The organism is Streptomyces sp. NPDC092296 (assembly GCF_044755465.1).
In the GTDB taxonomy this organism is placed as follows: domain Bacteria; phylum Actinomycetota; class Actinomycetes; order Streptomycetales; family Streptomycetaceae; genus Peterkaempfera.
In genome coordinates this window covers 115,344-172,501 of sequence record NZ_JBIVRB010000012.1, presented here as the reverse complement: position 1 = coordinate 172,501, position 57,158 = coordinate 115,344, and the positions used below count along the sequence as shown (strand labels likewise).

The 57,158-nt window shown below is 72.3% G+C and carries 45 protein-coding genes (1 of these 45 only partly in view); 18 read left to right on the top strand and 27 right to left on the bottom strand.

The features are described from left to right. Positions 1 to 930: the 3' portion of a cytochrome P450 gene (locus tag ACIQGZ_RS23195; RefSeq protein ID WP_402604735.1), read on the top strand. The gene continues 420 nt to the left of window position 1, outside the view; 930 of the gene's 1,350 nt are visible here — the last part of the coding sequence; the start codon falls outside the window, past its left edge; it ends in the stop codon at positions 928 to 930. A 39-nt stretch (positions 931 to 969) separates the two neighbouring features. After that, a complete protein-coding gene (locus tag ACIQGZ_RS23190; RefSeq protein WP_402604732.1) occupies positions 970 to 2,232 on the top strand; it encodes an FAD-dependent oxidoreductase in 1,263 nt (420 codons plus the stop codon). Positions 2,233 to 2,274: 42 nt separating this feature from the next. Here the strand turns inward: ACIQGZ_RS23190 and ACIQGZ_RS23185 are convergent, their stop codons facing one another. The 6 genes from ACIQGZ_RS23185 to ACIQGZ_RS23160 all read right to left on the bottom strand — a co-directional run bounded on the left by ACIQGZ_RS23185 (position 2,275) and on the right by ACIQGZ_RS23160 (position 9,202). Beyond that, the gene (locus tag ACIQGZ_RS23185; protein ID WP_402604729.1) at positions 2,275 to 3,522 is read right to left on the bottom strand and encodes a YcaO-like family protein; all 1,248 of its coding nucleotides are present in this window, start codon (positions 3,520 to 3,522) and stop codon (positions 2,275 to 2,277) included. 436 nt (positions 3,523 to 3,958) lie between these two features. Beyond that, entirely contained in the window at positions 3,959 to 5,344 is a 1,386-nt protein-coding gene (locus ACIQGZ_RS23180; protein ID WP_402604726.1) for an NAD(P)/FAD-dependent oxidoreductase, read from the bottom strand. Continuing rightward, positions 5,341 to 6,726, bottom strand: a complete 1,386-nt coding sequence (locus ACIQGZ_RS23175; RefSeq protein WP_402604723.1) for a cytochrome P450 — start codon at positions 6,724 to 6,726, stop codon at positions 5,341 to 5,343. The genes ACIQGZ_RS23180 and ACIQGZ_RS23175 overlap by 4 nt, the downstream gene beginning before the upstream one ends. Next, on the bottom strand, positions 6,723 to 7,754 hold the full coding sequence (locus ACIQGZ_RS23170) for a terpene synthase family protein (protein WP_402604720.1): 1,032 nt from the start codon (positions 7,752 to 7,754) through the stop codon (positions 6,723 to 6,725). Before ACIQGZ_RS23170 ends, ACIQGZ_RS23175 begins: the two co-directional genes overlap by 4 nt. Before the next feature lie 142 nt (positions 7,755 to 7,896). Further along, positions 7,897 to 8,304 (bottom strand): GNAT family N-acetyltransferase, encoded by a 408-nt coding sequence (locus ACIQGZ_RS23165; protein ID WP_402604718.1) that lies wholly within the window; start codon positions 8,302 to 8,304, stop codon positions 7,897 to 7,899. A gap of 190 nt (positions 8,305 to 8,494) precedes the next feature. After that, positions 8,495 to 9,202: a M24 family metallopeptidase gene (locus ACIQGZ_RS23160; protein ID WP_402604715.1), complete on the bottom strand. Its 708-nt coding sequence runs from the start codon at positions 9,200 to 9,202 to the stop codon at positions 8,495 to 8,497. Positions 9,203 to 9,662: 460 nt separating this feature from the next. Here ACIQGZ_RS23160 and ACIQGZ_RS23155 point away from each other — a divergent pair, with 460 nt between their 5' ends. Further along, positions 9,663 to 10,280 carry a TetR/AcrR family transcriptional regulator gene (locus ACIQGZ_RS23155; protein ID WP_402604713.1) on the top strand — a complete coding sequence of 206 codons (618 nt, stop codon included), beginning with the start codon at positions 9,663 to 9,665 and terminating at the stop codon, positions 10,278 to 10,280. Here ACIQGZ_RS23155 and ACIQGZ_RS23150 read toward each other — a convergent pair. After that, positions 10,195 to 11,625 carry a carotenoid oxygenase family protein gene (locus ACIQGZ_RS23150; RefSeq protein ID WP_402604711.1) on the bottom strand — a complete coding sequence of 477 codons (1,431 nt, stop codon included), beginning with the start codon at positions 11,623 to 11,625 and terminating at the stop codon, positions 10,195 to 10,197. The genes ACIQGZ_RS23155 and ACIQGZ_RS23150 overlap by 86 nt on opposite strands. An 80-nt stretch (positions 11,626 to 11,705) precedes the next feature. Between ACIQGZ_RS23150 and ACIQGZ_RS23145 the strand changes: the two genes are divergently transcribed. Further along, positions 11,706 to 12,347: a TetR/AcrR family transcriptional regulator gene (locus tag ACIQGZ_RS23145; protein WP_402604709.1), complete on the top strand. Its 642-nt coding sequence runs from the start codon at positions 11,706 to 11,708 to the stop codon at positions 12,345 to 12,347. 52 nt (positions 12,348 to 12,399) lie between these two features. Here the strand turns inward: ACIQGZ_RS23145 and ACIQGZ_RS23140 are convergent, their stop codons facing one another. Then, the gene (locus ACIQGZ_RS23140) at positions 12,400 to 13,365 is read right to left on the bottom strand and encodes a hypothetical protein (RefSeq protein ID WP_402604706.1); all 966 of its coding nucleotides are present in this window, start codon (positions 13,363 to 13,365) and stop codon (positions 12,400 to 12,402) included. A gap of 194 nt (positions 13,366 to 13,559) precedes the next feature. Between ACIQGZ_RS23140 and ACIQGZ_RS23135 the strand changes: the two genes are divergently transcribed. Next, complete coding sequence (locus ACIQGZ_RS23135; RefSeq protein WP_402604704.1) at positions 13,560 to 14,543, top strand: DUF1702 family protein; 984 nt, start codon at positions 13,560 to 13,562, stop codon at positions 14,541 to 14,543. Beyond that, entirely contained in the window at positions 14,540 to 15,937 is a 1,398-nt protein-coding gene (locus ACIQGZ_RS23130; RefSeq protein ID WP_402604702.1) for a cytochrome P450, read from the top strand. Before ACIQGZ_RS23135 ends, ACIQGZ_RS23130 begins: the two co-directional genes overlap by 4 nt. 633 nt (positions 15,938 to 16,570) lie before the next feature. On the opposite strand, the gene ACIQGZ_RS23125 is transcribed toward ACIQGZ_RS23130, so the two are convergent. Genes ACIQGZ_RS23125 through ACIQGZ_RS23105 form a run of 5 tightly spaced genes read right to left on the bottom strand, consistent with a single transcriptional unit; the run spans position 16,571 to position 26,444 of the window. Then, entirely contained in the window at positions 16,571 to 17,140 is a 570-nt protein-coding gene (locus ACIQGZ_RS23125) for a flavin reductase family protein (RefSeq protein ID WP_402604700.1), read from the bottom strand. Between the two features lie 4 nt (positions 17,141 to 17,144). Beyond that, positions 17,145 to 17,621, bottom strand: coding sequence for an acyl-CoA thioesterase (locus ACIQGZ_RS23120; RefSeq protein WP_402604698.1), 477 nt, complete (start codon positions 17,619 to 17,621; stop codon positions 17,145 to 17,147). Continuing rightward, positions 17,618 to 23,509, bottom strand: coding sequence for a type I polyketide synthase (locus ACIQGZ_RS23115; RefSeq protein ID WP_402604696.1), 5,892 nt, complete (start codon positions 23,507 to 23,509; stop codon positions 17,618 to 17,620). Before ACIQGZ_RS23115 ends, ACIQGZ_RS23120 begins: the two co-directional genes overlap by 4 nt. After that, positions 23,506 to 24,522: an enediyne biosynthesis protein gene (locus tag ACIQGZ_RS23110; RefSeq protein ID WP_402604694.1), complete on the bottom strand. Its 1,017-nt coding sequence runs from the start codon at positions 24,520 to 24,522 to the stop codon at positions 23,506 to 23,508. Before ACIQGZ_RS23110 ends, ACIQGZ_RS23115 begins: the two co-directional genes overlap by 4 nt. Further along, positions 24,522 to 26,444, bottom strand: a complete 1,923-nt coding sequence (locus tag ACIQGZ_RS23105; protein WP_402604692.1) for a CRTAC1 family protein — start codon at positions 26,442 to 26,444, stop codon at positions 24,522 to 24,524. The genes ACIQGZ_RS23110 and ACIQGZ_RS23105 overlap by 1 nt, the downstream gene beginning before the upstream one ends. A gap of 333 nt (positions 26,445 to 26,777) precedes the next feature. Here ACIQGZ_RS23105 and ACIQGZ_RS23100 point away from each other — a divergent pair, with 333 nt between their 5' ends. The 5 genes from ACIQGZ_RS23100 (at position 26,778) to ACIQGZ_RS23080 (ending at position 32,480) form a co-directional block, all read left to right on the top strand. Further along, complete coding sequence (locus ACIQGZ_RS23100) at positions 26,778 to 28,325, top strand: GMC family oxidoreductase (protein ID WP_402604690.1); 1,548 nt, start codon at positions 26,778 to 26,780, stop codon at positions 28,323 to 28,325. A gap of 253 nt (positions 28,326 to 28,578) precedes the next feature. Beyond that, complete coding sequence (locus ACIQGZ_RS23095) at positions 28,579 to 29,214, top strand: carboxymuconolactone decarboxylase family protein (RefSeq protein ID WP_402604688.1); 636 nt, start codon at positions 28,579 to 28,581, stop codon at positions 29,212 to 29,214. Then, positions 29,211 to 30,146 carry an SDR family NAD(P)-dependent oxidoreductase gene (locus tag ACIQGZ_RS23090; RefSeq protein ID WP_402604686.1) on the top strand — a complete coding sequence of 312 codons (936 nt, stop codon included), beginning with the start codon at positions 29,211 to 29,213 and terminating at the stop codon, positions 30,144 to 30,146. The genes ACIQGZ_RS23095 and ACIQGZ_RS23090 overlap by 4 nt, the downstream gene beginning before the upstream one ends. Positions 30,147 to 30,297: 151 nt before the next feature. Continuing rightward, positions 30,298 to 31,344: a hypothetical protein gene (locus ACIQGZ_RS23085; protein ID WP_402604684.1), complete on the top strand. Its 1,047-nt coding sequence runs from the start codon at positions 30,298 to 30,300 to the stop codon at positions 31,342 to 31,344. A 335-nt stretch (positions 31,345 to 31,679) separates the two neighbouring features. Further along, positions 31,680 to 32,480, top strand: a complete 801-nt coding sequence (locus tag ACIQGZ_RS23080; protein ID WP_402604680.1) for a helix-turn-helix transcriptional regulator — start codon at positions 31,680 to 31,682, stop codon at positions 32,478 to 32,480. 83 nt (positions 32,481 to 32,563) lie between these two features. Here the strand turns inward: ACIQGZ_RS23080 and ACIQGZ_RS23075 are convergent, their stop codons facing one another. Further along, positions 32,564 to 33,265: a hypothetical protein gene (locus ACIQGZ_RS23075; RefSeq protein WP_402604678.1), complete on the bottom strand. Its 702-nt coding sequence runs from the start codon at positions 33,263 to 33,265 to the stop codon at positions 32,564 to 32,566. A 327-nt stretch (positions 33,266 to 33,592) separates the two neighbouring features. Between ACIQGZ_RS23075 and ACIQGZ_RS23070 the strand changes: the two genes are divergently transcribed. Further along, positions 33,593 to 34,828, top strand: a complete 1,236-nt coding sequence (locus ACIQGZ_RS23070) for an acyl-CoA dehydrogenase family protein (protein ID WP_402604676.1) — start codon at positions 33,593 to 33,595, stop codon at positions 34,826 to 34,828. 316 nt (positions 34,829 to 35,144) lie between these two features. Here the strand turns inward: ACIQGZ_RS23070 and ACIQGZ_RS23065 are convergent, their stop codons facing one another. The 3 genes from ACIQGZ_RS23065 to ACIQGZ_RS23055 form a co-directional block, all read right to left on the bottom strand. Next, positions 35,145 to 35,489: a VOC family protein gene (locus tag ACIQGZ_RS23065; protein ID WP_402604674.1), complete on the bottom strand. Its 345-nt coding sequence runs from the start codon at positions 35,487 to 35,489 to the stop codon at positions 35,145 to 35,147. 130 nt (positions 35,490 to 35,619) lie between these two features. Next, a complete protein-coding gene (locus ACIQGZ_RS23060; RefSeq protein WP_402604672.1) occupies positions 35,620 to 37,044 on the bottom strand; it encodes an MFS transporter in 1,425 nt (474 codons plus the stop codon). A gap of 138 nt (positions 37,045 to 37,182) precedes the next feature. Next, positions 37,183 to 38,181, bottom strand: coding sequence for an alpha/beta fold hydrolase (locus ACIQGZ_RS23055; protein WP_402604670.1), 999 nt, complete (start codon positions 38,179 to 38,181; stop codon positions 37,183 to 37,185). Between the two features lie 277 nt (positions 38,182 to 38,458). Here ACIQGZ_RS23055 and ACIQGZ_RS23050 point away from each other — a divergent pair, with 277 nt between their 5' ends. The 3 genes from ACIQGZ_RS23050 to ACIQGZ_RS23040 all read left to right on the top strand — a co-directional run bounded on the left by ACIQGZ_RS23050 (position 38,459) and on the right by ACIQGZ_RS23040 (position 41,618). Then, a complete protein-coding gene (locus ACIQGZ_RS23050; protein ID WP_402604668.1) occupies positions 38,459 to 38,917 on the top strand; it encodes a winged helix-turn-helix transcriptional regulator in 459 nt (152 codons plus the stop codon). Positions 38,918 to 39,224: 307 nt separating this feature from the next. Beyond that, on the top strand, positions 39,225 to 40,046 hold the full coding sequence (locus ACIQGZ_RS23045; protein ID WP_402604665.1) for an SAM-dependent methyltransferase: 822 nt from the start codon (positions 39,225 to 39,227) through the stop codon (positions 40,044 to 40,046). Between the two features lie 273 nt (positions 40,047 to 40,319). Continuing rightward, the gene (locus ACIQGZ_RS23040; protein WP_402604663.1) at positions 40,320 to 41,618 is read left to right on the top strand and encodes an ABC1 kinase family protein; all 1,299 of its coding nucleotides are present in this window, start codon (positions 40,320 to 40,322) and stop codon (positions 41,616 to 41,618) included. A gap of 412 nt (positions 41,619 to 42,030) precedes the next feature. On the opposite strand, the gene ACIQGZ_RS23035 is transcribed toward ACIQGZ_RS23040, so the two are convergent. From ACIQGZ_RS23035 to ACIQGZ_RS23020, 4 genes are all read right to left on the bottom strand, one after another. Beyond that, the gene (locus ACIQGZ_RS23035; RefSeq protein ID WP_402604661.1) at positions 42,031 to 42,204 is read right to left on the bottom strand and encodes a hypothetical protein; all 174 of its coding nucleotides are present in this window, start codon (positions 42,202 to 42,204) and stop codon (positions 42,031 to 42,033) included. Then, positions 42,204 to 42,905: a DUF899 domain-containing protein gene (locus ACIQGZ_RS23030; RefSeq protein WP_402604659.1), complete on the bottom strand. Its 702-nt coding sequence runs from the start codon at positions 42,903 to 42,905 to the stop codon at positions 42,204 to 42,206. Before ACIQGZ_RS23030 ends, ACIQGZ_RS23035 begins: the two co-directional genes overlap by 1 nt. 81 nt (positions 42,906 to 42,986) lie before the next feature. Then, positions 42,987 to 43,334, bottom strand: coding sequence for a hypothetical protein (locus ACIQGZ_RS23025; RefSeq protein ID WP_402604790.1), 348 nt, complete (start codon positions 43,332 to 43,334; stop codon positions 42,987 to 42,989). A gap of 482 nt (positions 43,335 to 43,816) precedes the next feature. Further along, entirely contained in the window at positions 43,817 to 44,614 is a 798-nt protein-coding gene (locus ACIQGZ_RS23020; protein WP_402604656.1) for a TIGR03084 family metal-binding protein, read from the bottom strand. Between the two features lie 1,571 nt (positions 44,615 to 46,185). Here ACIQGZ_RS23020 and ACIQGZ_RS23015 point away from each other — a divergent pair. After that, entirely contained in the window at positions 46,186 to 46,950 is a 765-nt protein-coding gene (locus ACIQGZ_RS23015) for a helix-turn-helix transcriptional regulator (RefSeq protein WP_402604654.1), read from the top strand. Between the two features lie 311 nt (positions 46,951 to 47,261). Here ACIQGZ_RS23015 and ACIQGZ_RS23010 read toward each other — a convergent pair whose 3' ends face one another. From ACIQGZ_RS23010 to ACIQGZ_RS22990, 5 genes are all read right to left on the bottom strand, one after another. Further along, positions 47,262 to 48,065 (bottom strand): SDR family NAD(P)-dependent oxidoreductase, encoded by an 804-nt coding sequence (locus ACIQGZ_RS23010; RefSeq protein ID WP_402604651.1) that lies wholly within the window; start codon positions 48,063 to 48,065, stop codon positions 47,262 to 47,264. Between the two features lie 117 nt (positions 48,066 to 48,182). Then, positions 48,183 to 49,721, bottom strand: a complete 1,539-nt coding sequence (locus ACIQGZ_RS23005; protein ID WP_402604648.1) for an AMP-binding protein — start codon at positions 49,719 to 49,721, stop codon at positions 48,183 to 48,185. Continuing rightward, positions 49,718 to 50,524, bottom strand: a complete 807-nt coding sequence (locus ACIQGZ_RS23000; protein WP_402604645.1) for a p-hydroxycinnamoyl CoA hydratase/lyase — start codon at positions 50,522 to 50,524, stop codon at positions 49,718 to 49,720. Before ACIQGZ_RS23000 ends, ACIQGZ_RS23005 begins: the two co-directional genes overlap by 4 nt. A 411-nt stretch (positions 50,525 to 50,935) precedes the next feature. Continuing rightward, positions 50,936 to 52,588, bottom strand: coding sequence for an MFS transporter (locus tag ACIQGZ_RS22995; RefSeq protein WP_402604643.1), 1,653 nt, complete (start codon positions 52,586 to 52,588; stop codon positions 50,936 to 50,938). Positions 52,589 to 52,934: 346 nt separating this feature from the next. Then, positions 52,935 to 53,858 carry an alpha/beta fold hydrolase gene (locus ACIQGZ_RS22990; protein WP_402604640.1) on the bottom strand — a complete coding sequence of 308 codons (924 nt, stop codon included), beginning with the start codon at positions 53,856 to 53,858 and terminating at the stop codon, positions 52,935 to 52,937. Positions 53,859 to 54,123: 265 nt separating this feature from the next. Between ACIQGZ_RS22990 and ACIQGZ_RS22985 the strand changes: the two genes are divergently transcribed. Together ACIQGZ_RS22985 and ACIQGZ_RS22980 are read left to right on the top strand one after the other, a co-directional pair. Further along, a complete protein-coding gene (locus ACIQGZ_RS22985) occupies positions 54,124 to 55,446 on the top strand; it encodes a sensor histidine kinase (protein ID WP_402604637.1) in 1,323 nt (440 codons plus the stop codon). Beyond that, entirely contained in the window at positions 55,431 to 56,075 is a 645-nt protein-coding gene (locus ACIQGZ_RS22980) for a response regulator (RefSeq protein WP_402604635.1), read from the top strand. Before ACIQGZ_RS22985 ends, ACIQGZ_RS22980 begins: the two co-directional genes overlap by 16 nt. Positions 56,076 to 56,260: 185 nt before the next feature. On the opposite strand, the gene ACIQGZ_RS22975 is transcribed toward ACIQGZ_RS22980, so the two are convergent. Then, positions 56,261 to 56,947: a ribonuclease H gene (locus tag ACIQGZ_RS22975; protein WP_402604633.1), complete on the bottom strand. Its 687-nt coding sequence runs from the start codon at positions 56,945 to 56,947 to the stop codon at positions 56,261 to 56,263. Between the last annotated feature and the right edge of the window lie 211 nt (positions 56,948 to 57,158).

The following is a 57,158-nucleotide window of genomic DNA, read 5'->3' as shown; positions in this document are numbered from 1 at the left end:
GAGATGAGCCGACTCTCCGCCGCGATCACCGCCGGCTGCCTGTTCACGCTCGACAGCGCCGCCCTGCCCGCCGTGTACGACAGCGTCACCGCGATCAGCACCTCCGTCGCCCGGCGCGTGATGCTCGCCCTGCCGCTGGCCGACCGGCTCCCCACCCCCGCCAACCGGCGCTTCACCCGGGCCCGCGCGCATCTGCGCGCGCTCACCCAGACGCTGATCACCGACCGCCGCGCCACCGGCGTCCACCAGGACGACCTGCTGTCCACCCTGCTGACCGCCCGCGACCAGGACGGGCGGGGTCTGACCGACACCGAGGTCCACGACCAGATGGTCACCTTCGTCATCGCGGGGGTCGAGACCACCGCCTGCACGCTGGCGTGGGCCTGGCACCTGCTCGGGACCCGCCCGGACATCCGGGCCCGCGTCCAGGCCGAGGCCGACACCGTGCTGGGCGGCCGCACCGCCCGCCACGAGGACCTGCCCGCGCTCGACCTCACCCGCCGGGTCGTCACCGAGACCCTGCGCCTGTACCCGCCGGGCTGGCTCATCACCCGCAGGACCACCGCCGACACCGAACTCGGCGGCCACCACCTGCCCGCCGGGACCACCGTCGTCTACAGCTCCTACCAGCTGCACCACCGCGCCGACCTCCACCCGGACCCGGAGTCCTTCGAGCCCGACCGCCCGAGCATGGGCCCCAAGCCCGTGCACGGCAGCCTGATCCCGTTCGGCGGCGGCGCCCGCAAGTGCCTCGGGGAGACCTTCGCCCTCACCGAGACGGTCCTCGCCCTCGCCTCCATCGCCGCCCACTGGCAGCTGGAGCCCGTCCCGGGTCGGCGGGTCCGCGCCTCCCGCCGGGCCACCCTCGGACCCCACCGGCTCACCATGCGCCTGCACCAACGGCACGCGACCGGCGCCCCGGCCCGCTGAAGCCGGGCCCGACGACCAGCCACCGCCAAGGAGACAGCAGTGCCCAGGACCAGCGTCGCGGTGATCGGCTCCGGAGTGGGCGGGCTGACCGCCGCCCACCTCCTCCAGCGCTCGTACGACGTCACCCTGTACGAGGCGGCCCCCCGGCTCGGCGGCCACGCCGAGACCCACACCGTGCCCGACGGAGCGGGCGGCAGCGTCGCGGTCGACACGGCCGTGATGATGGTCCACGCGCGGGGCAATCCGCATGTGATGCGCCTGCTCGGCGAACTCGGCGTCACCACCAGACCGTTGGGCGACATCACACTGAGTGTGACCTGTGCGGAGTGCGGATTCGCGAACCCGGACGCCCACGACCTGCACCGGCCCCCGCCCCGGCCGCAGGCGATGCCCGCAGCCGCCTGGCAGCGCGTCACCGAGCAGACGAAGCGGTTCTCCGACGAGCTGGCGACCGCCCTCGGCGCCGGCGCGGCCGACCGTACGCTCCAGGAGCTGATCGACGCCGGGCAGTACACCGACTACGTCGTCGGGCACCTCATCATGCCGCTCATGGTCACCATGGGGCTCGTCCCCGCCGACAGCGTCCGGCGCTTCCCGCTCGGCCACCTCTTCGAGACGCTGGACCACAACGGCGTCCTGGCCGGCGACAGCGGCTGGCGCTCCATCGTCGGCGGCACCGCCCGCTACGTGGAACGCATCGCCGCGCGGCTGACCGCCGTCCTGCGCTCGACCCCGGTCCGCTCCGTGCGACGCACCGCCCGCGCCGTCGACGTCCGCGACGCCACCGGCACCGTCCGCTCCTTCGACAAGGCCGTCATCGCCACCCACCCCCGGCAGGCGCTGGAGCTGCTGGCCGACCCGTCCGACGGCGAGGCGCGCATCCTCGGCAGCTTCCACTACGCGGCCAACCCCGGTGTGCTGCACACCGACGCCTCCGTGCTCCCCAGCGCACCGGGCATGCGCCGCACCCACAACTACCGCCAGCAGTCCTGCCACCCGGCGAACGCGACCCCCGCACTGAGCATCGACCTCAACCGGCTCCAGGGCATCACGGCGGCCGCCGACCACATCGCGTCCTTCAACGACGAGGCCCGGCGAGCCGCCCCCGCCGCCGTCATCGCCACCCTCGGCTATGAGCACCCCGCCTGGACCCCCGAGAGCGCCGCCGCGCAGCGGCTCCTGCCGCTCCTCTCCGACCACCGGCTGGCCTTCGCCGGTGCGTACCACCACGCGGGCGGCTACCACGAGGACGGCTGCCTGTCCGGCGTACGGGCTGCGGCGGCGCTCGGCGCCCCCTGGTGACCGGCGCCGCCCCCGGCCGGAGCGGCCCCCGCCCCGGACCCGTCACCCGCCGTGCACGGCCCGCCCGCGTGGCCCCGGCACCACCGCGTTCCCGCCCGTCACGGTGAGGAAGCGCTCCAGCCGGGGAGTGTACGTACTCACCGTCGCCACGCCGTTGGAAGCCCGGTGCAGCACACAGGCGAACGGCCGGTACCCCTGCGCGCCGAGCAGCGCCACCAGGGCGTCCAGGTGGCCCCGCGCCGTGGCCGGGGCGGCGGTCTCCCGGAACGGCACCTCCAGCGCGCCCGCGAGACGCGGCCCGAAATCCGCCCGCCCGGCGGCCAGCAGCCGTGGCCTGCGCCGCAGCACCCCGAAGTCGCGCGGCACCCACAACGCCCGCTCCCGGGGCGCGGAGATCTGTAGCAGCTCCCGCAGCGCGCGCCGCACCGCATGGGCCGCCGACAGCGAGGCCCCGTACCCCTGGAGCCTGAACTCCCCGTCCGGCGCGGCATGGGCGCAGTAGGCGGGCACGCCCAGATCGGTCGTCATCTCGATCAGGTGGACCGGCCGCCCGACCCGCCGCTCGGCGTATCCGAGCAGCGCGGCGAGGGCGTCGGGCAGGGTGCCGGTGTCGACCAGCCGCAGCCGCGCCGGAGACGGCACGAGGAAGGTACCGATGAGCAGCAGCGAGAAGGCGTCGCGCTCGACCGTCTCGGCCAGCGCGTGCACCACCGCCTCGGTGGGCGAGGCACCGCTCGCGGTACCGCTGTTGTTGCTGTAGCGCGAGGCCGACGCGTACGCGCATGTGTCACCGGCCAGGGCCCGGAGCCGAGCGCCCTCCGCGCTGCTCACATAGGACGGGCAGGTGAGCAGGAGCGGTACGTCGAGTGCCCCCGGGCCGCGCAGCGCGGTGTGCCGGCGGCAGGCCACCCGTGCGGCGGGGGTGTGTGCCAGCAGCGAGACACCCGGTTCGGCGGCCAGTTCGCCGGTGGCGAGGTCGCCCGCGCGGTGCAGGACCAACTCCTCGGGGCGCACCCGGGCGGCGTGGCTGCGGTAGTGCTCAAGTGCCTCGAACAGCGCGCCGACCCGCGCTGCGGCCGGGTCGCCCTTGCCCGATCCGGTGGCGCCTGGCGGCCGGGAGCCGTCCGCGCGCAGCAGGTCGCAGCGCCATGCGTCGCCGCGGTCCGACAGGTGTGCGGCGAGGCCCGCTTCGCCTGCGGCGGCCTGCCCTCGGCGCCATGCCTCGGGCAGGTCCAGGTCCCGCTCTCCTGCCTGGTTCGGGGCGGTGGCGGTTCGCTGTGTCGTCGTCATGGTCCGGCCCGACCGGAGGACGGGCGCTCCTTCCTGCGGTGTGATCGGTGCTGCGCGCACCCGCCGGGTGGGCGTCGGCCCGATGCCGTACGCCCACCCGGAGGTGAGCCCCGAGGGGTCAGTTCGCCTCGACGATGCCGTTCTCGATCTCTTCGAGCTGGCGCTCCTCGGCCGGGGTCAGGTCCTCCCCCTCCGGCGAAGCGTCGTTCAGGCACCAGGCCGCATCCGCACCCATGACATCTCTCCCATCGGTGAACTCGCGTAGCCGGTCGGCTACGGCAGGGGACGTTCCCCGGGGTGGCGGAGGCAAGCACCTGCGGCGGGCAGAGCGCCGGGGCAGCGCAACGCTTTCACCCGCGCGGGGCAACCGGCCCCGGGTGAGCCGGTGGCCGGTGCGGCCCTGCCCCCGAACGGCGGCCGAACCCCTGCGGGGTGCTCAGTAGGGTCCGGCCAGTTCGGTGGCCCGGGGGAACCGGGCGATCGCCTCGGCGGCGGTCAGGGGTCTGGTACGCCGGGGGCGCAGCGCGGCGAGTGCCACGGCGGGCGCGGTGAGGCGGCCGGCCGGCGCGGCGAGCGAGAAGACGTCGAAGTAGGCGGCCGAGACGGCGGGGTCGGTGAGGGCCGCGTGCAGCAGGCGGCCGGTGTACCAGCGGGTGAGCGCGGTGGTGGGTCCGTGGGCGGTGGGGTGGCTCGAACGGGCGTCGGGGAAGCCCTGGTCCTGCTCCTTGGCCATGGTCCAGGGGGTGTCGACGACGCGGGCGATCCGCTGCTGGATCGAGGCGCTGACGTCGGGGTGCAGGCTCTCGGCGTCGAGGACGGCCCTGATGGCGGCGGCGCACTGGGCGGCGACCGTCATGCCGTGCCCGTACACCGGGTTGAGGGCGGCCACCGCGTCGCCGGTGGCGGTGAACCCGGCCGGGGCGCCGTCCTCGTAGCGGCGGCGGCGGTTCGGGTTTCCGTGGCAGGTGCGGATCGGACCGATCGGGTGGGCGGCGCGGGCGAGGTCGTGGATGACCGGGTGGTCGAGGGTGCGGAGGAAGGTGTGGAACTCGGCCTCGGTACGGGAGGGTTCGCCGCCGCGCGTGCCGGAGAGGGTGATGATCCAGCGGTCGTTCTCGATCGGGATGATGGTGGCGCCGCGCCCGGGGCGGCGGCGGCCGGGGACGGGGACGATGCTCACGACCGGGAAGCCGTGGTTGCCGCCCGGTGCGTCGAATAGCCGGGCGGCGTAGGCGAGTCCGGCGTCCACCGTCTCCTCGCGCGGCCCTTCGAAGCCCAGGGCGCCCAGCCAGCGCGGGGCCTGGGAGCGGCGGCCGGTCGCATCCACCACCAGGTCGGCCGGCAGGCTCTCGCGCGATCCGTCCGGGTGCGCCACGTACACCCCGGTGACTCGGCCCGGGTCTCCGGTCAGGCCCAGGACGCGGGTGTCCTCCCGGATCGTGACGGCGGCCTGGTGGCGCAGCCGCTGCCGGACGGTGTGGTCGAGCAGGTGGCGGCTGCAGGCGATCAGGTAGGCGGTCGAGTCGAAGCCTTGGAGCCAGCCCTCGCCCAGGCGCATCAGCAGGCCGGAGGGGATCGCCCGGCGGTGGGCTCCTGCGGCGCGCAGCGCGGCGACGGTGCCGGGGAGGAGGGAGTCGAGGGCGTCGGCCCCGCCGCCGAGGAGGAGGTGGCTGAAGTCGCCCTGCGGCAGGCCCTGGCGCGGACCGGGCCGGTCGGGCAGGGTGTCCCGTTCGATGACGGTGACGTGCCGGGCGTGCGGCGCGAGGGCTGCGGCGGCCAGCAGCCCGGCCAGGCCGCCCCCGAGGACGAGGGCGGTGCTCACCGGGCGGCCGCGGTGTGGTCGGGGTCGCTGTGGCCGGGGTCGGGGCGGCCGGGGTCGGGGCGGCCGGGGTCGGGGCGGCCGGGGTCACGGCGGCGGGTCGGGCGCATCCACACCGGGCCGGGGCGCAGGGTGGCGAGCGGCACCTCGCGCACGGTTGTGCCGGGGACGGGTGCCAGCCGCCAGGTGCGCATGATGGTGGCGAGCAGCAGGGTCGATTCGGTGAGCCCGAACTGCTCGCCGACGCAGCGGCGCGGCCCGGCGCCGAAGCCGATGAACGGGCCGCGCTGGGGGTGGGCGTCCAGCCAGCGGTCGGGGTCGAAGCGGTCGGGGTCGGGGAAGTGCTGGGGCTGGCGGTGCAGGAGGTAGGGGCTGTAGACGATCGCGGTGCCCTCGGGCAGGGTGTGGCCGCCGAGTCGGGTGTCGGTGGTGGTGAGGCGGGTGAGGAGCCAGCCCGGCGAGTAGAGGCGGATCGCTTCGCGGATGACCCGGCCGGTCAGCTCCAGCCCTTCGACGCTCCCGGCCGGTTGGGCCACCTCGGCGGCGTCGGCCTCGGCGCGTACCCGGTCGGCGATCCGGGGGTGCTGGGCGAGCAGGTGCAGCGCCCACACGGTGGAGTTGGCGATGGTGTCGAATCCGGCGGCGAAGATCGTCATCACCTGGTCGGTGATCTCGGCGCTGGTCAGCATCTGCCCGTTCTCGTCGGCGGTGACCAGCATGGACACCAGGTCGCCGCGGTCGTCCGGTGCCGCGCGGTAGGCGGTGACGACACCGTCGACCAGCCGCGCCAGCCGGGCGCGGGCGGCGGCGTAGCGGCGGTTGGCCGGCAGCGGGATGCGGTTGAGGCGGTGCGGGAGCAGCATCCGCCGGTAGGAGCCGCCGATCAGCAGGACGAAGTCGTCCACGGTCTCCTGCAGCCCGGTGAAGGGGAGCTGGGTGAACAGGGTGGCGACCAGGCTGCGGCCGGCGGTCAAGCTCAGCTCGGCGGTGAGGTCGATCTGCCGTCCGTCGTGCCAGGAGGCGGCCAGCCGCCGGGCCTCCCGGTCCATCACTTCGGCGTACTGGCCCATCCGTTCGGCGCGGAAGGCGGGCTGGACATAGCGGCGCTGGCGGCGGTGGTCGGCGTGCGGGCAGGTCACCAGGCCGTTGCCGGCGAAGTCGCGGATGCGCTCGAAGAGGAAGCCGCCCTTGTCGAAGACCCGGTCCTCGCGCAGCACCTGCCGGGTCAGCTCCAGGTCGCAGACCACGACCGCGCTGACCGGGCCGAGGCGGACCTGGACGAGATCGCCGTGGCGGGGCAGGGAGCGCAGGAACGCCAGCGGGTCGCGCAGAAACGGCACCAGGTGGCCCACCAGGGGGAGCGCGCCGGGCGGTCGGGGAATCATGGTGCTGCCTCCATGCGGTAGCGCGCGGCCGTGGCCGTCCAGCGGATGAGGGCGTGGGTGAAGCGGATCAGTGCCCTGGCGAGGACGCGGACCTCCTCGGGCCAGGACGGGCCCCGGGCGATGCCGTCGGCCAGGAACTCGAACGTCGCCAACTCGGCCTCGCACAGCGCGCCGAGCCGGACGGCGGCGGCGCCGGGGGCCAGCCCTTCGTGGACCGCCAGCGAGCGCAGCAGGTTCTTGCCGTTGCCCGCAGCGCACTCGGCCGGGGCGGAGTAGAGGTCGTTGGCCCAGCAGATGACGTGGTTGAAGCGCATCAGCACGTCCGCGACCTGCGGGTGGCGGAACGCCTCGTCGGAGATGTCCAGGCCGTGGGCGAGCTCGACCCAGCCCGCCGCGCACAGCACGGCCCCGTCCCGGTCCCGCTGGTGCAGGTACTCCGGAACGGTCGGGACGGGACCCTCGGGGGCGCCCGCTTCCAGATAGCCCAGCGAGGCGTCCAGGTACGCCCGGAAGTGCGTCGCGTACCGGGCCCGCCAGAGCGGTGTGGTCAGCCCGGCCGTCTCCCGCCACAGGGCGGCGAACGCACCGACCAGTGCGTCCTCGTCGCCGGCGGGGTCCGGGGCCGTGCGGGCCCCCGGTGCGAGGCGGTCCTCCCGGCCGTCGCCCAGGAGGTCCGCGAGAGCGCGGACCGTCCGCCGGGCTTCGGCGGTGGGCCGACCGATCCACTGGTCGTCGAAGTGGTCGTCAAGTATCCAGGTGAGCACCAGCCACTTGGCCGCCGCGGCCAACCGTGGCCCCCGGGGGACATCGCCCCAGGCCCTGGCGACCAGATCCAGGTGGCCCTGTGCCAGGAACGCCCGTGGGGAGTCCCCGAGGACGCGGCTGGCCGCCAGCCAGGCCCCGATCTCCTCCCGGACGGCGTCGGCGTGGTCGTGGGGCTCGGGACGGCGGACGCGCGCGAGGAGCGCGGCGGCGGCCGGCGGCGGCTTGACGCCGTGGCCGCGCGCCCGCGTGGTACCGGGACCCATGCTCCACCCCCCAGCCCCCGCTGACCGGCGGACCAGCCGGTGGCGACCAGTCTGGCCGACCGCCGCGGCCATGCCCGGACAACCGGCGGCCTTTCCTCCGAACGGGTGAATGTGGCAGCGGTGCGGCTGTACGGGCGACGGCTCAGGCGCTGCGGAGTCGGATCAGCCCGGCTTCGGTCGGCGTGAAGCCGCAGGCGTCGAAGTAGAACGCGCGCAGGTGCGGCTCGAAGTCCACGTGCAGCCATTCGCAGCCGGCGGCTTGGGCCGCTGCCGCCGCCCGGCGGACCAGCTCGGTTCCGATCCCCCGGCGTTGGTGGTCCGGCCGTACCTGGGGATCGAGGAGGAACGCGTGGTCGGCTCCGTCCCACGCCACATTGGCGAAGCCGATCAGTGCCCCGTCCTCGCGGTGTGCGCTCACCCAGCCGAGACTGTGCTCCCGGGCGCGGTCCCACCAGCCCGGTCGCGCTCGACCGCCGTGCGAGAGGGTGAGTGCCGACAGGTCCGCGTCCGTCAGCACTGCCCGCCAGCGGTAGTCGATCTCACATGCCACCCGCACGACGTTCCCAGGCCCGCCCGGCGCGGGCCACTGATTTTCCCGGTCGCACCCATCGCGGCGGCCCAGCGGTTCCCGGCCCGGCCGTCGACACGGCGTCATGGGCCGCCCCGGGGCTGCGGACCGATCGGCCCCGGGGCGGGCATCAGGCGGCGGGCATCAGCGGCGGGCGCCGGGGCGCCGCAGGTCAGGCCAGGTCGAGCAGCTGCTCGTAGAAGCCGCCGAAGCCGCGCTGCCGGTCGATGAAGTGCAGCTCCAGAATCCAGTGGCAGCGCCGGCCCGCGCGGTCGGTGCGGCGCAGCGGGGTGTCGTTCTCCGGGGTGATGTAGGAGTCGGCCTTGGCCCCTTCGTTGGTCTCGTGGGGGAACTCGCCGACCAGATGCCCGGTGTGCCAGGTGCCGATGGCCCAGCCCGCCTCGGTGGCCAGGCGTTCGACCTCGGCATACAGCTGCCGGCCGGTGATGTCCGGGTCGGCGGCGAAGGCGGCCCGTCCGGCGTCGAAGATGCGCGGCAGGTCCCGCAGCAGCCGGTGCTTCTCGGGGTCGTCGCCGAAGACGTAGCTGCGGCCGAAGTCCGCCTCGTACTCCTCGAAGATCGGGCCGAAGTCGGCGAAGGCGATGTCGTCGGTGCCGATGACGCGGTCCGGTGGGTTGTCCTTGTACGGGACGAGGGTGTTGGGGCCGGAGCGGATGATCCGCTTGTGCCAGTGCTTGGTGGTGCCGAACATCTCATTGGCCAGGTCGCGGATGCGGTCGCTCACCTCCTGCTCGCCCACGCCCGGTGCCACCAGTCCGCGCGCTTCGACCTCGGCGAACAGCGCGATGGCCTTCTCCTGCGCTGCCACCAGCCCCTCCGCGCGCTGGTCCTCCCGCACGTCGCTCTGCTCAACTGCCATGTCACTCAACCTCTTTCGCATGTCGTGGTGCTGCTCCTCGCGGCACGAGACCGCCGCAGGGCGTCAGGGCCGCAGCCGGTGGCCGGAGGCTGCCGCGTCCGGCTCGGGCTCCGGCGGCGACCCTGCGAACAGCTCCAACGTACGCAGCCGAGCCCTTACTCCGGACCCGCCCATGGCACCCGACACCGCCGCCCGCCTGCTCGCCGCACCCTGGTCCATATCCTGCACATGCGAGGCCGGACAGCCAATTCGACAGGCATCTGCAAGCCGTCCGGCGTCATCATCCTTTGACGCCTCGCCGTGCTGCTCATCGCCCGGCGGCTCGGCGCAGCCCTCGGATGGCGGCCTGGGTGCCCAGCGTGCCTTGCGTGGCGCCGGTGCGGGGGCCCGGGGTTCGGCAGCCCGGGAGTAGGCAGGCCGCCCTTCCGGCGGGGAGGCTCGGCGCAGGAGGTGGGTGCCGATGCGGATGAGCGCGCGGGAGCGGCGGGCCCTGGTGGTGCGGATGGCGGTCGAGGAGTTCGCCCGCGGCGGGTTCCACGGGACCTCGACCGGGTCGATCGCCGCCCGAGCCGGGGTGTCGCAGCCGTATCTGTTCCGGCTCTTCCCCAGCAAGCGTGATGTGTTCCTGGCCGCGGCCGACCAGGGGACGAGCCGCGCCGTACGGGCCTTCCGGGAGGCGGCCGACGGCGTGACCGGCGTCGAGGCGCTTCGGGCCGGCGAGCGCGCCTGGCGGCTGCTGGTCGACGAGGACTACGCCTTCGCGTTGCAGGGCCAGTTGCACGCGGCGGCGGCCTCGGACGCGGTGATCCACGCGGCGGCGGCCCGGCACTGGGAGCTGCTCTGGCGGACGGTGGCCACGGCCACCGACCTGCCCGAGCCCGTCCTGGAGGAGTTCTTCGGCCGGATGCTGCTGCTGAGCACGGTCACCGCGCTGCGCCCCGGGGCGCCACGGCGGACCGTGCGCACCGCAACAGCGACGGCATGCCCGCCGCTCACCACTCCGACGCCACCCACTGCGCGTGGAAGCCGTGCGGCACCCGTACCGGCAGCGGCACCACCGCGACCGGCGGCCCGGTGAAGTCCGCGGTGTCCAGGACGACCAGTTCGCTGCGGTCGGCGGCGGGGTCGTACACCAGCGTCAGCAGCCACCCGTCGGCCTCCGCAGCCAGCGCGTCGCGCGGCACGAAGGCGGGTTCACCGGTTGTCCGTCCGCCGGTGAAGGCGTGGCGGTCGGCGCGGCCGGTGGCCAGGTCGTGCCGCAGCAGTGCCGGGCCGCAGAGCGCCGCGCCCTGGCCCGGGTCGAGTTCGACGGTGAAGGCGTACCGGTACGGCAGTCCCGTGCGCCGCTCGTCGATCCGGGGGAACTCCTGGACGCGGTCGTCCAGCTGCCGTTCCACCACGGCTCCTTCGCGCGGGTCGAGGGTCCAGCGCCACAGGGTGGGTGCCGACTCGCTGGGGTGCAGCCGGTCGCGGTCGAAGGCCCGCTCGTGGCGGATCACGTCCACGGTGATCCGGCCGTCGGTGTCCTCGAAGGCGTTGACCGGGTGGAAGACGAAGCAGGGCGCGACATCGAGCCAGAGCGCGGCCGCGTCGTGCCGGTCCCGGGGCAGGATGCCGATCCGGGCGTCGCGCTCGGGCTGCCAGGAGTAGGGCGCCGGCGAGCCGGCCCGCGCCTCGGCGTCGTCGTGGGCCACCGGCAGGTCGAAGAGCACGGCGTGGCGTTCGGTCAGGGCGAAGGAGTGCATCCAGGGGCGGCCCTTGACCGGGATCGGCAGCGCGCTGCGGACCCGGCCCTCGACGTCGATGGTGAGCAGGACCGCCTCGTCCCTCGCGTGGTCGGCGGCCACCGCGTGGAGTTCGCCGGTGACCGGGTCGGTGAGGGGGTGCGCGCAGAAGCCGCCGGGGAGGGTGCCGTCGAAGTCGGTACGGGCGAGGGTGCCGAGGCCGGAGTCGAGGACCAGCGGCAGGGCGCCGCCGTCGGTGACGGCCAGGGTGCGGCCGGCGTGCCGGACCAGGTTCGCGTTGACGTTGTCGTCCAGTCCCCGGCGGGGGCCGGGGGTGGGCAGCTCACCGAGGGCGCGGCTGATCGCGTCGCCGCGCAGCCAGCGGTTGCGGTACCAGTGCGCGCGGCCGCCGCCCAGCCGCAGGGCGTGCACCATGCCGGCGCCTCCGAAGGCGTGGTCCACGGCGGGGTCATGGGCGCCTCGGGCGTTGGGCCCGATCCGCAGGAACGTGCCGTCGAGCTGCGGCGGCAGGGTGCCGCGCACGGTCAGTGCGGTGTGGTCGGTCTCGGCGGACACCGGCTGGTAGCCGCGCCCGAGGAGGTGCGTCGTGCTGTGCGGGAGTCCGCCGGCGGTGTGGCCGGTGGCCGGGCGACCGGTGAGCAGGTCGCTCGTGGGCGTGTGACCAGTGGTGCGAGGCATGGCCGCCTCCTCCGTTGAATAGCACCGTTACATAACGGCGTCATGGAATAGCGTCACAGTCGGCTGACATACTGTCAAGGGTGAGTCCACGCCGAGTTGACCCGAACCTCAGTGCCAAGCTGATCGACGCTGCTGCGAAGCTGCTCAGCGAAGAGGGACCGGCCGCGCTGTCCACCCGGAAGCTGGCAGCCATCGTGGGCACCTCCACCATGGCGGTCTACACGCATTTCGGCGGCATGGACGACCTGGTGCGGGCGATGGTCCGCGAGGGATTCATGCTGCTCAGCGGCAGGCTGGGGGCGGTCGAGGAGAGCGACGACCCGGTCTGCGACGTGGTCGCCCTCGGCTGGGCGTACCGCGCCAACGCCAGAGAGCACCGGCACCTCTACAACGTGATGTTCGGCGGGTCGAGCCTCAGCGGCTTCTCGCTCACCGACGCCGACCGGCAGCACGGCCGCTACACCCTGGATGTGCTCGTCGGGGCGGTCAAGCGCTGCGTGGCGGCCGACCGCTTCCGGCCCTCCGACCCCGAACTGGTCGCCCATCAGCTCTGGATCGCCCTGCACGGCCTGGTCACCCTGGATCTCGGCGGCTACCTGGTCGAGCCCAACACCGCGGACGTCTGCTTCGAGGCGCAGGTCTGCGGCATGATCCTGGGCGCGGGGGACGATCCGCAGCGGGCCCGGGAGTCGGTGGCCCGAGCAGCACGGCGGCGGGTCTGAGCCCCCAAGGGCCCGGACCCGCCGCCGACGACGCCCGGGGAACGGACAGCCGTTACGCGTTCCAGGGCGCCTTCGGGAACCAGATGTAGCCGAGCGTGCCCAGCAGCCGGATGTCCCAGTAGACGACCGTGAACGCGCCGGCCACCAGGAACGCGGACGCGGTCAGCGTCGCCGCCCGGCCCGGCTTGCCGGCCAGCCAGCGCCGGACGGGCGGACTGAAGCCGTAGGAGAGGATCAGGAGGAGCAGCGACATCACCAGGATGTTGCCGATCGACTGGAGCGAGAAGGCCACCGCTCCGTAGAGCGGGTTGTGCTCGTCGGCCGCGTGCCGGAACAGGTTGCGGAACAGCGGGTACGGGCGCCCGATCAGAAAGCCGCCGACCATGACGCCGACCAGCACCAGCGGGGCGTTGGGGTGCCGCCGGGCGAGCCCCGCCAGCGGGTCGGGGACCAGGCCGGCCGCGGCCAGCCCGAGCACCAGCATGAACAGGCCGATCACCCCGAACACGATCATGGCCTGGGCGATGCGCGGCGAGATGCCGGAGGTGACCGCCAGCGAGAACTGCGGCATGTGCGTGCCGACCAGGCCGACCAGCACACCGTAGGCGGCGGAGACCGGCAGCATGCCGGCCGCCAGCCAGCCCAGCGGCCGCAGCGCCTGGGCCAGCCGCTGGCGGCGGGTGGGGCTGAGCTGCCCGACCAGCGGGCCCATCGCGCCGAAGACGGCCACATTGCAGGCGGTGAAGGAGCCGGCCAGGCCGGAGACGAAGGCGAAGAGCACACCGGTGGCGATGCCGGTCAGCGGTGTGTTCCTGGCGTCGTGGCCGAGCAGGTGGTCGGCGGTGTTGAAGCCGATCTCGTCGTCCGCCACCTTCGAGGACCAGGCGTAGGCGAGCAGCAGACCGCCCAGCAGGCTGAGCAGCACGACCAGTGCCCGACGCCGTGGGAACAGGCCGTTGACGAAGAGCGACGTGGCGCGCGGCGCCATCGGCGCCGGGACTGCGGTGGTCTCGGTCACGTGGAATCTCCTCTGGGGGCGGGGATGCCGGGAAGCGCGCGGAACGGGACAGAGTGTCCGGTACCGGCGCTTCCAACGCCTACTTCCGTATTGCCGGGCATCGGCACGGTGGGAGTAGTGCCGCAGGCCGTGGCCCCGAAGCATGTAAGCGGAGAGCTGCGGCCGTCCGGGCACGCGGCGGGCTGGAGGCAACGATGAGCGGGAGCTGGCGGGCGGTCAGGCGCCGTCTGATGACGCCGAGCCACAACGAGACAAAGCTGTCGACCCGGGGCTTCCACGAGAAGAGCCCCGAGGCGCGCGAGAACCTGGAGACGGTCGGGGCGACCTTCCTGGACGGGTACGCGTTCGCCGTGGAGGCGCGTGACCAGGACGAGGCGTACCAGCGGCTGGAGCGGATACCGGTGCGGTTCCGCGGTTTCGGCTACGAGGGCGCCGCGATGGGACTGGCCATGCTGGACGGCCTTCCGGTGCCCGGCAGCGGCCGGGTGGCGGCCTTCCTGGCGGGCCACGGCGCCCCGCACGACTACATGGTGCACGTCGGGGTCGGCTGGGCGATGGCCCGGCTGCCCCGCTTCCGTTGGGCGTCGATCGCGCCCGCCGACCCGCTGCTGCGCTGGCTGGCCCTGGACGGATACGGATTCCACCAGGCGTACTTCCGCACCCGGCGCTATGTGCACGAGCAGTACCGGGAGCCGGCCTTCCCATGGCCGGGCGACGAGACCCGGCGCTACGCCGGGCACGCCATCGACCAGGGCATCGGCCGGGCGCTGTGGTTCGTCGGCGGCACCGACCCGACGGTGGTCGCGGACCTGGTGGACGGCTTCGCGGCCGATCGCCGGCCCGACCTGTACAGCGGGGTGGGCCTGGCCGCCTGCTACGCCGGCGGCGCCGGCGAGGCGGAGCTGCTGACCCTGTCCGAGCGGGCCGGGCGCCACCGGCCGCAGCTCGCCCAGGGGGCGGCCTTCGCCGCGACCGCCCGGGTGGAGGCGGACCTGGTGATCCCGCACACCGAACTGGCCGCGAGACTGCTCTGCGGCCTGACCCCGCAGCAGGCCGCCCAGGTCTGCGCGCAGGCCCGGCCGGTGTCCGTGGTGGACGACCGGCTGACGGCGTACGAGGCGTGGCGGCGGCGGATCTCCGAGCGGGTCTCAAGCGGCGCGCCCGAGGCACGGACATGACCGGCGTGGAGTCGGCGGCGGCCCCGGGCCGGCCGCGCGGCGGTGCGCAGCGGCGGCCGCCCGGACCGTCGCGAGCCGGCACCCCGGTGCTGCTGGCCCGGATGGCGTCCGACCGGCTGACGGTGATGACCAGGGCGGCGGCCACCTACGGTGACGCGGTGCGGCTGCCGCTCGGCCCCAAGACCCTCTACTTCTTCAACCACCCCGACCATGTCCGCCGGGTGCTCACCGACAACAGCGCCAACTACCACAAGGGCATCGGCCTGGTGCACGCCCGCCGTGCGCTCGGCAACGGGCTGCTGACCAGCGAGGGCGAGCTGTGGCGCTCCCAGCGCAAGGTGATCCAACCGGTGTTCCAGGCCCGCCGGGTCTCCCGGCAGGCCGGGGCGATCGGCGAGGAGGCGGTGCTGCTGGCCGAACGGCTGAGGCTGTCGGCGGGCGCGGGTCCGGTGGACATCCGGCAGGAGATGACCGGGCTGACCCTCGGTGTGCTCGGCCGCTCGCTGCTCGACGCGGACCTGGGCGCGTACGAGTCCATCGGCGAGGCCTTCGAAGTCGTCCAGGACCAGGCCATCTTCGAGATGATGAGCCTGAGCTCGGTGCCGTCGTGGGTCCCGCTGCCGCTCCAGCTCAGGTTCCGCAAGGCACGGGCGGAGCTGGACCGGATCGTGGCCGCGCTCGCCGACGAGCGCAGACGGCACCCGGCGGCCGACGGCACCCGCGACGACGTGCTGTCGCGTCTCATCGACGCGACGGCCGACGAGCGGGACCCGGCGGTGCGGCAGGACCGGATGCGTGACGAACTGATCACCCTGCTGCTGGCCGGGCACGACACCACGGCCAGCACGCTCAGCTGGACGCTGTACCTCCTGGACCGGCATCCGGAGGTCGGGGAGCGGGTCCGCGCGGAGGTCGACGAGGTGCTGGGCGACCGGCTGCCGGCCTTCGAGGACATTCACCGGCTCACCTACACCTCGATGGTGCTCCAGGAGGTGATGCGGCTCTACCCGGCGGTGTGGCTGCTGCCGCGCAAGGCGCTGGCCGAGGACGAGATCGGCGGCTACCGGGTGCCGGCCGGCGCCGATGTGGTGCTCTGCCCCTACACCCTGCACCGGCACCCGGACTTCTGGGAGGACCCGGACCGGTTCGACCCGGACCGGTTCGCCAAGGGCCGCTCGGCGGGCCGGCACCGGTACAGCTATGTGCCGTTCGGCGCGGGGCCCCGGGTCTGCGTGGGCAGCAGCCTGGGGATGCTGGAGGCCACGGTGGTGCTCGCCGTCCTGCTGCGCCGGCTGCGGCTGTCGGTGCTGCCCGGCCACCGGGTGCGGGCCGAGCCGATGCTGACGCTGCGGGTCAAGGGCGGCCTGCCGATGATCGTGGAGCCACGGAACTGACGGTTCGCGGCCGGTAGGGCGGCCCTCGGCGGATCTCGAGTGACGGAAGAGGATCTCGGTGTGGTCCGGGTTGCCGTGCTCAGGCGGCGGCCCGGACCCGTCGGGTTTGTGCCGCCGTGGCCGAGTCCGAGGCTGACCGGCGGGCGCGGGTCGAAGGCGGCGGCGCGAGTGTGGCGCCGGGCGCTGTTCCCGATCGGGCCGAGCTGCCGTGACCGTCGGTCACCGGCAGACGACGCGCCGGGCGGCGGTACGCCCGGCGGGTGGCCGCCGGCGCCGTCATGCGGGCCGCCGGTCGGGGTCGGTCACAGCCGGTCGACGGGCGGTCGGCGGGCGGTCGGCGGGCGGTCGGCGGGCGGTCGCCGGGCTGACGCCGCCTGCCACGGCGGTCCTGAGCGGCGCGGGCTCCGGACTTCCCCGGGGGAACGGAGCTGTCGGCCGACCGCAGCGAACACCTCGACGCCGTCGCGGCCCGACCCGACAGCCGCCCACGCAAGGCGCTCGGCTGGGGAACCCCAGCCGAGCGCCTCTCTGCACCACTGACGGCCCGATCAACCGACCACGCGCCGCACACGATCACTGGAATCCGCCGATCGCCGGGGGCCTCCCCCCGGCAGCGGGCGCGGTCGGCGCCGGTCAGTCCGCGAGCCGGCGGAAGGCCCCGCCGAGGTAGAGCAGCGGGTCCTCGGTCGACGAGCGGCCGGCGCCCAGGACCGAGCCGACGAAGATGGTGTGGTCACCCCCTTCGTGGACGGCGCTGAGCCGGCACTCCAGCCAGGCCTGGGCGTGGCCGAGCACCGGGGCGCCGGTGTGCCGGCCGGGCTCGTGGTCGATCGCGGCGAACTCCTGCGCCCCGCGCGGACGTCCGTGGTCGGCGAAGTGCCGGGCCACCCACTCCTGGTCGCGGCCGAGCACCGAGACCGCGAACGCCTGCTCGGCCAGCACGGTCTGGTGGATGGCCGCCGACTTCACGACGCACACCAGCACCTGGGCCGGGTCCAGCGAGACGGACGTGAAGGAGTTGGCCGTCATGCCGCACGGGGTGTCGCGCCCTGCGGTCAGTACGGTCACCCCGGTGGCGAAGCGCCCCAGCACCCCGCGCAGGGCGCGGCGGTCGTGGACGTCCGCCTCGGGCGCCTCCACCGGCAGTGGCGGCAGGTCGAGCGAGCCGGGCAGCGGTGCGGAAGCGGATGGGACGATGGACATGGGATCACCCCGTGCTGGTGGTGACGGTCAGGGAGGGCGCCGTACCGGAGACGGCGTAGGGGACCAGGGCGAGCCGCAGCGGCTCGGGGACCCTGGTCGGGCGGGTGTCGGTGTTGGGGCCGCGCATGCAGGCGATCCGCTGCTGCCCGCGTGCGATCAGGGACTCGCTCCCGTCCGGCCCGAGCCGTACGTAGTCGAAGGTGAAGGCGATCTGGGTCTGGGTGAGGTCCAGCAGCCGCATCCGGATGGACAGCTCGTCGAAGGCGGTGATCTCGGCGAAGAACTCGCAGTCCACCTTGAGGGTGAACAGCTTGAGGTCGGCGCGGATGTCGGCAAGCACGTCGGGGGCCTTCTCCCGCAGGAACATCTCCCGGCAACGGCCCTGCCAGCGCAGGTAGTTGACGTAGTAGACATTGCCGACGAGGTTCGTCTCCTCGAAGCCCACCAGGTGGCGGTACTCGTAGTAGTCCGGCTGGGTCATCGGGTCCCCTCGGAGAGCACGCTGAAGGACACCGGATCGGCGACGCCGTCCAGAGCGGTCGCAAAGGTCGTGATGCGGTGCGTACCGCCGCGGAAGGCCACCCAGCCGGCCGGCGACCCCGCGTCGCCGTCCAGGCTCAGCGCGGCCACCGCGTGGCCCGCCTTGCGCAGCGTCTCCACCGCGCCCCACACCCGGGTGGCGGCCAGGCTCAGCGGCTCACCGCGTCCCTGGGCGACCAGCCGGGCCAGCGCCAGGCCGTCGGCGCCCAGCAGCCCGGCCCATTCGTCGGCCGGCCGCTCGGCGGCCACCTCGACGTCACAGGTGACGGCCTCGTCGGCGACCACCGCGAAGGTGACACCCGCCGCGTGCGAGGACGACATCCGCCGCCCGTCGGCCAGTTCGGGCCGCCCGTCGGGCCGGTGGTGCACCTCGGTGGTGCGCCCCAGTGCCCAGCTGACCGCCTGGGCGGTGCGCTGCCGGCGCTCCTCGACCGAGGAGCCGGCCGCCGCGCCGCCGGGCAGCACGACGCACCGCACCGGGTGGCCGAGCGCCGCTTCGACGCGCCGTTCCAGGAAGGGGCCGAGCAGTGCGGGCAGCCAGGGCCCGGCACCGTCCTGCTTGCGTACCGCCTGTAGCAGCAGGCCCTCCCAGCGCTCGACCAGGTGGCCCGCCTCGTCGCGGACGTCCAGGTCGTACAGGTAGCTGTCGCCGTCCCGGGACCGCTCGCGGGCGTCGAGGAACAGCAGCCGGCCGCTGCGCGCCGCAGCCGCGGCGGCGAGGTGCAGCCGGGCCACGCTCACCGGCAGCAAGGTGGCCTCGGGCACACACGCCTGGATGGAGTGCATGAGCGCGTCGCGGGTGCCGGGATCGGCCAGTACCAGGTCACCCGGGTGGTAGCCCGCGAACCAGTCGGTCCGCGGGGTGTCGTCGATCTCGGCCAGGCAGTGCGTGGCGGCCAGGTCCCGGTAGCCGAGCAGCCGCTGGAAGCGGTCGCCCTGGAAGAGCACCGGCCCGTACAGCTCGCCGGGGGCCAGCGGCACCCGGGGCACCTGGTCGGTGACCGGCGCCGGGTCGTCGTCCGGCAGCGGCTCGCCGAAGCGCAGGGTGGCCCGGAAGTGGTCGGCCTGGAAGCCGGTCTCGCTGCTGCGCACCACCGCCTCGACCGTGCCGGGGCCGGTGGCCAGGACGGCGACCCGCAGGGTCGTCGCACCGTTCACCGGGACCACGATGGGCCGCAGGAACCGCATGTCCTCCAGTACCGGGGTGTCCTGGTGGCCGGTCAGCGCGGTGGCCGCCTGGGTCATCGCCTCCATGCCGAGGACGGCGGGGAAGAGCAGGTCGCCGTCGAGCAGGTGGTCGGGCAGGTAGCGATCGCCGCCGCCGGTGAGTTCGGCGTCCGCGACCAGTTCGATGCCGGGATAGTGCACCTGGGGGCGCTCCAGGAAGCGCAGCAGCGGCAGTTCGCGCTGCTCCAGGGTGATCGTCGGCAGGCCGCCCGCCCGGCCCATCACCACCAGGGCCGGCGGGGTGCCGGGCGTGGCCAGCAGCCGGCCGAGCAGCGCCACGCCCTGGTCGGCGGGGATCGGCTCGATGCCTTCGCGGACCAGCGCCTCCAGCACGCCCAGCCGCTCCCCCATGCCGGCGCCGGACCAGACCGACCACTCCAGTGCCAGGCAGCGGCAGTCGGGGTAGTCCTGCTGGAACCGTACGGTCAGCTCGGTGAGCCAGTCGTTGGCGGTGGCGTAGTCCGCCTCGCCGCGCAGGCCCGCCCGGCCGATGATGCTGCCGAAGGTGACGAAGAGGCGCAGCGCCGCCGGGTCGATCGCGGCCAGCACGGCCTCCACACCGTCGATCTTGGTGGCCAGCGTCCGGCGGAACGAGGACTCGTCCAGGGTGGCGAGCGCCTGCGGTTCATTGCGGCCCGCACCGTGCAGCAGGCCGGTGACCGGGCCGAGCACCTGGGTGATCTCACCCACCGCGGCCTTGACCTCGTCGGCGGAGGTGACGTCGGCCCGCGTGTAGTGCACCCGGACGCCCGCCGCCTTCATCCGGGCCAGGTTGTCCGCGAGTTCGGCGTCCTCGGCGGGGTCGGAGCGGCCCATCAGGCCGACCGCCGCGCCGTTCTGCCCGGCCAGCGAGATGGCGCACTCGGCGGTGATGCCCTTGCCACCGCCGGTGACCAGCAGCACGTCGCCGTCGCCGAGTGCCTGGTGGGCGGAGTCCGGTTCGAGGTCCACCGCCCGCAGCACCGGCACCCGCCGTACGCCGTCGGCGTCGTAGTGCACCTCGCTGAAGGCGGTGGTGGCTGCGACGTCGGCCGCGATCCGGGCGCTGTTCCGCTCGGCGGCGTCGGCCGGCAGGTCCTCCGGCAGCGGCAGGGTGACGACGGTGACCGGGATGTCCGGGGCCTCCAGGTGCAGCGTCTTGGCCAGGCCCGCCGCTCCCCTGCGGTCACCGACCGCGACCAACCGGGTGCCGGCGGCGCGCCGGGCCGGGTCGAGCGCGGCCCTGGCGGCGGCGAGCATCAGGCCGGTGTGCTGCTGGTCGCAGTCGCGGGGCAGGGCGAGCAGGACGCCCCCGCCGGGTCCGGACGCGCGCAGCTGCTCGGCCAGCGGGCCGGCCAGCGGATGCCGGTCGGAGGCGAAGACCTCCCACTCGCCGCCGGGTCCGGCTGCGGGGCGGTCCGGCAGTTCGGCTGGCGTCAGGTCGACCAGGAACGGGCGTACCCAGGGCGCGACGCCGGGGGCGGTGGCGGGCTGGCGGTCGCCGCCGGGTGACTGCTCGGCCAGCTCGTCCAGCAGTTCGGCGAGTTGGTGGAGGGTCGAGGTGGCGAAGGCGGTGGTGACCATCGGGGCGCCGATGCCCAGCTCCTGGGCGGCCTGGTTCATGATCTGGCCGACCGTGATGGAGCTGAGGTGCAGTTCGTCGAGCGGGTTGGCCGCCGGATCGACGGTGTCGACCGGGAGTTCGGCCCGCTCGGCGGCCAGCCGGACCAGGACCTCCAGGCTGGAGGCGGTCTCCCTGGCGCCGGCTGCCGCGGAGTCGGCGGCGGCCGGGAGAGCGGTGGGTTGCGGCAGCGCGGCCGACTCCGACCGCGCCAGCACGAAGTCCTCGCCGTTGGACTCGCAGGGGCTGGCGAAGAACAGGAACTCCTTGTCCAGCGGCAGCGGCCGGGTGAAGCGCCCGGCGAACAGCTGGTCGTGCCGGACGGGCGCGCCCATCGTCCAGGCGGCGGCGACCGTGCCGAGCAGCCCGGCCAGCGAGAGGGCGTCCGCCTCGGTGGCGACGGCGGGTACGGTCGGCAGGATGTCGGCGGCCAGCGACTTCAGTACGTGGCCGGGGCCGACCTCGATCAGCAGGTCCACTTCGCCGGCCATCTCCTGGAGCGCCTCGGTGAAGCGCACCGGCTCCAGCACCTGCCGGGTGAGCAGGTCCACCACGTCGGTGTCGGCGGGCAGCAGCCCGCCGGTGACCGTGGAGACCAGGCCCGCACCGACCGTGCCGAACCGCTCCTGAGCCAGGTGCTCCGCGAGTCCGGCTGCGGCCGGGGCGACGGCCGGCGAGTGGAAGGCGTGCGAGACGTTGATCCGGGCCACGCCGACGCCCTGCTCCGCCGCCAGCGCGCAGACCCGTTCGACCGCCGCGACCGGGCCGGACACCACGGTCTGCTGCGGGCTGTTGTAACCGGCGATCACCACCGGCTCGCCGGTGATCAGGGCCTCGGCGAGCGCGGGGGTGGTGGCGAGCGCCGCCATCGTGCCGTCGCCGTCGCTGGCCGCGGCCATGATCCGGCCCCGGGCGCCCGCCGCACTCAGCACGGTGGACTCGTCCATCGCGCCCGCCCAGTGCAGGGCGGTCAGCTCACCGAGGCTGTGCCCGGTGGCCCGGACCGCCTCGATGCCGAGGATGTCCAGCATCCGCAGGCCCGCGACCGAGGCGGCCACGATCCGGGGCTGGGCGACGTCGGTGGCGACCAGGTCGCCGTCGGTGGGCAGCGCCAGCCGGTCGTACAGCTCGTCCACGGCGGCGAACCGGCGACGCAGCGCGCCGCCGTCGCCCCGCTTCCCGGCGCCCTGGCCCGGGAAGAGGAAGCCGATCCGGGGGGCCGATCCGGCGCTGCCCAGGAAGACGCCCTGGGTGGTGTTCAGCGCGGAGCGGACGCCGGAGGTCAGGAGTCCGGCCAGTGCGGTCAGCCGCTCGGTCGCCTGCTCGGGCGAGGCGACGACCACCGCGGCGCGCAGCGGCCGATCGGCCAGCTCGCTCTGCAACGTGGCCGCCAGGTCACCGAGCTCGGCGTACGACAGCTGGGCGCAGAACTCCGCCAGCCGGGTCGCCTTCTCGTGCAGCTCGTCCGGGTCGGCGCCGTCCAGCAGGAACAGCTCGGTGTCCTGTCGGGAGGCGACGAGCTTGCGGGCGACGGCCGGCACGGCGCTGCGGCGTACGCCGTCGGCGTGCTCCACCACGACGTGCGCGTTGATTCCGCCGAAGCCCATCGAGGAGACGCCGGCCCGGACGGGCGCGTCCTGGGGCCACAGCTCGGCGCGGTCCGGGACCCGCATCGCGGGCGCGGGGCCGGTGAGTTCGGGGTGCGGGTCGATGTGGCTGGTGGCGGGCGGGATCACCTGGTGGCGGACCGCGAGGATCGCCTTGAGGAGCCCGGCGACGCCGGCCGCCGCCTTGGTGTGGCCGAAGTTGCCCTTGACGGTGCTCAGGGCGGCCGGCGTGGTGGCCTCGGCGGCGCGGCGGGCCTCGGAGAAGGCGCGCAGCTCGGTGGCGTCGCCGACGGCGGTGCCGGTGCCATGGCCCTCGAAGTAGCCGACCGTCTCGATGCCGAAGCCGGCCGCGCGGTAGGCGCGGCGCAGCGCGAGCCGGTGGCCGCTGGCCTCGGGCCGGGTGATGCCGCCCTTGCCGTCGGAGGAGTAGCCCCAGCCGGGGATGGTGGCGTAGCGGAACCGGCCCTGTGCGCGGGCGTCCTCGTCCCGCATCAGGACCACCATGCCGCAGCCCTCGCCGGGCCAGAAGCCGTTGGAGCCCTTGTCGTAGACCCGCATCTCGCCGGTGGCGAGCGCGCCGGTCTTGGCGAAGCCGATCACCTCGAACGGGTCGATGCTCAGGTCCACGCCGCCGGCCACGGCCACGTCCATCTTGCCGCTGACCAGCGCGTCGCACGCGGTGGAGACCGACAGCAGGGAGGACGAGCAGGCGCCGTCGACGGTGAAGCCGCCGCCCTTGAAGTCGAAGTGGTTGCAGATCCGGCCGGCGATGGTGTTGGCCAGTCCGCCGGCCAGGGTGTCCTCGCCGATCGGCGGGAAGGCGCTCTTGTAGCGCCCTTCGAGGCTGTCGAGGAACGCGGTCAGCGCCGTGTCGTCCCAGCCCTGCTCGCGCAGCGCGGCACCGACGGTGCGGCGGACGTACGGCCAGCGCAGCCGCATCAGGTTGGCTCGGCTGAACTCACCGGTGAGGGTGTTGCCGATGATGACTCCGGTGTTGGCGTTCTCCAGCCCCTCGCCGAACGGGAAGCCGGCGTCCTCCAGGGCGCGCGCGGCGGTGTCCAGGGCGAGCCAGTGGGTCATGTCGGTGGCGCGGAAGGTGCTGCCCGCCACGCGGTAGCGGACCCGGTCGAACTCGAACCCCTCGATCACCGCGGCCTTGGCGCTGTAGAAGCGGTCGGGCGCGGCGGGGTCGGGCGAGTAGTAGTCCTCGGCGCGCATCCGCTGGTCGGGCAGCTTGCGGAAGGCGCGGCGGCCCGCCAGCACGTTCTGCCACAGCTGCTCGGGGTTCTCGGCGTCGGGGTAGCGGCAGGCCATGCCGACCACCGCGATCCGCCCGGTGGCGATCGGCTCGTCGTCGTCGGCGGTGGTCACCGGCCGGAAGTCGCGTACGGTCATGCCGCCACCGCCTCGTTGTCCATGGGACGCTCGGGCGCGGCGGCCTGCTCGGCCGCGCCGCCGACCGCGCCGTTCCTGCGGGCACGCCGCTGCGCGAGGTGCGCCACCCACCAGCCGATGCCACGCACCGCGCAGACGATCGAGGTGGCGAAGAACAGCGTGTAGACGACGTTGAAGATCATCAGCAACCCGTAGACCATGGCGACCGAGGAGCCGAACATGAACTGGTTGCGGCCCTTGGACGGTGTGGTCCCAGGGTCGGTGATCATGTAGTTGGTGTAGAGCACGAAGGCGACGCCGCTCATCGGGCCGAGTGCGGACCAGATCGCCACGTCCCAGATGAAGTGCCGCAGCACCGCCTGGATGACGAAGCCGCCGAGCCAGCCGACGATCAGCGGCACCCGCTTGGTGAGCATGGCGTTGATCACCGTGCCCGCGGTGGCGATGACCAGCGGGATGCCGACCCGGAAGAAGGTGTTGGCGTTCTCGGTGAACTCGTACGGCGGCGCGATGCTGATCCAGGAGCCGAACATCAGCAGCGCGACGGTGATGCCGAAGTTGGACGGGTTCATGAAGTGCCGCATCCGGCCGTTCACCGGGGCCTGGAGCACGTGCTTGCCGGCCACGCCGATGAAGACGGCGAGCAGGATCGGCAGCAGCCGGCTGTTGGCGTAGAGCAGCATGTTCACCGCGAGCGCGGTGATGTGGGACGGCAGCAGGAACTCGTACACCCCTCGGACGCCGTTGCCCAGGAAGCGCGGTTTGCGCTCCTGCGCCCAGGCGCTGATCAGCTCCAGCACGATCTCGACCACATAGGCGAACGGCGCGCAGATGATGGGCCACACCCAGGGCTGCTCGAAGCCGAGCAGGGTGTAGCCGAGGATGTTGAACACGGACATGGAGAGGGCGAAGTTCCGCAGGGCCAGATAGCGCGGGTCCCGGTTGGGTTCCCTCTTCTTGGCGCGAGGCTGGACGGCGTGCGGCGTCACTTTGACGGTGTCGGGCGCGGTCATCAGCTCGTCACCTCCTGGATGTCGTCGGTCAGCATGAGGGTGTGGCTGCCCGTGGTCAGCTGCTGGGTCTTGGTGTGCAGGCCGCCCTGGCTGTCCCGCCAGGTGAGGTGCGCGGTGACCGGGCCGGTGTGGTCGCCGAGGCCGAAGCGCACGTCGAAGCTGCGGAAGCCGCCGTGGCCGCCCCCGCCGTCGAGCTGGGCGATCTGCTTGCCGTCGGGCGTGGTGATGCTCACGGTGGTTCCGTAGGCGGGCGAGCCGGGGGCGGCCAGGCCCTGTCCCGCGGCGGAGTCCGGCGCGGGCCGGTACAGCCGTAGCGTCAGGTCGTGGCCCAGGGCCGGGGACTGGTTGGCGTAGAACGCCGGCGGCCCCCACTGGCGGGCCACCGCGAAGTCCAGCGCGCCGCTGCCGGTGGTGTCGCCGGTGGCGATGCCACGGGTGGGGATCTCGACGTCGAGGCCGAGTTGCTTGCTGACGTTGGCGAACTTGCCACTGGCGGTGCGCGCGTAGAACGCCAGCACCTCGTGGCCGGCCAGGTCGTCACCGGGGCCGACGTGCGGCCACATCGCCGGGTTGGAGAGCAGGTCGTCGTTGGTCATGGCCATCTCCTGGAGCCACGGCCAGCGGTCGATGTCGCCCTTGACGAAGCCGTCGGCCTGCAGGATGTTCTGCCGGCCGTTGTTGAGGAAGTCGCCCATCTTGGCGTCCCAGCCCCAGCCGGTCCAGGCGACGCCGTTCTCCTGGGCCTTCTGTTTGAACGGCGCGATGCCGGCCTGCATCTTGCTCTTCGCGGCGGCCGGGCTGTCGGTCTGGTTGATCCAGAGGAAGTTGCTCTCCTCCAGGCCCCAGGCGACGGTGATGTTGCTGACCATCATGTCGAAGCTGCCGTTGCCGTCGACGTCGCCGAAGTCGACGCCCATCCCCTTGAAGGAGCCCTTGCCGAGGACGAACGACTTCGGGGTCGTCGGGGTGCGCTCGCCGGTGACCTCGGTGAAGCGGATGTGGCCGGGCGTCGAGATGTTGTACAGCAGGTGCCCGTGGCCGAAGTCGTTGGCTATGTAGACGTCGGGAAGGCCCGAACCGGTCAGGTCCGCGCCGGAGATGGCCAGCGTCCAGCCGGTGGAGTCGGCGTACGGGATGGCGTCCTTCTCCTCGACGAAGGTCGCCTCGGGGTCGGTCCCGACGCTCGACCCGTAGTAGCGCAGCACATGGTCCCCGCCGGCGTTCTTCGCGCTGGACAGCGAGTTGTTCATCTGCACGTTGTTGAGCCCGTGCGGGTCGAGCACGTCGGAGTCGGGGAAGTAGTTGCCGATGATGATCGACGGGTGGCCGCTGCCGTCGAGGTCCGCGACGTACGCGGCGTCGGTGTTCCACCTCGGTCCGTGGTACTTGCCGTCGATGCTCTGCGACTGGACGACCTCGCGCGGGGCGTACGCGGTGACCGACGGCGTGGTGGCGTCGGACTTGGCCAGGAAGAGCACCGGGGTGCGTCCCCAGTAGGTGACCAGGAAGTCGGTGCGGCCGTCGCCGTTGAAGTCGCCGGGTGTGCAGCCGGTGGGTGCCATGGTGTCGTCCATCGGCAGCGGCTCGCCGTCGAGCACGAACGGGGTGAACCGGTCGGCGGCGCGGGCGGTCGGGGTGTAGGTGACCACGACGGCGTTGGTGCGGGTGTCGACGATGCACATGCCGTCGGCCAGTCCGTGGCCGGTGACGTCGTTGATCGCGATGCTGGCGCCGACCGAGGAGATCCAGGCACGGATCTTGTGGTAGGCCGGGTTCACGTCCCGGATCGTCTTCATCGGCCGGGAGTCGTAGCCGGGCGGCATTGCGATCGGCATCTCCTTGAATGTGTACGCCGCCGCCGCCTCGTCACCGCCCGCAACAGCCACCGAGGTACGGATGACGAAGAACAGCGAGGCTGCCACCAATACAGTGACCACCCCGGGTACGAGTCTGCGGAATCGTCGTCGGTGCGACATCCCAATTCCCTCCCGTGGACGACAACAAATCGGCTGGCCAAGGTTGTCGTGAAGGCATTCGGCAACTACCCGCCGCCGAACCTGACACTTGAGGATGTACCGCCCAAGCAAGGCGTGCTTCTCTGAAGTTGCCAGGGTTCGAACGGCGTACCGCGCTTCGGTACGGGGGATTTCCGGGCGGAGTCGCTGGGCAGTCTCGGAGAAGACCGGATGCCGACCTGCTGCGAAACTCTGGTGAGATCGGCCCCTGTCGAATCCCTCTCTGGCGAGGTTGAATCCATGGTGCGCACGTATGACGTGATAGTCGTCGGGTCCGGCTCCGCAGGTGCGGCGCTCGCGACCCGGCTGAGCGAGGATCCGGTCCGTTCCGTACTCATCATCGAGGCCGGCCCGGACTTTCCCGATCCGGCCGACATTCCGCACGACATCACCGACGGCAACGCGATGTCGATGAGCAAGCACGACTGGCACTACCGCGCGGAGATCCTGGACGGCCGGCGCATCCTCTTCCCCCGCGGAAAGATCACCGGCGGCTCGTCCGCGGTCGGCGCGACCATCGCGCTGCGGGGCGTGCCGGAGAACTACGACCAGTGGGCGGCGGCGGGCAACCCGGCGTGGGCCTACGACCAGGTGCTGCCGTACTTCCGCCGGCTGGAGGACGACCTGGACTTCGACAACCGGTACCACGGCAAGGGCGGCCCGGTGCCGATCCGCCGCTTCCAGCCGGACGAGATGACCACCATGCAGCGCGCCTTCACCGAGGCGAGCCTGGCGGCCGGCTTCCCCGAGGTCGCCGACCACAACCACCCCGAGGCGACGGGCATCGGGCCGATCCCCTCCAACCGGCGCGACCCGCGCTACCGCGTCTCGACGGCGATGGCGTACCTGACCGGCGAGGTGCGGACGCGGCCCAACCTGACCATCCAGGCCGGCACGCTGGTGCACGAGGTGCTCTTCGAGGGCGACCGCGCGGTGGGCGTCCTGGTCTCGGCGGACGGCGGCGCGCCGGAGGAGCTGCGGGCGCGCAAGGTCGTGCTGTCGGCCGGCGCGGTCAACTCCCCGACGCTGCTGATGCGTTCGGGGATCGGCCCGGCCGATGACCTGACCAGGCTCGGCATCCGCGTCCGGCTGGACCGGCCCGGGGTCGGCGCCCATCTGATGGACCACCCCAGGACCGGGGTGTTCATGCGGCCCAGGAGCGGCGCCGTCGACCAGAACGTGCCGTTCCTGCAGTCCATGGTGCGGACCACCGCCAAGGGGTCCACGGCCTTCAACGACATGCAGTACTACATGGTCAACCACTTCGACCTGGAGCTCTTTCCCGAGCTACAGATGCTGGCCGGCGCGCCGATGATCTTCGGCGTGATGGTGGTGGACCAGCAGCCGGAGTCCGTCGGCCGGCTGCGGCTGGCCTCGGCCGACCCGGCCGCCGGGCCCGACATCCAGCTCGACTTCCTCTCCACCGAGCGGGACCTGGAGAAGATGGTCCAAGGCGTCCGGACCTGCTGGGAGCTGGCCAACCACCCGGGGATCGCGGCGCAGGGCGACGGCTTCATCGTGCTGAACGACAAGCTCATCGAGAAGGACGCGATGGTCGAGCAGTACGTGAAGGTGAGCCTGGACAGCGGCTACCACCCGGTGGGCACGGCCCGGATGGGCACCGCCGACGACGAGGGCGCCGTGGTGGACGAGCGGTTGCGGGTGCACGGGGTGGAGGGGCTGTACGTGGCCGACGCCTCGGTGATGCCGAGCATCGTCAACTGCAACACCAACCTCACCTCGATCATGATCGGCGAGCGGCTGGCGGACTGGCTGCGCGCCGAGTGAGCCGACCCGGCCTGACGACCGTTCCGGCGCCCTGCTGCGCCGGGACGGCCGTCCGCATGTCCCGAGGCCGTCGGACGGGCCCGCGCACGGGCCGGCGTACTCAGGGCAATCTGAGAGAGAAAACGCCCTCGGTATTCCTGCCACCATGGGAGAAACCACGCCGTTGCCCGTCGGGCAGGAGTACGCGCATTCCCCCGTTATCCGGAAGCGGCTCGCGGGGCGGCCCCCACCACGAAAGAGAAGGCGATTACCCATGACCGATCCGAATGTGCTGAGTACGGTTCGCGTCCCCCTGGTGGAGGAAGCCGAAGCCGAGGGCAGGACGGCGGAGCTGTACGACGCGATCAAGTCGCGAATGGGCATTCCCTTCGTGCCGGACATGTTCCGGCTGGTCTCCAGCCGCCCCGACCTGCTGGAGGTCGTCATCGCCGGCTACGGCGGTGTCTTCAACGACGGCGTGCTGCCGCGCGCGACCCGCGAGATGATCTCCGCCTGGAGCTCCAAGGTCAACGGCTGCCCGTACTGCGTGGGCACCCACAACTGGTTCCTGGCCCAGTTCGGCGGCGACCAGGAGCTGACGGACGCGATCGCGAACTCCGACTCGGTGGACGACCTGCCGATCGACGAGCGCACCAAGGAGCTGATGCGCCTGGTCACCCAGGTCGGCACCGGCGCCTTCCGGATCACCGATGCGGACTGGGCCAGGACCGAGGCCGCGGGCTGGACCAACGCGGAGATGCTGGAGGCGGTCTTCACCGCCTCGCTGTTCGCGTTCATCAACCGCCTGGTGGACGGCCTGGGCCTGGGCAACTCGGTGACCCGCAGCCGGATCGCCTCGCAACCGGAGGACGCCACCGTGTCCGAGGACCGGCTGGCGGAGTCGCGGTGAGCAGCCCTTCGCGCGCGATCCTGCTGACCGGGGCCTCGTCGAGCACCGGTATGTCGTCCGGCACCGGAAGGGCCGCGGCGCTGCGGCTGCACCGGGCCGGCTGGCCGGTCTACGCGACCGCGCGGCGGCCCGAGGCGCTGGCCGAACTGGCGGCCGAGGGCATCCAGGTACTGCCGCTGGACGTCAACGACGAGGAGTCGATGACGGCCGTGGTGGAGAAGATCACCGCCGAGCACGGCGCGGTCGGCACGCTGATCAACAACGCCGCCTACAGCCTCAACGGCACCATCGGCGAGACCCCGATGGACGAGGTGCGCAGCCAGTTCGAGACGAACCTCTTCGGACTGTGCCGGCTGACCCAGCTGGTACTGCCGGGAATGCGCGCACAGGGCAGCGGGCGCGTGATCATGATGTCGTCCATCTTCGGCCAGTTCGCGACTCCGGGTCGTGGCTACTACCAGGCGACCAAGCACGCGCTGGAGGCCATCGGCGATTCGCTGCGGCTCGAAGTGGCCCACTTCGGCATCAAGGTGGTCCTGATCGAACCGTCTCCGGTGCTGGGCGGGTTCGTGCCGATGACCGTGGCCGACCTCGGGATGACCGGGCAGGAGCACACGGGCCTCTACGACGACTTCTGGCAGTACTTCGTCGACTGGCACGGCGCGTACCGGGAGACCGACCACCCCACCGGGCGCGGCCGGATGGCCGTGCGCGCGGAGACCGTGGCGAAGGTCATCGAGAAGGCCGTGACCAAGGAGAATCCGCGCATCCGCTACCGCATCGGGGGGCCGTCCCGCATGCTGCCCCGCATGCGGTGGACGATCGGTGACCGGCTCTTCGAGAAGTTCGTCCGTTTCTTCTTCCCGATCCCCTGGCCCCCGGAACGCCCGCCACGAGGGGTGCTGACGGCGGGTTCCAAACCGCAAGATTGAAGAAGTAAGAGCCGGGCCGGGGTGCGACAATCGGCTGGCGCATCGACCGGGCATCGTCACGGACCCGAGGGGACGGCCACGGATGCCGGAAGGCAGCAAGGGAACCGCTCAGGACGAACTGCACACGTCCGGCACGCATGGGGGGCTCACGGTGGGCAGGAAGCTCGTCCAGGCCTCACTGCGCGGGCTGTCCCTGGTGCAGGTCCGGCATCTCTCGACCGTGGGCTTCGGCGAGGCCGTCGGCGACACCTCGCGGGTCTACCGCGAGGTGGAGCGCGACTTCGGGGTCCTGGCACCCCCCGTCGCCCTGCACGCTCCGGTGCCCGAACTGCTCTCGGCGTCCTGGGTGCTGCTCCGCGAAACCATGCTGGTCGACGGCCTGGCCTCCCGGACCGACAAGGAGGCCGTCGCGGCCGCGGTGTCGGTGAGCAACCAGTGCCCGTTCTGCGACCGGATGCACAGCGCGGTGTTCGACTCGCTGGCCGCCCGGCCCGGCTCCCGCAGCGGGCGCCGGGCCGCCCCGGCGGCGGACCGCACCGATGGGCTGGCGGCCTGGGCCGCCTCGGGCGGCCCGGCGCCGTTCCCGGCCGGGCAGCTGCCCGAACTGGTCGGCACCGCGCTGTGCCTCCACTACCTGAACCGCATGGTCAACATATTCCTGGGCAGTGAACCGCTCCCCCCGAACGCGCCCAACCGCGCGCTCGGTCCGGTGGTGCGCGTCCTGGTCGGGCTGATCCGCGGCTCCATGCGGGCCAAGTCCGAGCCCGGCGCGTCGCTCACGCTGCTGCCGGCGGCTCCGCTGCCGCCGGACCTGTCCTGGGCGGCGGGTGAACCACGGATCGCCGAGGCGCTGGCCCGTACGTCGGCCGCGGTGGAGCGGACCGGGGAGGACCTGGTGCCCGCGGGGGTGCGGGCCCTGGTGGCCGAGGTGCTGGCCCGCTGGGACGGCCGCGACCCCGGGCTCGGCCGAGCATGGCTCGACGGGCCACTGGACGGCCTGCCGGCCTCGGAGCGATCGGCGGGCACCCTGGCCCTGCTGACCGCGCTGGCCTCGTACCGGGTGGACGACACGGTCGTCGGTGCGTTCCGGCGGGACCACCCGGGCGACCGGGAACTGCTCGCCCTGACGTCATGGGTGAGCCTGCGTGCGGCCCGTCACCGGTGCCGCCAGGAATCTCCGGAACTACCGGACCACTGAGACACCGCAGCCCGGCCCCCGGCCGGAGTGCCTTTCACCGCTTCGCCGCAGTCCACCCGCTCCGTCTCGACCACGGTGGATTCCCCGCGCGTTGACCTCCAGGCGCTGTGATGACCGTACGGCGTGCCGACCGTGCGCTGTGATGACCGCACGTGATGACCGTACGTGATGACCGTACGACGTGATGACCCTGCGACGTGACGACCCCTGCGACGATTCGCGGCCGGGCCCGCCGCGCAGGTACGCGACCACCGGCCGTACCGGCCGTCGTGCGAGCTGCTCCACCCGTTCCTCCAGGACGCGTCCGCTTCTATGCCGAGCTATGGGGAGTTGTCATGCAGGTGGCCGTCGAGCGTGCCATAGAGACCATGTGGGACCGCTACGAGGAACCGCTCTCGCTCGACGACATCGCGAACACGGCGATTCTCAGCAAGTTCTACTTCTCGCGGGTCTTCCGCACCGTGACCGGTACGTCCCCGGGGCGCTTCCTGTCCGCGATCAGACTCCACCGCGCGAAGAACCTGCTGCTGGAGACCGACCTGAGCGTCACGGAGATCTCCTACCGGGTCGGCTACAACAGCCTGGGCACCTTCACCAGCCGCTTCACCCGCAGCGTCAACCACTCGCCGGCCCGCTACCGGGCACTGGCACGGGCGGGGCTGCCGGACCACGCCCAGCTCGGCAGGGCCACGCCGCCGGCGCTCCACGACAGCGGGCGCCACAGCGGCCCGGTCAACGGCAGCGTGCGCTTCCCGGACACCGCGCAGGCCAAGAGGATCTACGTGGGGGCCTTCCGCGAGCCGATCGTGCAGGGACGTCCGGTCGCCTGCGCCATCCTGTCCGGGCCGGGCGAGTTCTCGCTGCCGGCCGTCCCGGAAGGGGTCTGGTACATCCGGGCGACCGTGGTCGGCATGCAGGACATCCCCGAACAGCCCTGGCAGCGGCGTCCGCTGATGGTCGCGTCGAGCGAGGAGCTGCGGGTGCGGCGCGACCGCAACGCCCGGGTCAGCCTGACGGCCCGGCCGCCCTCCAGGCTGGACCTGCCGATCCTGCTCGCACTGCCGGAGCTGGACTTCTGGCAGCTGCCGCACGCGGTCGGCGCCGACGCCCGGCTCTCCGCCGCGGCAGGCACCTGACCCGGCACCTGACACACCTGACACCTGCCACGGGCGGGGCCGAGGATACCGGCCCCGCCCGCTCGCGCTGCCCGGGGCCGCCCTCAGCTGCCACGGACCGGGTCCACCTCGCGGTCGGGAGGCGAGAACGGCCCCCAGGTGAACGCCCGCACCCAGGTGGCCGGCGGCGCGCCGGACCAGTCGAGCCGCTCGATCTGGCGCCAGGTGCGGCGGCCGGTCAGCGAGCGGAAGACGTCCAGCTGCGGCCCGCGCACCGACGCCGCCGGCTCCCCCGCGCCGACCACCCAGTCCCGCTCCGGGGTGACGATCCGCAGCGCCGGCAGGCCACCGCCGTGCACCGCGAGGTCGAAGCCCATGGTGGCCAGGTCCAGTGAGCCGGCGAACGCCGGGTGGTCGACGGCGGGCGGCTCGCCGAAGCAGGTCAGCAGGTCCACCTCGTGGGAGAACACGTCGAGCAGCACGATCCGCCGCCGCAGCTCCGGGGTGCGCCGCAGCGCCTCCCCCACCGCCGCGTCGGCCGCCGCCCACTGGCCGAGCAGCGGGGCCAGTCCCAGCCCGGCCACCGGCTCCAGGTCGATCTGGCTCTCCTCGCCCGCGATGAACGAGTGGCAGATGTGCACCAGGTGCCCGATCAGGTCCCGTACGTCCCACCCGGGGCAGGCGGGCACGCCGGCCTGCGCGGGCCAGGCGTGCCGGGCGAGCAGAGCGGTGATGTCCTCCCTGGTCCGCCGGTAGGCCCGGTGCTGCTCGGCCGGCTCGTGCAGCGGCGCGCTCACGTCCGTCATGACCCGCTCCGCCCGCCGGCGGCACCGGTCGGCAGCCACCGACTCGCGCGTTGTTCTCCCATGGCACTCCCAGGTCGCTCGCGTCCGGCCGGACCGTTACCGGTCCGCCAGCGAGGTAACCAGCCCGCGGCGGCGCGATCAATACGCGGGATTGCCCTGTGCGGCTCCCAGGGGCGGGTACGGGGGCGGACCGCAACAATGCCCGCGCGATCCGCTGCCTCAGAATTGAATGTGCCCGCCGTCCGTTCGCCGGGTATCCGACCCGCTGCACATCCGCCGCCATTCCTGGCGGCAATTCGGAAGAAGCGCGGCCCGGCCACCTGTGCGATGGTCGATGCGTACGATCAAGTTCTTTCTCGGGAGGCAAGCGTGTCGATCAGCGAAGTGTCGCAGCACCAACCGACGCTCGAACAACTGAAAATCTCCCTGGCCGAGCTGGTGCCGGCTCTCAGGGAGAAGGCGGCATGGTCGGAGGAGAACCGGCGCATTCACGAGGATTCCATCAAGGCGCTCGCCGATCTGGGAGTCTTCAAACTGCGGATGCCGGTCCGCTACGGCGGCTACGAAAGCGACACCCGGACCCTGGTGGACGTGGCCGTCGAACTCGGCCGTGCCGACGGCGCGCTGGCCTGGACGGTGTCCACGTACTGGATCGCGTCCTGGATCGTCGGCCTGTTCCCGGACGAGGCACAGGACGAGGTGTTCTCGAACCCCGGCACCCGGATCTGCGGTGCGGTCAGCCCGAGCGGCGCGGCGGTTCCGGTGGACGGCGGAGTCGTCCTCAACGGCTCGTGGCACTTCGTCAGCGGTGCCTGGCACGCGAACTGGCAGGAGCTCGCCACGCTGCTGATGCGGCCGGGTGCGGCGCCCGAGCCCGTCATCGTGGCGGTCCCGATGTCCAGCCTGGAGATCGTGGACGACTGGCACACCTCCGGGATGGGTGCCAGCGGCAGCGTCACCACCGTGGCGAAGGAGGTGTTCGTCCCGGACACCCACATCATCCCGATGGACTCGGCGATACGACCGAACGCCGTCTCGAAGCTGAACGCGAACGCGCCCATCTGGCGCAGCCCGACCATCCTGGCCGGATCGGCCGCGACGGTCGGCATTCTGGTCGGCATGGCGAAGGCGGCCCGGGAGACCTTCTTCGAGCGCATGCCCGGGAGGCCGATCCGGTACACCGACTACGAACACCAGGCAGAGGCGCCGGTCACGCACATCCAGGTGGGTACGGCCGTGATGAAGACCGAGCAGGCGGAGTACCACGCGTACCACGCCGCCGCGCTGGTGGACGCGAAGGCTGCCAGCGGCGAGCCGTGGACGATCGAGGAGCGCGCCCGGGTCCGTGCCGATGAGGGGTGGGCGACGCGGCTGGCCAAGGAGGCCGTGGACCTCTTCGCCGCGGCCAGCGGGGGCTCCTCGATCTACAAGCACGAGCCGATCCAGCGGATCGTACGCGATATGCACGCCATCAGCGTGCACCCGATGTTCAGCCCGGACAGCAACACCGAGACCTTCGGACGGGTGCTCTGCGGGCTCGCTCCCAACACCCAGTTCATCTAGGTCAGCGATACCGCCCGGGTCAGTGGTCGTGGGCAGCCACTGACCGCGGGGCGGGCCGTGGCGGGCCGGGGGGTGGGCCGGACCGCCACGGCCGGGGCAAGGAGTCGCCGCGCTAGCTGCGCGGCGGCTTTTTGCGTGCCCGACCAGGCACCAGGCAGACGGCGACAGGGCCTGCCGGCACCCGGGGGAATCCGCCACCCGGGCTGCTCAGCAGGCCCTGTCCTCGTTACGGCTGCCGTCCCCGGGGCCATCCGGTCCGGAGCCCCGCTCGGTCTCCGGGCCCGATGCCCGTCAGGAATACGGCCCCTGGTGCGTCCTACTTGAACTGGATGATCTGGAGGTAGTTCCCGTCGGGGTCGGCGAACGTGCCGAAGCGGCCGGAGGGGCGGTCCGCGACGGGGTGCAGCCATTCCACACCGGCCGCCTGGAGCTGCGCCTCGACGGCGTCGAAGTCGTCGACGTGGAAGTTGAGGATGAAGCGGCCCGGCTCGTTGTTCTTGGTGTCGACGTCGTCGCGCTCCTCGATCACCAGCAGGAAACCACCGAGGTCGATCGGGCCCTCGCCCTCGTGCTCGGGCGCGAGCGCCTTGCGGTACCACTCACGCAGTTCCGCGCGCCGGGTGGTGCCGAGAAGGATGCTGCCGGGCTTCGGTGTGGTCATTGCAGATCTCCCTTTTACTGTGTGCGAATTGCCGAGTTTCGATATGACGTCGCGTCAGCGCTTTGACATTAGTGGCTGCTTGTCATTTTTCCAAGCGCAGCCGCGACGAGGGAACCTCTCTCGCGCGGGCTCAGTCCAGTGACGGGGAAAGCTCCTCGGCGGCCCCCTGCGACCCCGGTACGACCGCTGCGGTGCCGTGCTGCCGCCCGCGCGGGCGCAGCCCGAACCAGATGAGCAGCACGCTGGCCAGCGTCACCGCCACGTTCACCCCGAGCGCGAGGTGGGTGCCGGTCAACTGGTTGCTCTGCGTGGCGGCGATCGAGACCATGACCGGAGCACCGATGGTGAGAGCCACCTGGTGGGTCATCGAGGTCAGGCCGGTCGCCAGGCCCTGCTCCTCGTTCGGCAGGCCCGAGGTCCCCACCACCGTGTACGCCACGATGCAGGTGACGTGGACGAAGAACCCGAGGAACAGCGCGGGGATCAGGATCGCGAGCGCCAGCCGGCTGGAGCCGAGGAACACCAGCGGGAGGACCATCAGCGCCTGCAGGGTCAGGGCCACGGTGAGGACCTCCCGGCTGCCGAAACGCCCCATGATGCGCCCGGCGACCGGTCCGGCGGCCACGGCCGCCAGGCCCGGGACGCCGAAGACGAGGCCGGTGACCACCGGGGAGAAGTGCAGGACGTTCTGGAGGTAGAGCGTCATCAGGTAGATCATGCCCGTCTCCATGGAGAAGATCACGATCCCCGCGTAGTTGCCCCATTTCACCGTGGGCCGCTTGAGGAAGCGCACCGGGGCCAGCGGCGCGGGCGAACGCACCTCGATCAGCCAGAACGCGGCCAGGAGCAGCGCGCCGACGACGGCCGAGACGATGTTCCGCTCGATGATCGCGTAGACCACGGCCAGCAGGCCGACGGTCACCGTCACCGCTCCCGCCAGGTCGAGCTTCACCCGCTCGGGCACCTTGCTCTCCGCGAGCAGCAGGGGCGTCACCACCAGGATGGCCACGGCGCCGGGGACGTTGATGAAGAACGCGGCCCGCCAGCTCAGCAGGCTGACGAGGGCGCCGCCGAGGAGGGCCCCGGCGGTGAAGCCACCGGACAGGATCGCGCCGTTGAGGCCGAGGGCGCGGTCACGCCGGGGGCCTTCGGCGAAGGTGGTGGTGATGAGCGACAGCCCCGCAGGGACCGCCATGGCGGTGGACGTGCCCTGGAGCGCGCGGGCGGTCAGCAGCATCCCGGGGTTGGACGCGAAACCGCCGAGCAGCGAAGCCGCGGTCAGCAGGACCATGCCGGCGAGGAACACCTTGCGGCGGCCGAAGAGGTCGGCCAGCCGGCCGAACATGAGCATGAATCCGGCTGCGGGCAGCGTGTACGCGGAGACGATCCAGGGCATCGTCTTCAGTCCCAGGCCGACGCCCGCCCCGACCTCCGGCAGCGCAACATTCAGGATCGAATAGTCGGCGGCAAAAAGGAAGCTGGCGCCGAGCAGGACGAGCAGGATTAACCGCTGCCTGCCGCTGTAACGTGACGGAGAAGATGTGTCGGTAGTCAAGGCGATCCCTTTCTTGAAGAACACGGTACTGTCAGCGATCGGCACGCTCTCCGGACCGCCGGACCATCCGGCGGTGTACCACCGAATTTCCTGGCGGGTCCGGAGGGCGTGGGATCACACTCTGAGCCGCAGCTGTGGCTAGAGGCCGGCCAGGAACTTCAGCAGTTCCGCGTTGACCTCCTCGGGCTGCTCCTGCTGCGTCCAGTGCCCGACTCCCGGCAGCACCACCGTGCGCGTCAGGTTCGGCACGAGGTACTGCAGGTTGGCGATCAGTTGGTCCAGGCCCGGGAGCTGGACGCTGCCGTCCCGGTCGCCGTGGATGTACAGCGCCGGGGGCGTCATCGGGGCGCCCTGCCACGGCGCTGTCAACTCCCAGCTCAGGTCGAGCGTCCGCCACCAGTTCAGGCCACCGGTGAACCCGGTCCGGTCGAACTCGGCCACGTAGTGGTCAAGGTCGGCCTCGGTCAGCCAGCTGGGCAGCTCGGTCGGCTCCGGCATGAGGGCGAAGAGGTCGCCGCCCGGCGGCACCACCGGCGGGGTGGGCCCGTCCGCCTGCGGCGAGTCACCGAAGCCCCAGCGGAAGAAGCGGGTGAGGCCGGCACGCGCGTCCCGGTCCAGCTCGGCGTCGGCAACCCCGGGCTGCTGCAGGTACTGCATGTAGAAGCCGTCGCCGAGCGCCTCCCGCAGCCCTGCCAAGGGGCTGACCGGGCCGCGCGGGAGGTAGGGCACGCTCAGCGCGACGACGCCGCGGACGCGGTCGGGCCGCATCAGCGCGGCGTTCCAGGCGACCGAGGTGCCGAAGTCATGGCCGACCAGCACCGCCTGCTCGGCGCCGAGTGCGTCCAGCAGGCCGACAAGGTCACCGACGAGGTGGAGCTGCGAGTACTGCTCCACCGCGTCCGGGCGGTCGGTCCGGCCGTAGCCGCGCAGGTCGGGGGCGACGGCGTGGTAGCCGGCCGCCGCCAGGGCGGGCAACTGGTGGCGCCAGGAATACCACGACTCCGGGAAGCCGTGCAGCAGGACCACCAGCGGCCCTTCGCCCTGCTCGGCGATGTGCATCCGGATGCCGTTGGTCTGCACGAAACGGTGACTGACCCCGTCCGTCACGCCCTGGCGCGGCGCCGATTGGTCACTCATGGTGCACCTCCTTGTCTGACATACGCGGTGTTGCCGTCAAGCCTTCCGGTGGCGGCCACGCCGCGGTTCTTCCTGCTTGCCTCGTCGTGCGGATCTGCTGGAGCCGTCGTCAGACGGGGTGCCGCCGGGCGGCTTCCGTCTCGGCGCACCGGGTGACCGGTCGACCCACCAGGCGGGGCAGGGGTGCACTTCGGGCCAATCGCTCGCATGATGCTAGTAACTTAGCGCTCATGGTATCGTGACGCAAGCGGACTGTTGGACTGGACGGAGGTGCTCGATGCTGGGTCGGACCTATGACCGCGAAAACTGTTCGGTGGCCCGGACGCTGGAGATCGTCGGCGAACGGTGGAGCCTGCTGATCCTCCGGGACGCGATATTCGCCGGGTCGACCCGCTTCACCGAATTCCAGCGCCAGCTCGGCATCGCCCCCAACATCCTCGCCAGCCGCCTGGAAAGGTTCGTCGCCGCAGGACTCATGCGGACCCGGCGGATCTCGGAGGAGCACGCGACCCATGAATACGTCCTCACCGACAAGGGGCGCGACCTCCAGGCCGTGATCATCGCCCTCACCGAATGGGGCGACCGGTGGGCCGCACCGCAGGGGCCGCCGATCATCTACCGCCACGAGGGCTGCGGCGGCCGCATCCGGCAGCACCTGGGCTGCGACAGCTGCGACGCCGAACCCCTGGGGGACCAGGTCGGAGCCCAGCCGGGCCCAGGCGCGCCGCGCGCCTGACCCACAACCCGCGGGCCCGGACCAGCACCGGCCGGGACCGCAGAAACCTCCGGACCAGCCCTGTTCACCGCCGCCGTTCCCACTCCTCTGCTGCCGGGCCGCCCGGACACTCGCCACCGATCGGCGTCCGCCGGCAATCCGCAGGGTCAGAAGCCGGTATGCGGGGATCGAAAGCGCGCTTGGCCACTTCGCCGCCATGACACCCCAACTTGCCTGACTCCAGGGCACGTTGGGAGAACACCCCGCTAGTGTTCGCGGTGTACGGCACACCGCTGTGGCGTGCCGTCAGCCGAGGCGAAGGGCCCTCATGACCACATTCACCGAGCGTCCGGCGGCCGACGTGGATGTCGCCAACATCGCGCGGATCTACGACTACTACCTCGGAGGGCTCTACAACTTCGCGGTCGACCGGGAGAAGGCGGACCGCATCAAGTCGCTGATGCCCAGCGTCGACCTGCTCGCCCGAGCCAACCGGGACTGGCTGCGCCGCACCGTGCGGTTCCTGCTCGCGCAGGGGATCGAGCAGTTCGTCGACCTGGGGTCCGGCCTGCCCACGACCGGCAACGTGCACGAGGTCGCCCACGCCCGCAACCCGCGGGCCCGCGTGGTCTATGTCGACTACGAGCCGTCGGCCGTCCTGCACGGCGAGGAGATCCTCGCCGACGAGCCGCTCGCCGCCGTGATCGAGGCCGACGGCCGACAGCCGGAGCAGGTCTGGTCCCACCCGCGCTTCCGCGAGCTGATCGACCTCAGCCGGCCGGTCGGCATCCTCATGGGCGGCCTCCTGGTGTTCGTCAACGACCAGGAGGACCCGGCCGGCCTGGTGGCCGACTACCGGGCCGCGTGCGTCCCGGGCAGCTACCTGTCCATCTCGCACCTGTCGGACGACCTGGCCGACGCGGACACCCGGACGCAGGTGGGCAGGATGAGCGACGCGTACCAGGCGGGCGTCGGCCAGCGGCTCTACGTACGCGACCGCGAGACCATCGCCTCGTGGTTCGAGGGCATGGAGCTCGTCGAGCCGGGCGTGACGCTGATGGCGGACTGGCGGCCCGACCCCGGTCGGGCCGTGGACGCGCAGACCCCGTCCCGGGTGCTCGGCTACGGCGCGACGGCCCGGATCGTCTGAGGACGCCTCCGGCCGGGGGTGCCGGGCCGCCGGGCGCAGGCCCGCCCGTCGACTCGGCGCCCCCGGCGTGGACCCCTGGACGGCCGAGGCGCCCGGTTCCCCGTCGGCCCGCCGCAGTCCCGCCCGCGCCCCTCGGCATGCTCGGAGTAGTCGCCGTCGCACCCCGCCGCCACGATGGTCGCGGGCGGTGACCGCCGCCTCTCACGCGCGGATGAACCGGACCGACGCTCGCGCATGCCGCGCGGGGAGCGGTCCACGGGGAGGTCGGCAGGCATGGCGGGAACATCCATCGGGCGGCTGGGCCGGCTGGCGGGCCTCGCGGCCCGCTTCGGGCGGATCGGTGTCATCGTCTCCGCACACGCGGTGGTCCTGGCACCCGGCGTGGTGGGCGGGTGGCTGCGGCGCAGACCCACGGCACGTACCGGTGATCAGTTGGTCCGGCTGCTCACCGCGCTGGGCCCGTCGTACATCAAGATCGGCCAGCTGCTGAGCACCCGCCGGGACCTGCTGCCGGAGCAGATCTGCGTGTCGCTGGGCCGGCTGACCGACTCCACGCCGCCGCCGCGCCGGGCCCGGATCGAGAAGGCGCTGCGCCACGCCTACCGGGGCCGCGAGTGGCCGTTCGCCGAGTTCGACTGGACCGCGGTGGCCAGCGGCAGCATCGCGACGGTCCACCGGGCCGTCACGGTCGACGGCCGGGCGGTCGCCGTGAAGGTGCGGCGGCCGGGGATCGACGGCGTGATGCGCAGGGACTTCCGGCTGATGGGCGTGATGATGCGGATGCTCGGCCTCCTGCCGCCGCTGCGCTCGATGCCGTTCGACGTCATGCTCGACCAGGTGGGCGGCGCGGTCCTGCGGCAGCTGGACTTCGCCGCCGAGCGGGACTCCCTGGTCGCGCTGCGGGCCAACCTGGCCTCCCTGCCCTGGGCCCGGGTCCCCGAGCCGCTGCCCGACCTGTGCGGGGACGGGGTCCTCGTCATGGAGTACGTCGACGGCCTGCTCCGCTTCGCCCCGGAGGAGCTGGACGCCGCCGCCCGGGGCAGGGCCGCCCGCCGGGCGCTGGCCGCCGTCTACGAGATGCTGTTCGTGGACGGGCTCGTCCACTGCGACCTGCACCCGGGCAACATGTACGTCGACCGGGACGGGTCGCTGGTGATCCTCGACGCCGGCTTCGTGATCACGCTGCCGAAGGCGGTCCGGGATTCGTTCGCGGACTTCTTCATCAATATGTCGATGGGCAACGGTCCGTTCTGCGCGGAGATCGTCATCGACAGCGCCGCGAGCGTCGCCCCGGACTGCGACCTGGACGGCTTCCGGGCCGGTCTGACCGAGCTGGTGGACGGCTCGGTCGGCGCGCGGTCGGGCGAATTCAACCTGGCGAGGTTCGCGGGCCGCCTGTTCGACCTCCAGCGCCGCTTCGGCCTGTACCCGGCACCGGAGTTCGCCTTCCCGCTGCTGTCCCTGCTGGTGATGGAGGGGATGGTGCAGGGCTTCGATCCGGACCTGGACTTCCAGGCCGAGGCGATCCCGGTCCTGCGGCGGCGCAACACGCCGCGCGCCGCGGCCCTCTGAGCGGTCCCCGATCCGCCCTCGGGCGTGGCCCCGCCGTCTCGTACGGCGGGGCCACGCCCGTTGGTGCGCCGGTCCCGGCGGGGGCCCGGGGCGCTGCGGGAGTTCCGAGGACGGCCGCTGTCCGAGCCGTACACGGGCCGGCCGGTCCACCGTGGCGGCGGCCCCTCCCCGGCCCGCGCGCACCCGGGCCGCCGCTCGGCCCGCACCCGTACGTCGCCGCCGGGCCCCGTCCACGGAGCCGGACACCGGGAGCGGCCCGCCGGGCCCGTACGGCAGCGTGAAGCCCCCGGCCGAGGCCGGGGGCTTCGTCGTGGGGGCGGGCCGCTGCCCCCACGTGACACAAGGGCCGTGTGACCCGCCCCCAGACGGGTCACACGGCCCTGTGAGGGGCGCGCGGCGCTCCGCTACGCCGTCACCCCCGCTCTATCAGCGCGGCCAGCGCCACGGCGGTCAGCAGCCCGACCACCGCCCCCACCCCCGCGCCCGGCAGCAGGTGCACCCGCCAGCCGATCCCCCCGCCCGCCGCCGTCAGGACCACCACGCCGGCGAGCGGGAGCGGCTCGGCGAGCCAGGCCGGGAGTCGCATCAGCTGGCGAACTTGTCGGTACCGTTCCACCAGTTCTGCCCTGCGGTCGGCGCGTCGTCCACGCCGTAGCGGTCGTGGTGGCGCCACCAGTCCCAGGGGTGCTCCAGCTCCTTCTCCTGGCGCCCGAACGGCGTCAGGTCCAGGTAGTTGTAGAAGTTCTTGAAGATGTCGCCGCCCCGGTCGTAGAGCGAGTAGGTGTGGAAGACCTCGGTCCCGTTCGTCAGGAAGACGCTCACCCCGGGCAGTTCGCCCTGGTCGGTCGTGACGTTGTAGTCGCGGTTGAACTCCGAGCCCTCCGTGGAGAACCACGGAATGTCCCAGCCCATCCGCTGCTTGAACGCCTCCAGCTTGGGCAGCGGGGCGCGCGACGTCATGACGAACGTCGTGTCGCGGGCGTGGATGTGGGCCAGGTTGCCGACCGAGTCGGCCTGCATCGAGCAGCCGATGCAGCCCTCCTCCTGGTCGGGGCCGAACATGAAGTGGCGGACGATCAGCTGGGAACGGCCCTCGAAGAGGTCGAGCAGGGACTTCTCCCCCTGCGGCCCGTGGAAGACGTAGTCCTTCTCCACCTTGACCATGGGCAGTTCCGGCCGGGCGGCGACGACCTCGTCGTGCAGCCGGGTGAGCTGCTTCTCCTTCTCCAGCAGTTCCTTGCGGGCCTGCAGCCACTCTTCCCGCGTTGCTACCTTGGGCAGATTCATAGGTCCCTCCCGGGGGTCCTGGTCCGTGCTTCTCTGTGGGGCTGTGCTTCTCGGTGGCCGGGCTTCTCTGTGGTGGTGCCGTCAGGCCGTCGTCCGGGCCGGTCGCTCGGCGCTCCCGGACGGCGGCCGGTCACGTACGGGTTCCGCGTGCCGTGCACGCGCGGTGCTCGCCCACTGCGGAGCCCTCGTACGCGCGATCGCGGGGCCGGCCGGGGAAACGTCGACGGCTCGGGTGAGCCTGACCGCGGCGCCCTCGTCGGCCCGGCTGCGGGCGCGTTCGGCCATCTCCCAGGGCTCGCCGGAGGCGCACTTGGCGTCGACCAGGTCGGCCGGGCGCCGGGCGTGGAAGTCGGCCTCGTCGAGCTTCATGACCGCCTCGGCGACCCGCGGCTGGGTGCCCGGGGCCTCGCTCTGCGCGGCGTCGTCGATGTAGGTGATCTTCCGTCCGGGCAGCCGTTCGAGGGCTTCTCCCGGACGGCCTGGCCCATGCCGACGGCGACACCGACGGTCGGGGCGGGACCCGACGCCGATTCCGACGCCCGACGGACCGACTCATCACCCGACGGAACGACGAGAGTCGACATGACTCCTCCTCTCTGGCCTCACCGGACATTCCCGCAACCACGGGAATCCACCCACTACAATTCCCGATACCGCCCGTCCCCACTACTTCTGCATTGCCCGGACCGGACCGCGAAAAAGGCAGAAAAGCCCCGATCGCGGGATTCGCGGAGCGGACGTGCGGACGGGTACGGAGGTCGGCGGTGACCGCCCAGGCGCGCGGTCACGCGGAAACCGGGCGCCACCCGCCGGATTACCCGATGGCGTCCTTGCTGCGGAATGAGAAAGGCCCTTCGGACGGCGTCCGACCCGCCGTCGCGCACGTACCGGCGGCCGCCGGGCGTGCCGTGCTAGGCGGACGCGACCTGCGCCGGCTTGCGGCCCTCGCCGGCGGAGCCGCGGTACGCCTGGGCGATGTCCAGCCAGCGGTCCGCCTCGCTGCCGGTGGCCGTGACGGCGAGGTCGTCGCGGTGCCGGCGGCGGGTGGCGAGCAGGCAGAGGTCGGCGGCGGGGCCGCTGATCCGCTGCTCGGCGTCCTGCGGGCCGAAGGCCCACCGGGTGCCGGACGGGGCGGTCAGCTCGAAGCGGAACTCCCCGGCGGGGGGCTCCAGGCCGCGCACCCGGTAGCCGATGTCGCGGGTGCGGCTGACGAGGAAGGCGACGTGGCCGATGCGGTCGGTGAAGGTGCGGCGCAGGCCGAGCGTGTCCAGGATGTCCTGGCCGTGGGCGAACAGCTCCATCAGCCCGGCGGCGGCGAGCACACTGGCGGGCAGCGGGCCGGCCAGCCAGGGCACCAGGGCGCCCCGGGGCATCTCGGTCAGGGCCAGGGCGACGGCGGCGCGCTCGTCGCGCCAGCGCCGCAGCAGCTCGGGGACCGGTTCGGTGACGTACTCGGCCACCTTGACGTGCATGGCGCCCTCGTAGTCGCCCCGGGCCGGCGCCGTCACGGCCTCGAAGCGGTCCGCGTCGCTCACCGAAAGCCGGATCAGGTGGGTGAGGAAGGCCAGGTGCGCCACCTGGTGCTTGACCGTCCAGCCCGGGGCGGGCGTGGCCCTGTCCCAGTCCTCGGGGGCGAGGGCGGCGACGACGGCGTCCAGTTCGTCGCCCTCCAGGGCCAGATCGGTGAACACGTCCTGCATCGCGGTCACGCTCTTATTCCTTTCGCCGGTCCGGAGCATGCGGAATGGACGGGCCATGCGCGCCCGTTCGCACGGGTCGCCAGAGGTAATCCGGCGCCCATTTCCTGCTCCTGGGAAGGCGCGCCGTATCTGTGAATGCGACTCTGGCGGCGCCGCCGGATTACGTCGATCTCCTGACCGATCCTACGGGGAGCGGTTTCCGGCGGCTTCTCTGCGCTTGCCACGATCGGCCGACCGCTCACGGGTCACGCGCGCCGCAACCGGGGCCGCACTCCCCCGGGCCCCGGGTACTCGGCGTCGGCCCCGGGTACTCGGCGTCGGCCCCGGGTTCTCGGCGTCGGCGGTGTGCAGGATCTCGGCCAGGTCGGGAGCATGCTGCGGCGGTCACCCTCCCCGAGGACCACGAGCATGCGCGACGAGCGCGACGAGGGAGTGCGGCAGGGCGAATGGCCAACGCGGCGGCCCGGATGACGAGTTGACGCGGACGGCCTGTTCAACGGGTCGAGTTTCTCCCCTGTCATGTCACATACAAACTCGACCCACCGCGTCTTCCGATCGAGTGGTCGACTGAAACCCTCACCGAGTCGATGTTCTGAAACTGGCGCGATCACGACGCATTCTCCGAGGCGTCGGACAGGTACAGCAATCCAGAAGATGCGGGGATACTCGAACAGCCGAACGATGTCTCCATGCGAAGCGCGGCCAGTGAATTGGCCGACCGAGCCCTACCGCGATCAGGAAGGCATCGCGGACCATGACGGATGACCAGCACGGCCCGGGGCCGACGCGAGGAGCTTGCCGCAGGGCGGCCGCGTCGGCGTCATGAGTATCCGGGACAGGGAACCGCGCCCGTTGGACGACAGCGCATCGGTGGACGGCCGTACTCGACTCGTAGACGAGGAGAACCTCCGTGCAATTGGACGTTCTGGCAGCCGACGAGGGAAACCCCGCGACCCGGGAGTGGACGGTGAGCACACCGCCTCCCGCGCAGGCGTCCCCGGGGCAGGGGCGGCCGGGGGGCCTCGGAAGTCGTGGAGTCTCGCCGGACGGCCGCTTCGGCGCCGGGCGCCCGCTCCCGCCGAACCGGCGGCCGGCCGCGCCCACGCACGGCGGGGGGACCCGCCGCACGGCGCCGACGCCCTTGCACGCCCCCCGGCCCGCCGCGTCCCTCGTCCTCCCGGAGGCGGTGCGGGAGTCCCACGCACCCGCCGCCCGGCCGCGCCGCACCCACCGCGCCCCGACACGGTGAGACCTGTCAGGTCCACGTTTGAAGAGTCGCCCGTCCCGACCGGCTCGACCAGGCGTCGGGACGGGGAAGCCGCCTCCTCGGCATTCCACAGCAGGACGACTCGCCGGGCTCCGCTGACGCACGCCCCGACACGAGAGGGCCCGAGCGTCGCGACCTCGATGCGCATCAGCCGCTGAACCACCGGGTCGATCCGGAACGGCAATCGCCGCGAAAGGCGAAGGAACAGGCACTGCCGTGTGCCCGGGATGATTCTGCCCGGGAATTCAGGCAGGCAGCCGCCCCGAACCTCAAACGCCAACCCAGTCGGAACATCCAGGGACGGAGAATTCGGATGCAGACAACGGCCGAGGTAGCGATCGAACGGACCATTGATATCATGTGGAACTGCCATGCGGAGCCACTTCCACTAGAGAAGCTGGCCGCCGAAGCCATGTTCAGCAAATTCTACTACTCCCGGATGTTCCGTGACGTCACCGGGACCTCTCCGGGCCGGTTCCTGAGCGCGATCAGGCTGTTCATGGCCAAACGGCACCTGCTGGAGAGTGCCTCCAGCATCACCGACATCGCCTATCGCGTGGGCTACAACAGCCTCGGCACGTTCACCAGCCGCTTCACCCGCAGTGTGGGCGTCTCGCCAGGCAGATACAGATTCCGGGCCAGCTGCGGCCACCTGCCGCCGCCGGCCCTCTCGGCAGTCTGTGCGGACCAGAAACTGTCCACGGTGACCGGACAGCTGCATATTCCGGAGTCCGCGGGCCGCGTCCGGGTCTACGTGGCCGCGTTCAACACCCCGATCGTGGAGGGCTTCCCGCAGTCCTGCGACATACTGGACGACTCGGGGCAGTTCCACCTCAGCGTCCCCGACGGACTGTGGTACGTCCGGGCAGCGGCCGTCGCCCCGCACGACGCCGCATCCGAGCCGACGGTCCGCATGCCCCGGCTGCTCGGGGCCGGCCAGCCGGTGCGGGTGCGCAACGGCCGCGTGTACACCACCGACGTAGAGCTGCGCCCGGTCACCCCGTTCGACCTGCCGATCCTGCTGGCGCTCCCGGAACTCGACGGCCCGCCGGCCCTCCCCCTGGCCGCCGGCGAATAGCCCGCCGGACCCGATCGGCCGGAGCGGCGGCGCGAAGGGACCGCGACGGTCCACGGGGAGCCAGGACGCGGCGTCCCGGCTCCAGGGAATTCCGCCCGGGTCGCACCGCGCGCGCTTCCGCAGGACCAGCCACCGCACAGCCCGGGGCCTGCCCGTCCGTCGTCGTCGCGGCGGGACACGCCCGCTGTCCGGGAACGCCGGCCCGCAGACCCGTCCGAGTCCGGGCCGGCGGCCGTTGCCCTCGCAGTGGCACATGACGAGCACCGGGGCCGGCCCTCGTGGTGGCCCCGGTGCTCGTCACACCGGCCGGGTCAGGGCAGCTTCTTCAGCCCGCCGCCGGTCAGCAGGTAGCCGGGGGCGACGGTGGCGGCGTCGGCCCGCACCAGCTCGACCAGGGCGGCGCCGGCCGCCTCCGGGGTGAGCGGCGCGCCCAGCTGCCGCAGGTACTCCTCCTCGGACTGGCCGCCGCGCACCGCGTACGCCCGCGCGGCCGACCGGCCGAGTTCGGTCAGCGGCGTGATCCGGGGCATCACCGCGGTGAAGGTGATGCCCAGACCCGCGCGGTCCGACTCCTCCTGGGCGTAGGCCGTGATGAAGCGCTGGGTGGCCTTGGCCCCGGCGTAGCCGCCGCTGAGCGGCGAACCGGCCAGCGCGGCGCCGCTGCTGACCACGATCACCCTGCTGCCGGGCCGCAGCGGCTTGAGCAGCACCTCGCGCACCCAGTGGAAGGCGATCCGCACATCAGTCTCCCAGTTGGCGGAGAACGACTCCCATGTGTGGTGCTGCAACGGGCGCATCAGGGGGGTCGCGCCGGCCACCAGGACGACGTTCTCGGGCTGGTGGCGGTCGAGCAGACTGCCCGCCACCGTGGCGTCGGCGGCGTCGGCGACCTCCGTCCGCAGGCTGCCGGCGCCGTTGGCCGGCTCGTCGAACGTCCCCGCAGTGCGGGCCACGGCGATCACCGGGGCGCCGGCGTCGGCGAAGGCGGCGGCGATCCCGCGCCCCAGGCCGCGGCTCGCACCGACGACGATCGTGGTCCGGCCGGACAGGTCGCTCATGGTGTCCTCCAGGTCATGGGCAGCCTCGGTGTCAAGGCTGCGGTTCGGGACGTACATGTCTCGGGGACGGCCATGCCTCGGGGACGGCCATGCCCCGGGGACGGCCATGCCTCTGCGACGGCCTCGAAGCTCCGGGCGCGCCGACCGCCCGGGGCCACGAGACCATGGTGCCGCCTACCCGCGCTCCCTGAGGGCCCGTCGCTCGATCTTGCCGACCGGGGTGCGGGGAATCCGGTCGATGAACTCCAACCGCCGGATCTTCTTGTACGGCGCGACGCGTTCGGCGACGAAGGCCGTGATCTCCTCGGGCGTGGCCGGCTCCTTCACCACGACGAAGGCCTTGGGGACCTCGCTGGCCTCCTCGTCGGGCACGCCGACGACGGCCGCGTCCTCGACCTTCGGATGCGTCATCAGGACCTCTTCGAGCTCGACCGGGGACACCTGCTGCCCCTTGTACTTGATGAGCTCCTTGATCCGGTCGACGATGAACAGTTCCCCGGTGTCGTCGACGCGGCCCAGGTCGCCGGTGTGCAGGAAGCCGTCCGGCTCCAGAACCTTCCGCGTGGCCTCCTCGGAGCCGAGGTAGCCCTTCATCACGTGCGGCCCCCGGACGAGGATCTCGCCGTCCTGGTGCGGTCCCAGCTCCTCGCCCGTGGTGACGTGGACGATCTTGTACTCGATGTTGACGGTGCTCCGGCCGACCGACGCGGGCACCACGGGCGTCGCGGCCTGCATGAAGGACACCAGCGCCTCGGTGAGTCCGTACCCCTGGGCGATGGTGCAGCCGAGCCGCTCCCGGCACAGGCGGGCGGTCTCGGGGTCGAGCGCGGCGCCGCCGGAGACGATCGAGCGCAGTGAGGAGAGGTCGTACCGGTCCACCAGCGGGCTCTTGGCGAGGAGGACGGCGATGGTCGGCACGACGAACAGCCGTGTGATGCGGTGGTCCTGGATCGCCTTCAGGTACGCCTCGGGGTCGAAGCGCGGCATCGTCACGATCGTCGCGCCCTGGAGCAGGCTGGCGTTCATCGCCATGATGAGGCCGAAGGCGTGGTGGAAGGGCGGCATGGCCAGCACCTTCTCGTCCTCGCCGCCGGGCGCGCCCAGGCTGATCTGCAGCACGTTGGCGATCATGTTGCGGTGCGTCAGCAGCACGCCCTTGGGGTGGCCGGTGCTGCCGCTGGAGTGGAGGACGACCACCACGTCCTGCGCCGGGTCGACGGGCGGGGCCGGCGGGACGTCGTCGACGAGCAGCGCGGAGAACGGCGTCGCGCCGTCGGCCTCCCCGAACACCAGGAGTTCCTCCACCTTCGTCCGGGTGGTCAGCTCGGTCGCCCTGGCCACCTCGGACGGCATGGTGAGCAGGAAGCGCGCACCGGCCTCGTTGAGGCGGCCGGCGAGGTCGTCGGCCGTGTCGAGCGGGTTGAGCAGGACGGCCGCGCCGCCGGCCGTGGCGGCGGCGTGGAAGGCGATCGGGTAGTCGGGGACGTTCGGTGCGAGGATCGCCAGGACGTCGCCCTTGCGGAAGCCGTGGGCGTGCAGCCCGGCGGCGGCGCTCCGCACCGCCGCCGCGAGCTCGCGGTAGGTGAACGACCGCCCGTCCGAGACGTCGACGGTCGCCACCCGGTCGCCGTGCTGCTCGGCCTGCCGCAGTACGAAGGACGTGAGCGAGGTGTCGGGGATCGGGACCGGCGGGTGCGGGCTGGTGTAGATCATGACTTGGCTTCCACCCGGTCGTAGGTGCTGAGGCCGGGCTGGTAGCTGCGCTTCTCGAACTGCTTCAGGGCCACGTTGACCCACTCGTTGCCGGTGAGGCGGGACAGCTCCCAGAGCTTCGCCTGGTCGTAGTCGATCGCCGCCGGCAGGTCCGTGGCCCGGTTGTGCTCGTAGACGTGCTTGGCCAGGCTGAGGGTGACCGGGTTCTTGTTGACGAGCTTGCGGACGATGCGGTCGGTTGCCGCGTCCAGTTCGTCCAGTGGCACGGCCTTGTTCACCAGGCCGTACGCCTCCGCCTCCCGGCCCGTGAAGGTGGCACCGGTGAGGATGTAGTAGAGCGCCTGCTTGCGGGGCAGGTTGTGGGCCGCCGCCCAGGTGGCGCCGCCCGCCGGGAAGATGCCGAAGTTGATCTCGGAGAGGCCGAACAGCGCGGTCTCGGAGGCGACCGCCAGATCGCAGATGCCCGCCAGCAGGACTCCGCCGCCGAAGGAGAACCCGTTCACCTTGGCCACGGTCACCGCCGGGAACGCCTTCAGGCGCTTGAACCAGTTCAGCGCGACCTCGTTGGTCCGGTAGAACTCCATCGGGTCCTCGAACGGCCTGAGGAAGCACTCCTCCAGGTCCATTCCGGCACTGAAACTGTCGCCGTTGCCGGTCACGACGACGACCTTGACACCGCGGTCGGCCTCGATGGCGTCCAGGGCCTCGTTCATATCGCGGTGCATCTGGGGATTCATCGCGTTCTTCTTGTCCGGCCGGTTCAGGTAAATCGTTGCCGTCGGCCCGTCGATCTCCAGGTTCAAGCACTCAAGGGTTATCATTTTCTGGCATTCCCTTCCTCTGGACGAAGCCGGCCCACTGCGGACACGCCTTGTCCGGTGCGGCGACCCACGGATACGAGCATCACATGAGGCACCTGCGGGTGGCTTCTCCCAGCCTGCCTTTCCGGGGGTCGGCGGCGGCTGACGAAGGGGGACTGGGATGCGTATCCCTTTCTTTCCCCGCGCCATATGCCCGCCGCTTGAAATGCCCGGACCGGAGATTTGCGCGGCGGCTGCACAGGGGATTTCCCATGGCTTGCGAGGGCCGGCGCGGCAGGGCCTTCCGGGGCGGGCGGGCGAGCGGCAGCGGAACGGCCGGGCTCGGCACCGCAGTCGTACGCGGTGAGGAGCCCGGCCGGGCCGGGGAGGGTACGGGGGAGGCCGGCGGCCGGATCAGCCGTCCGCGCGCGGTCCGGTCGGCGCCTCCATCACCTCCACGCTGATGTCCTCCAGTCCGCGCGCCTTGGTCTCCGGGCCGAACCGCAGGAACAGCAGCGCGGCGAGCAGCAGCGGCACCGCGCCCATGACGGCGGTGGCCCCGATGGACGGCACGGAGGCCGCCGCGACGGTGAAGGCCAGGATCAGCACCCCGCCGGCCTTGGTCATCCCGGCCGCCAGCCCCGTACCACGGGAGCGCACCAGCGTCGGGTAGACCTCGGCGGCGTACCCGGCGACGACCGCCACCACCGAGCTGACCCCGGCCAGCGGGACCACCAGCAGCAGGGAGAGCAGGGTGTGGTGCTGGGCGAGGGCGTTGCCCTCGACCAGGAAGCCGAGCAGGGTCGCGCCGGTGACGGCAGTGACCGTGACGATGGTCCTGCGGCTGCCCCACACCCCGTACAGCCAGGCGCAGAGGACGGTGATCGGCAGGCCGATGAGCGCGGCGTTGCGCACCACGTAGTCCGACTGCACCGCCGAGTAGCCCAGGTGCTGGAGGTTGGTCGGCACCCACAGCTGGAACCCGTACGTCATCAGCCCGACGCCGATCCCCAGGACGGTGATCGCGGCCGTGGGTCCCAGCAGCGGCCCCCGGAACAGGGTGAGGTAGCTGCCGCGTTCGAGGGTGGCGCGGGCCTCGTACTCCGCCGGGTCGACCTGCTCGGCCACCGCTCCGTAGCGCCGCATCACCGCCTCGGCCTCCCGGTGGCGTCCTCGGGCCAGCAGGAACCGGGGCGATTCGGGTATCCACCGGTTCAGGGCGACCAGCAGCAGGCCGCTGGGCAGGCCGATCAGCCAGAGGATGCGCCAGCTGTACGTCGGCGTGAGGCCGGCGGCGAGCCAGCTGGTGATCAGGTAGGCGCCGGCGATGTCACCGCCGATGAGCACCATCAGCCAGCCTCGGTGCCGGGCCGGGATCGTCTCGGCGATCAGGGTGAAGGTGATCGGGAGCATGCCGCCGGCGCCGATGCCCATCAGCAGGCACATCAGCAGGTTCCACTTGAAGCCCGGCATCGCACCGCAGATGGACGTGGTCACGAAGAGCATCCCGGCCAGGATGATCGAGGCGCGGCGCCCCATCCGGTCGCCCAGCCAGCCCCACAGCCACGAGCCGATCACCGTGCCGGTGATGCCGGTGAGCGGCAGCCACGACACGGGGATGTGCCCGTGCGGGTTGCCCGGCGACTTCAGGCCGTACTCCTGCGCGAAGCCGGGCGCCACGAAGGCCAGGGCGGTCGGCTTCATGACGTCGATGGTCACCGCGAGCGTCATCACGATGAGCAGCACGACGTGCTGGGCGTTGATGGGCGCGTCGTCGAGCGTGCTCACCCGGACCCACGCGGCGGACCGGCGGATCCGGCCGGGGTCGCGCGGGACGAGGCCGTACACCACGGCGAGCAGCCCGGTGGCGATCAGGGCCATGCCGGTGATCATCGGGGCGTCGGGCTTCATACCCCGCAGGTGGTAGCCCATGTCCTTGGCGCCGAAGTACATCGGCAGGTGCAGCAGGACGCCCGTGGTACAGGCCAGCGCGCCCACCCAGAACACCAGCGGATGCTCGAACCCCCCGCGCACCTTGTCCGGCTCGTCCTCCCGTGTGTTGGCCATGAGCCGCCTCTCGCCTCGCACCGACGGGACTCACGCCGCGTGGTGGGCGCGCGAGACATCGTGGCGCCCGGGTCCCGGGTCACACTTCTCTCACGTTGCCCAGGTTGCGGAGTGCCCCGGGCCGGGGGCGCTGGCCCGATCCGGCCGTACCCGCCGCGCTGCCTCGCTGTGCCCGGCCGGACACCCTCGCCCTGCTGCCGCTCCTGCCGGTGAGCGACAGGAGTCCGCCGACGGGACCGAGTCGGCGGACTCCTCCACGCGTACCAACCTGCCGTAGGGCCAGGCCGGGTGATCCATCGGCACCCACGGCGTCGCGGTGGTCAGCGGGCGTCGCCAACCGTCGTCGTCAGCCGGCGGTGTTCACCATGGCTTCGATCTGCGCCTCCACGATGTCGGGGCGGTCGACGGGAATGTCGTGCGAACTGTGGGCGGCCGTGACGAGCCGCCGGTTGGGTGCCGCCTCGGCGAACTCGCCCTGGGCGGTGCGCCACGCCTCGGCGTCGGACGGCGAGGTCGGGAACGGGGTCTCCTCGGAAACAATGACGGTGGCGGGGACGCTCGCCGGCCACGCGATCCGGTGGTAGGCGCGCTGGTCCGCCACGTAGTCGGCGGCGACGGCCAGCAACTGGCGGTCCGCCTTCGTGGCGGGATGGCCCTTCACCGCGTCGACCTGGGCCTGGCCGGCCGCTGCCACCCGGGCGATCTCGGTGTCGGTGCTGAACTGCGGCAGCGTGGCGTCGACGAGGACGGCCCCGGCGAACTGGCCGGGGTGCTGCCGGGTGAGGTAGGTGGCGATCTCCCCGGCTTCGGAGTGCGCCACCAGGATCACGTGGTGAGTGGCTCCGAGGGCGGTGAGCCCGGCTTCCAGGTCCGAGACGGCGTTCTGCACCTTCCACGGGCCGGGAACCGCGTCGCTGGCGCCCATCCCCTCCCGGTCGTAGGTGATGATCTCCGATCCGGTGTTCTTCGCCAGGACCGGGACGATGTCCTTCCAGTAGGAGGAGTCCAGGCCGCCGCCCGCGTCCAGGACGATCGCGGGCTGGTGACCGGGGGTGACCTGGAAGGCCAGCCGGTGTCCCTGGTTGGTGATCATGTGCAGGGTCGAGGCCGCGCCGGTCACCGCCTTGGCCGGTGTGCTCGCGGCGGGGTGGGCAGCGGTGGGAGCGCCGGAGTGCCCGCAGCCGGCGAGGACTCCGGTGAGGGCTGCGGCCACGCCCACGGCGATCGCCGTGCGCCGGACCTTGGTGGAGCGCAGGGTCTTCGCGGTCATGATGATCTCCTGGGAGCTGTGGTCGCGGCTCGGGTGGCCCGAGACGGTGTGTGCTTCGGCGTTCCTTCGACGTGTTCAACCCTGCCGGGGACGCCGGGCCGGGGCACGGGTGCTGAAACCCCGGGCGGGGTAGACAAAACCCCACTGTGCGCAGGGGGAGGACCGGTCAGGATGAGGGCATGACCCCGATCCCCACCACCGCCCGGCCGACCTCTCGGCTGGCGCCCCGGCCGGCGTCGGCCCGACGTGTGAGGATGTGGATCTCATGACCGCTCCCGCCCCACGGTCCGCCCCATTGCCCGCCCCCGGCGTGACCCCGCGCCGCGGCCGTGGTCTGCGCGCGGGCCTGGTGCTGCGTGTGGAGTTGCTCGGCTGGTCGCTGGTGCTGCTGCTGGCCTCGGCGGTGGCGTTCGGTCTGCTGGTGTTGTGGAGCACGGCGGCGGGGCTGGTCCTGATGGGGGCCGGGCTGCCCGTGACGCTGCTGGCGACGGTGCTGGTGCGCTGGTTCACCGACCGGCACCGAGCGTGGGCGGGGCGGTGGCTGGGTGAGCCGATCACCCGCCCCTATCTGCCGACCCCGGAGGGGAACTGGCTGGCCCGGCTGTGGGTGATCCTGAAGGACCCGGCGACCTGGCGGGACTGGGCCTGGCTGGTGGTCGACTCGGTGGCCGGGTGGTTCACCGCCGGCGGTTCGTTCCTGGCCTTCGCGGCCGGGGTGTTCTACCTGGGGTATCCGCTGGTGTTCGCCCTGACCCCACCGCAGGTGTTCCGAACCCCGCTGGGCCCGCACTTCCCTCTGGAGACCGTCACCGGATCGTTCGCCATGGTCCCGCTCGGCCTGGTCCTGCTGGTGCTCTGGTACGTCAGCGCGGTGCCCTTGGCGAGGCTGAACGCATGGGTGATCCGCTCCTTGCTGGCCCCGACCGAGCGGGCCCGGCTGCGGGCACGGGTGGCGCAGTTGGCGGTCTCGCGGGCGGAGACCGTCGACAGCCAGGCCGGTGAGCTGCGCCGGATCGAACGGGATCTGCACGACGGCGCCCAGGCCCGCCTGGCATCGCTCGGGATGAGTCTCGGCCTGGCCGAGCAGTTGCTGGCGGACGACCCGCAGGCGGTGGCCCGGCTGTTGGCCGAGGCCCGGGAATCGACCTCGACCGCCCTGGTCGAACTGCGGGATCTCGTACGGGGCATCCATCCGCCGGTACTCGCAGACCGGGGCCTGGACGGCGCGATCCAGGCGCTGGCCCTGGCCAACCCGGTGCCGACCGCAGTCGCCGTCCACGTTCCCGGGCGGCTGCCGGCCCCGGTGGAGTCGGCGGCGTATTTCGCGGTCGCCGAAGCCCTGGCCAACGCGATCAAACACGCGCACGCGCACCGCATCTCGATCCGCCTTGAGTACACCGCCGGCGGCGGAGGGCTGCTGGAGATCGTCGTCAGTGACGACGGCCGCGGCGGAGCCTCGTTCGAGGGCGGTACCGGGCTGCGGGGTATCGAACGGCGCCTGAACGCGTTCGATGGGACCATGAACGTCGACAGTCCGGTCGGCGGACCTACCGACGTGAGGATGTCCCTGCCGTGCGTGTTGTCATAGCCGAGGATCTGGCCCTGCTGCGCGACGGGCTGATCCGGATCTTCCGGGCTTACGGGTTCGAGGTCGTGGAGGCGGTGGACAACGGCCCGTCCCTGGTGCGGGCGCTGAGCACACATCGCCCGGACGTGGCCGTCGTGGACGTGCGGCTGCCCCCGACGTTCACCGATGAGGGACTGCGCGCGGCGATCGACGTCCGCGCGCGGATTCCGGGTCTGCCGGTACTCATGCTTTCGCAGTACGTCGAGCAGCTCTACGCCCGCGAGCTGATGTCCGACCGGGCCGGCGCGGTCGGCTACCTGCTCAAGGACCGGGTGTCGCACGTCGATGAGTTCATCGACACCGTGCGCCGGGTCGCCGCCGGCGCGACGGTGATGGACCCGGAGGTCGTCGCGTCGCTGCTGGCCCGGCACGACGGCGATGAGCCGTTGCGGGCGCTGACCCCCCGCGAGCGCGAGGTGCTGGCGCTGATGGCCGAGGGCCGCTCCAACGCCGCCATCGCCGCCCGCATGTTCGTGACGGAGAAGGCGGTGAGCAAGCACAGCAACAACATCTTCACCAAGCTCGGACTACAGCAGTCCGAGGAGGACAACCGCCGCGTGCTGGCCGTCCTGGCCTACCTGCAAGCATGAACCCCGGCCGGGACGTCTGGTCCCCAGGTGTTCCCCAGGGCAAGTCCTTGGCGCACACTCGACCGGGTCGGGTGCTCGCCGTCCGCACTCTCCAGGCTTCCTGAAAATAGCCTCTGACCTGGGCTTTCGCCCAATTCAGAGGCTACGGCATCGCTGTCGGGGACAACGGAGCGTCGATCCCGTGGTCAGGCGGGAGCGTCCGCGCACTGCGGGTGTCCCCAGCTGGTACCCACCTTGGTGATCGTGTCGCCCTTGGCGTACGGGCGGGCGCACGGGCACGTGCCCGCATAACGCGCGGACAGGGTCCGTGCACCACCTGCGGGACTCCTCTTCGCCGCAGACGAGGACAGAGGTCGCCCACCACGCGGTGACGAGCCAGGAACCGGATCGGGCACGGGGAGGTCGGCAGCGGTCCCGCTGGCGCCCTGCTGGGTGCGAGCGGCGTCACTGGCGGCCTTGTCCGCGATGGCGTTCAGCGGATCGCCGTTCACCTGGTGGGCGGGAACGTACACGAAGGTAACGTCCCGGCCCTCCAGAAGCGCATCGATGCGCTGGATCAGCTCGCGATTGGCCACCGGCTTGCCGGCGGCGGTCTTCCAGCCGTTGCGCTTCCATCCCACCAGCCACTTCGTCACCGCGTCGCGGGTGTACGTGCTGTCGAGGCGCACCTCCAGCGGTGCGGCGGGGTCCGTCGCGGCCAGCAGCTGCTGCAACGCCGTCAGCTCGCCGACGTTGTTGGTGCTGTGCCCGAGCGCACCGGCCTGCCAGCGCTGCGGAACCCCGGCGCTGTCCGCGACCACGTAGGCCCAGGCCGCAGGGCCCGGGTTGCCTTTGGCTGCTCCGTCGCAGGCTGCAATAACTCGTCCGACCATGCACCGATCATGCCAGGGCCCAGGAGGGGACCACGACCGGGCTGGCCGACCTCCTGCCGAGCGCCGACGAGGTGGTCCGCGCCTGCCTCGACGCACTGCCCGAGGCCGGACAGATCGACTCACACCGCGTCAGGCATCTGCTCAACTCCGGTGCCCCACTGCGGTACCAGCTCCGCGACGCGCTCCGCTGCCGCGAACTCGACCGACTGCT

Bases quoted from the DNA above. Each gene is read 5' to 3' on its own strand.
- ACIQGZ_RS22975 (WP_402604633.1), bottom strand. From the start codon at position 56,947: ATGGTCGGACGAGTTATTGCAGCCTGCGACGGAGCAGCCAAAGGCAAC.
- ACIQGZ_RS23065 (WP_402604674.1), bottom strand. From the start codon at position 35,489: ATGACCACACCGAAGCCCGGCAGCATCCTTCTCGGCACCACCCGGCGC.
- ACIQGZ_RS23175 (WP_402604723.1), bottom strand. From the start codon at position 6,726: ATGATTCCCCGACCGCCCGGCGCGCTCCCCCTGGTGGGCCACCTGGTG.
- ACIQGZ_RS23185 (WP_402604729.1), bottom strand. From the start codon at position 3,522: ATGACGACGACACAGCGAACCGCCACCGCCCCGAACCAGGCAGGAGAG.
- ACIQGZ_RS23010 (WP_402604651.1), bottom strand. From the start codon at position 48,065: ATGTACGTCCCGAACCGCAGCCTTGACACCGAGGCTGCCCATGACCTG.
- ACIQGZ_RS23125 (WP_402604700.1), bottom strand. From the start codon at position 17,140: ATGTCCATCGTCCCATCCGCTTCCGCACCGCTGCCCGGCTCGCTCGAC.
- ACIQGZ_RS23135 (WP_402604704.1), top strand. From the start codon at position 13,560: ATGAGCGGGAGCTGGCGGGCGGTCAGGCGCCGTCTGATGACGCCGAGC.
- ACIQGZ_RS23075 (WP_402604678.1), bottom strand. From the start codon at position 33,265: ATGACGGACGTGAGCGCGCCGCTGCACGAGCCGGCCGAGCAGCACCGG.
- ACIQGZ_RS23110 (WP_402604694.1), bottom strand. From the start codon at position 24,522: ATGACCGCGCCCGACACCGTCAAAGTGACGCCGCACGCCGTCCAGCCT.
- ACIQGZ_RS23005 (WP_402604648.1), bottom strand. From the start codon at position 49,721: ATGATCTACACCAGCCCGCACCCGCCGGTCCCGATCCCCGACACCTCG.
- ACIQGZ_RS23080 (WP_402604680.1), top strand. From the start codon at position 31,680: ATGCAGGTGGCCGTCGAGCGTGCCATAGAGACCATGTGGGACCGCTAC.
- ACIQGZ_RS23030 (WP_402604659.1), bottom strand. From the start codon at position 42,905: ATGAATCTGCCCAAGGTAGCAACGCGGGAAGAGTGGCTGCAGGCCCGC.
- ACIQGZ_RS23150 (WP_402604711.1), bottom strand. From the start codon at position 11,625: ATGCCTCGCACCACTGGTCACACGCCCACGAGCGACCTGCTCACCGGT.
- ACIQGZ_RS23160 (WP_402604715.1), bottom strand. From the start codon at position 9,202: ATGGCAGTTGAGCAGAGCGACGTGCGGGAGGACCAGCGCGCGGAGGGG.
- ACIQGZ_RS23070 (WP_402604676.1), top strand. From the start codon at position 33,593: ATGGTCGATGCGTACGATCAAGTTCTTTCTCGGGAGGCAAGCGTGTCG.
- ACIQGZ_RS23040 (WP_402604663.1), top strand. From the start codon at position 40,320: ATGGCGGGAACATCCATCGGGCGGCTGGGCCGGCTGGCGGGCCTCGCG.
- ACIQGZ_RS23155 (WP_402604713.1), top strand. From the start codon at position 9,663: ATGCGGATGAGCGCGCGGGAGCGGCGGGCCCTGGTGGTGCGGATGGCG.
- ACIQGZ_RS22995 (WP_402604643.1), bottom strand. From the start codon at position 52,588: ATGGCCAACACACGGGAGGACGAGCCGGACAAGGTGCGCGGGGGGTTC.
- ACIQGZ_RS23050 (WP_402604668.1), top strand. From the start codon at position 38,459: ATGCTGGGTCGGACCTATGACCGCGAAAACTGTTCGGTGGCCCGGACG.
- ACIQGZ_RS23130 (WP_402604702.1), top strand. From the start codon at position 14,540: ATGACCGGCGTGGAGTCGGCGGCGGCCCCGGGCCGGCCGCGCGGCGGT.
- ACIQGZ_RS23015 (WP_402604654.1), top strand. From the start codon at position 46,186: ATGCAGACAACGGCCGAGGTAGCGATCGAACGGACCATTGATATCATG.
- ACIQGZ_RS23095 (WP_402604688.1), top strand. From the start codon at position 28,579: ATGACCGATCCGAATGTGCTGAGTACGGTTCGCGTCCCCCTGGTGGAG.
- ACIQGZ_RS23035 (WP_402604661.1), bottom strand. From the start codon at position 42,204: ATGCGACTCCCGGCCTGGCTCGCCGAGCCGCTCCCGCTCGCCGGCGTG.
- ACIQGZ_RS23115 (WP_402604696.1), bottom strand. From the start codon at position 23,509: ATGACCGTACGCGACTTCCGGCCGGTGACCACCGCCGACGACGACGAG.
- ACIQGZ_RS23170 (WP_402604720.1), bottom strand. From the start codon at position 7,754: ATGGGTCCCGGTACCACGCGGGCGCGCGGCCACGGCGTCAAGCCGCCG.
- ACIQGZ_RS22985 (WP_402604637.1), top strand. From the start codon at position 54,124: ATGACCGCTCCCGCCCCACGGTCCGCCCCATTGCCCGCCCCCGGCGTG.
- ACIQGZ_RS23055 (WP_402604670.1), bottom strand. From the start codon at position 38,181: ATGAGTGACCAATCGGCGCCGCGCCAGGGCGTGACGGACGGGGTCAGT.
- ACIQGZ_RS23045 (WP_402604665.1), top strand. From the start codon at position 39,225: ATGACCACATTCACCGAGCGTCCGGCGGCCGACGTGGATGTCGCCAAC.
- ACIQGZ_RS22990 (WP_402604640.1), bottom strand. From the start codon at position 53,858: ATGACCGCGAAGACCCTGCGCTCCACCAAGGTCCGGCGCACGGCGATC.
- ACIQGZ_RS23100 (WP_402604690.1), top strand. From the start codon at position 26,778: ATGGTGCGCACGTATGACGTGATAGTCGTCGGGTCCGGCTCCGCAGGT.
- ACIQGZ_RS23120 (WP_402604698.1), bottom strand. From the start codon at position 17,621: ATGACCCAGCCGGACTACTACGAGTACCGCCACCTGGTGGGCTTCGAG.